This window comes from Sabulicella flocculans, assembly GCF_045449635.1.
Lineage (GTDB): Bacteria > Pseudomonadota > Alphaproteobacteria > Acetobacterales > Acetobacteraceae > Roseococcus.
Window position 1 is genome coordinate 1 of sequence record NZ_JBJJBR010000021.1, and the last position, 52,332, is coordinate 52,332.

The window sequence follows — 52,332 nt, forward strand, 5'->3', positions numbered from 1 at the left end:
CTCCAGCACCGTCCACGCCTGCTCGGACAACCAGAACAACCGCGCCATGGCCAATCTCCACCGCTGAACCTCAATCAGTGGCGAAACGCACAAACGATTCAATGGGTTGTATTGGTTCCCTACCTAGCGCTCAAGGCCAGCGCGAACGGCTTGCCGGTGACGCCGGTCGCGGGTTGCCGGGTCGTGGTGGGAGTGTCCGATCGCTCTCGTCTTCCTCGGCCAGGATTGGCCAAGGGTAGCGTGCGACGGAAGGGGAACCGGACGGTCGGCGGCTTTCGGGCCGGGCGCGGTCGGGCGCCCGCGACCGGGATGGGCGCGAAGCCGACGGGTGGCCTGGATCAGCGGCGACCGCTTGGTGCGCGAGTTCCCTCAGCTTCTCCATGACATGTGCAGCCTCGGCATCGCCGCTGCCTACGCTGCCGCAGGCAGTCACGGTCCGGTGAGCGCCGATCTGATGGGGTTTGGCGACCGGTCACGACCAATGACGGCCCTATCACTCAGAGCCTGTTTGAGCGGTAACCCTGGCGCGAGAGCTGACAGAACCGACATGGGCGAGGTTGGGCTCGCTCATGGGGAAAGCTTGGCAGGCGCCCCAGGCTCGCCCCTCGCGGCAACGGAACGCGACTTGACTTGTTATACAAAATGTCCAAAGTGTTTGACGTCACCGACGCAGGAGATGGCCATGGCAGAAGTTGCGGAGCGTCCCGCAGTCGAACGACGGCGAGAAAGCCTGCGGAAGGCTGCCGACGAGGCAGGGCTTCTCGGCGGTCCGAGGTCCAGGCAGCTCGGCGGCCGGTTCCCGGAGCTGCTGGTGGCTGCAGCCCAGCAGCGCGCGGGCATCAAGGAAACGACGGACCTGCTGACCTACGCCTTGATGAAGGTCGCGATGGAAGACGACTTCGGAGAGCGCCTGCTCGCCAGGAAGGGGAAGGTGCCCAAGGGCGTATTCGCAGTTGAGGGTTGATCTTCGGCGTTCGCTCCGCCGCCTCAAGCCGGAGAAGAAGACCGGCCAGCTGCCGCGGCGCCCGGACACCGGCCTGACCTTCGTCGGTCCGGGCGACGCCACCGGCTCCTCGGTGCTGCTCGATACGACCGTCTACCTCGACACCCTGGACGGCAGCACGCCGCCGGAAGTGGACGCCTTGCTGGCAGGGCGCCCGCTCTACCACGTGTCGGTCGTCCTCGGGGAGCTGACCAACTGGTTCGGTAGCCTGCCACCCGGGGCGGCCGGGGCCGCGGCGGCGCTCAAGGAGCTTACGGGCGTCATCAACGACATTCCTCCGCACCGCGTCGAGGGCATCACGCCCGGCGTCATGCTGGAGGCGGGGATCCTGTCGGGACTGGTCTGCCGCATGGGCGGATTCCAGCCGCACCAGACGCTGCACGCCATCAACGACGCAGCCATCTACCTGCACGCCATCGAGAACGGACACACGGTGCTGACGCGGAACATCCGCGACTTCGACTTCATGCAGCAGATCCTGCCGGTGGGCAGGGTTCTGTACTACCGGGTCTGAGAGCCTGTGTGGGCGGCCCTCAGCCGTCCGCCCCCATCTTCTCCTGAGGTGAACGCCGTGAACCGCTTGGCGGTGCGGAAGGGTGGGAGAGATGTGGACGGAACGCCAGGGCAGAAGGGACTCGCGGTGCTGCCGCGACGCTGGGTGGTGGAACGTAGCTTCGGCTGGCTCACCCACTGGGGTGGCCTGCTGCGCGACCGCGCCGGGCGCCTGGACGTGGCCACCGCCAGGCTGGAGTGCGCGGCCGTCCTCGCCGCCACCGAAGCCTTGATCAATCCAGCATGAAACCGCTCAAACAGGCTCTTAGTGATGCGCGGGGCCTGCTGGTCGCCCGGCGCGTCTTCCCCTGACCGCCGTCGGCGGAGTCGGATCTCCCTGTGGCAAGGGGAAGACCGATTGGTAGCTCCAAGGCACCAGCAACCAAAAGGTCAGCTTCGGCATGTTGCGCCTTCGCCGTCATTCAGGAACGTCCGCGTCTAACCGCGCGCCGGTAGGTGGAAAGGAAGGTGGAAACGACTAAAAATCGCCCTGAAACCCGCGGAAAACCTGAACTCATGGCGGACAGGGTGGGATTCGAACCCACGATAGGCTTTTGACCTATACGCACTTTCCAGGCGCGCGCCTTCGACCACTCGGCCACCTGTCCGGCGCGGCCTGTCCTTAGGCCAGGGCGCGCCCTCCGGCAAGCCGGGTCAGGTCACGAAGGCCACCTGGCCGCACCCCGCCACGTCATACCCGCCCAGCCGCGCCGCCCGGGCCTGGAAGGCCGCGCCCCGCGCGAAGCCCAGCAGCTCCTGCACCGCTGCCCCAAGATGCGACCGCCACGGCATCACCAGGTCGAAGCGCTCGCGCGCCAGGGGCACGAAGCCCAGGCCGCGCGCGGCCGCGGCGGCGCGGATGCCGAAGCCCGCATCGGCCCGGCCCTCGGCCACCAGGGCGGCCACCTCGTCTTCCGCCATCGCCGCCTCGGGCAGGAAGCCCACGGCGCCCAGGCGGATGCCGGCCTCGGCCAGCAGGTGCAGCAACAGCAGGTGGCTGCCCGCGCGGTTCTGCCGCCCCGCGACGCGCAGGCCGGGCCGCGCCAGGTCCGCCACCGCCGCCAGCCCCAGCGGGTTGCCGGGCGGCACCATCAGCCCCTGCTCGCGCCAGGCCCAGGTGATGCCCACCACGGCGCGGCCGGGCAGCGCCTCCCGCGCCGCGCCCTCGTTGAAGCCGCCGGTGTCGGGGTCGGGCAGGTGCAGGGCGGCGGCCATCGCCTCGCCCGCCGCCAGCGCCGCCAGCCCCTCCAGGCTGCCGCCGCCGCGCAGGGCCAGCCCGCAGCCGGATTGGCGCACCGCCCAGTCCAGCAAGGGGTCGTGGCTGCCGGCCAGGATGGGCGGCGGCAGGGCCAGGGCGCCGGGCAGCCCGTCCTCGGCGCGGGCCAGCAGCCAGTGCTCCAGCGCGCGACGGGGGAACAGCCACTTCCCGCCCACCAGCGCGCCGGGCACCTGCCGCCCGCGCGCCAGGCCATACAGCGTGCGCTCAGACAGCCGCAGCCAGGCGGCGGCCTCGGCCAGGGTCAGCACGTCCGGCATGGCGCGGCAGAATCCGGCAGATGGTGTCAACTGCCCAAGATTGACGCCATGCAATGCCGGGCACAAGTGGCGACAAGCCTTCTGGACCCGCCGCTTGAACGACCTCGGCACCGCCGCCGCCACCGCGCTCGACCTCGTGCTCGCCGCCGACCCGGTGCTGGCGCGCATCGTCGCGCTGTCGCTGCGCGTGTCGCTGACGGCGCTGCTGGTGGCGGCCTGCATCGGCCTGCCCATCGGGGCGCTGCTGGCGGTGGCGCGCTTCCCCGGCCGCGGCGCGGTGCTGACGCTGCTGAACGCGCTGATGGGCCTGCCGCCGGTGGTGGTGGGGCTGCTGGTCTACCTGCTGCTGTCGCGCTCCGGGCCGCTGGGGCCGTGGGGGCTGCTGTTCACCCCCACCGCCATGGTCATCGCGCAGGCGGTGCTCATCACCCCCATCCTCGCCGCCCTGTCGCGCCAGGTGCTGGAAGCGCTGTGGGAGGAGTATGGCGAGCAACTGCGCTCGCTGGGCGCCGGCCCGCTGCGCGCCGTGCCCACCCTGCTGTGGGACGGGCGCTTCGCCCTGCTGACGGTGCTGCTGGCCGGCTTCGGCCGCGCGGCGGCGGAAGTCGGCGCGGTGATGATCGTCGGCGGCAACATCGAGGGCTTCACCCGCGTGATGACCACCGCCATCGCGCTGGAAACCAGCGCCGGCAACCTGCCGCTGGCCCTGGCCCTGGGCATGGTGCTGATGGCCGTGGTGGTGCTGGTGAACGCGCTGGCGCAGCTGCTGAAGGCGCGCGGGGCATGACCTCCATCCTCCCGCTGCGCGCCGAGGGGCTGGGCTACGCCCCCGCCCAGCTGACCGGCGTGGACCTCGCCATCGCTGCCGGGCCGCCCACGCTGGTCATCGGCCCCAATGGCGCCGGCAAGTCGGTGCTGCTGCGCCTGCTGCACGGCCTGCTGCGCCCCACCGAGGGCAGCGTCGCCTGGGCGGCCGACCTGCCGCGCCGCCAAGCCATGGTGTTCCAGCGCCCGGTGTTGCTGCGCCGCTCCGTGCTGGCCAATGCGCGCTACGGGCTGCGCCTCGCCGGCGTGGGGGGCGCGGAGGCGACGGCGCGCGCCCGCGCCGCGCTGGATGCCGTCGGCCTGCTGCCCCTGGCCGACCGGCCGGCCCGCGCGCTGTCGGGCGGCGAAGGCCAGCGGCTCGCCCTGGCCCGCGCCGCCGCCCTGCGCCCCGAGGTGCTGTTCCTGGACGAGCCCTGCGCCAGCCTCGACCCCGCCGCCGCCAGGGCGGTGGAGGACATCGTCGCCCGCCTGGCCGGCGCGGGCACCAAGGTGGTGATGACCACGCATGACCTCGCCCAGGCGCGCCGCCTGGCGGGCGAGGTGGCGTTCCTGCACGCCGGCCGGCTGAACGCCCACGGCCCGTCCCCCGCCTTCTTCGACCACCCCGCAACCCCCGAGGCCGCCGCCTTCCTGCGCGGCGAGTTGCATTGGTGAGGACCCACGCCATGTTCATCCGCCGCGCCCTCCTGCTCCTCGCGTTGCTGGCCCCGCTGCCGGCGGCGGCGCAGGAGCGCTTCATCACGCTCGCCAGCACCACCAGCACCGACCAGTCCGGCCTGTTCCGCCACCTGCTGCCCGCCTTCACCGCCGAGACGGGCATCAGCGTGCGCGTGCTGGTGCTGGGCACCGGCCAGGCGCTGGACGTGGCGCGGCGCGGCGACGCCGACGCCGTGCTGGTGCACGACCGCGCGGCGGAGGAGCGCTTCGTGGCCGAGGGCTTCGGCGGCCCGCGCCGCCACGTGATGTTCAACGACTTCGTGCTCATCGGCCCGGCGGGCGACCCCGCGCGCATCAACGGCCTGCGCGACACCAACGACGCGCTGCGCCGCATCGCCGAGGCGCGCGCGCCCTTCATCAGCCGCGGCGACCGCTCCGGCACCCATGCCGCCGAACTCCGCCTGTGGCAGCTGGCGGGCGTGGACCCGGTGGCCGGCCGCGGCGCCTGGTACCGCGAGGTCGGCCAGGGCATGGGCCCGGCGCTGAACACCGCCGCCGCGCAGAACGCCTACTTGCTCTCCGACCGCGGCACCTGGCTGAACTTCCGCAACCGGCAGGAGCTGCGCATCCTGGTGGAGGGCGACACCCGCCTGTTCAACCAGTATGGCGTGATGGTGGTCAGCCAGCAGCGCCACCCGCACGTGAAGCTGGCCGACGCCCAGCGCTTCGCCGACTGGCTGGTCTCGCCCGCCGGGCAGCGCGCCATCGCCGGCTACCAGATCAACGGCGAGCAGCTGTTCTTCCCCAACGCCGACCGGCCGGAGCCGCCGGTGTCGTGAGGCGCCTCCTCCTCGCCCTGATGATGCTCGCCACCCCGGCGGCGGCGCAGGAGCCGCTGCGCCTCGCCGCCGCGGGCTCGCTGCGCGCCGCAATCGCCGAGGTGGCGGCCGCCTTCCCCGGCGGGCCGGTGGCGCTCTCCTTCGGCCCCTCCGGCCTGCTGCGCCAGCGCATCGCCGGCGGCGAGGCGCAGGACCTCTTCGCCTCCGCCAACATGGAGCATCCGCGCGCGCTGGGCCCCACCACCGCCTTCGCGCGCAACCGCCTCTGCGCCATCGCCCGCCCCGGGCTGGCGGTGACGGAGGACACGCTGCTGGACACCATGCTGGACCCCGCGGTGAAGCTCGGCACCTCCACCCCGCGCGCCGACCCGGCGGGGGACTACGCCTTCCTGCTGTTCTCCCGCGCCGAAGCCCTGCGCCCCGGCGCGCGCGCGGCGCTGGAGGGGAAGGCGCTGACCCTGACCGGCGGGCCGGACAGCGCCCGCCCGCCCGAGGGCCAGGACCCCTATGCCTGGCAGTTCGCGCGCGGCGCGGCGGACCTGTTCCTCACCTACTGCACCAATGCCGTGCTGGCCCTGCGGGCGGACCCGGCGCTGCGCTCCGTCGCCGTGCCGCCGGCTTTGTCGGTGGAGGCGGAATACGGCATGGTGGTGCTGTCGCCGCGCGCCGCGCCGCTGGGGCAGTTCATCCTGTCCGCCCCCGCCCAGGCCATCCTGGCCCGGCACGGCTTCGCGCCGCCCTGAGACGAGGACCACGCCATGCTGAAGCTTTCCGCCCGCAACCAGTTCGCCGGCACCGTCACCGCCATCCGCAAGGGCGTGACGACGACGCATGTGCAGGTGGAGGTGGCGCCCGGCGTGGTCTTCACCGCCGCCATCACCAACGAGAGCGCGGAGGAGCTTGGCCTCGCCGTCGGCAAGCCCGCGGTGGCGGTGGTGAAGGCCAGCGACGTGATGGTGGGCGTCGCCGGGTGAGGACGGGGCGCCGCGCGCTGCTGGCCCTGCCGCTGGCCGCGCCGGTGGTTGGGGCCTTCGCGGGCGGCGTTGCCGCCCTGCCGGCCCGGTTGGCCGGGGGCCTCGCGGGCGGCGTTGCCGCCCTGCCGGCCCTGGTGGCCGGGGGCCTCGCGGGCGGCGTTGCCGCCCTGCCGGCCCTGGCGCAGGCGCCCTTCCTGGATGATGCCGGGCGCGCGGTGGCGCTGCCCGGCACGGTGCGCCGCGTGCATCCCGCCGGCCCGCCCGCCGCCATCCTGCTGCACGCCCTGGCGCCCGGCATGCTCACCGGCTGGCCCGCCCGCCCGCCCTCCCCGGCCGAGGCCGCCTTCCTGCCCGAAGCCAGCGCCCGCCTGCCCGAAATCGGCCGCCTCACCGGCCGCGACAACACCGCCAACCTGGAAGCCCTGCTGCGCGACCGCCCCGACTTGGTGGTGGACTACGGCTCGGTGCGGCCCACCTTCGCCGCGCTGATGGACCGCGTGCAGGCGCAGACCGGCATCCCCGCCCTGCTGCTGGACGGCGCGCTGGCGAAGATCCCCCTCGCCCTGCGCCGCCTGGGCGCCGCCCTGGGCCGCGACGCCGAGCCCCTGGCCGGCATGGCCGAGCGCATCCTGGAGGACAGCGGGCGCCACGCCGCCACGCTGCGCGCCCGCGGCCGCCCGCGCGTGCTCTACCTGCGCGGCCCCCGCGGCACCGAGACCGGCGTGGCCGGCTCCATCAACACCGAGATCATCGAGTTCGCGGGGGCGGAGAACGTCGCCGCCTCGGCGCTGGGCGCCGGCTCGCTGGTGCCCGTCTCGGTCGAGCAGGCCTTCGCCTGGAACCCGGACTGGATCATCTCCATCCACCCGGATTTCCCCGCCTTCGCGCGGAATGACCGGCTGTGGTCGGCGCTGCCGGCGGTGCGGGCCGGGCGGCTGGCGGCCTCGCCCTTCCTGCCCTTCGGCTGGGTGGATTTCCCGCCCTCGGTCAACCGGCTGCTGGGGCTGCTGTGGCTGCCCGCCCTGTGGGGGCTGGCCCCGCGCGAAGGGCTGGCCGAGCGCGTGGCCGGGTTCCACGCCGCCTTCTTCCACCACCGCCCCGGCGCCGCGCAGGTGGCGGCACTGCTGCGCCCCGCCCTGCCGTGAGGGGCGCCCTGGCCTGGGGCGCGGGGCTGGCGGCGCTGCTGGCCGCCGTGCTGCTGGCCCTGGGCCTGGGCCGCTTCCCCATCGCGCCCGCGCAGCTTCCCGCCATCCTGCTGGGGCGCGACGAGGGGCCGGCGGCGCTGGTGTTCTGGAACATCCGCGCGCCCCGGGTGGCGGCGGCGCTGCTGGTGGGCGCCTGCCTGGCCGCCGCCGGCGCCGCCTTCCAGGCCATGTTCCGCAACCCGCTGGCCAGCCCGGACCTGCTGGGCGTCTCGGCCGGGGCGTCGCTGGGGGCGGTGCTGGGCATCTTCCTCGGGCTGCCGGTGGCGGCGGTGCAGGGGCTGGCCTTCGCGGGCGGGCTGGCCGCCGTGGCGCTGGTGGGCGGGGTGGCGGCGGCGCTGCGCGGGCCCTGGGGCGGCGGCGGCGACCCGGTGCTGGGCCTGGTGCTGGCCGGCATCGCGCTCGGCGCGCTGCTGGGCGCCGCCATCTCCCTGCTCAAGATCCTGGCCGACCCCTACAACCAGCTGCCCGCCATCACCTTCTGGCTGCTCGGCACGCTCAGCGGCGCCACGCGCGGCGACGTGCTGGCCGCCGCCCCGCCCGCCCTGCTGGGCCTGCTGGCGCTGCTGCTGCTGCGCTGGCGGCTGAACCTGCTGACCCTGGGCGAGGACGAGGCCCGGGCCCTGGGCGTGCGCAGCGGCGCGCTGCGGGCCGGCGCCGTGGCCGCCGCCACCCTGTGCACCGCCGCCGTCACGGCGCTCGCCGGGGCGGTGGGCTGGGTGGGGCTGGTGGTGCCGCACATCGCCCGCCTGCTGGGCGGGCCGGAGCTGCGGCGGCTGCTGCCGCTTTCCGCCCTGCTGGGCGGCGCCTTCCTGCTGGCGGTGGACACGGCGGCGCGCAACCTGGGCCGCACCGAGCTGCCGCTGGGCGTGCTGACGGCGGTGCTGGGCACGCCGCTGTTCCTGTGGCTGCTGGCGCGGGGGCGCTGATGCTGCAGGCGCGCGCCCTGTCCATCGGCCACCGCGGCCGGGTGCTGGCGCGGGGGCTGGACCTGGCGCTGCAGCCCGGGCGCATCCTGTGCCTGCTGGGGCCCAATGGCGGCGGCAAGACCACCCTGCTGCGCACCCTGCTGGGCCTGCACCCGCCCCTGGCGGGCGAGGTGCTGCTGGACGGCGCGCCGCTGCACCGCCTGCCGCCGCGCGCCATCGCCCGGCGCGTCGCCTACGTGCCGCAATCGGCCCCGCCCGCCTTCGCCTATTCCGTGGCGGACACGGTGGCGATGGGGCGCGCGGCGCGGCTGGGCCTGTTCGCCGCGCCCGGCCCGGCCGACTGCGCGGCGGCGCAGGCGGCGCTGGAGCGGCTGGGCATCGCCCCCCTGGCGGCGCGCCCGGTGACGGAGCTGTCGGGCGGCGAGCGCCAGCTGGTCCTGATCGCCCGCGCCCTGGCGCAGGAGGCGGCGGCGCTGGTGCTGGACGAGCCCGCGGCCTCGCTGGACTTCGGCAACCAGGGGCGGGTGCTGGCGCAGCTGCGCGCCCTGGCCCGGCAGGGGCTGGCGGTGCTGATGACCACGCACCACCCCGACCATGCCCTGCTGCTGGGCGACGCCGCGCTGCTGCTGCACGGCGGCGCGCTGCACGGCCCCGCCCCGCCCGCCGCGCTGCTGACCCCGGCGCGGCTGCACGCCGCCTATGGCGTGCCGGCGGTGGTGGGGGAGCTGGGCGGGCGCACCGTCTGCGCCCCCGTCATCGGCGAGGGGTGAGCCGGCACCGCCGCCTTGCCAGGGAGGCGGGGGCTGCGGATGCTGCGGCCAAAGACCCGGAGGAACCGCCCATGCATCGCCGCGCCCTGCTGCTCGCCGCGCCGCCCCTCGCGCTCGCGCCCCGCGCCCGCGCCCAGACCGCGGCCGCCGCCTGGCCCGACCGGCCGGTGCGCATCATCGTCGCCTTCACCGCCGGCGGCACCACGGACATCATCGCCCGGCTGGTGGGCAACCAGCTGTCGCAACTGTGGGGCCAGCCGGTGGTGGTGGAGAACCGGCCCGGCGCCGGCGGCAACATCGGCACCGAGTTCGTGGTGCGCGCCGCCCCCGACGGGCACACGCTGCTGGTCGGCTCCAACGGGCCGCTGGCGGTGAACCAGACGCTGTACCGCAGCATGCCCTACGACGCCCGGCGGGACCTCGCGGCCATCTCGCTGCTGGCGGAGGTGTCGAACATCCTGGTGGTGGCGCCGTCCTCGCCGGTGCGCTCCGTGCAGGAGCTGGTGGCGCGGGCGCGGGCCCAGCCGGGGCGGCTCTCCTACGGCTCCACCGGGGTGGGCACGGCGGCGCACCTGGCCGGCGCCCTGCTTGACCAGATGGCGGGCATCGAGACGCTGCACGTGCCCTATCGCGGCGCGGTGGCCATCAACGACCTGCTGAGCGGCCGGCTGGACTTCATGTTCGCCACCGCCCCTTCCGTGATCGAGCAGGTGCGCCAGGGGCAGCTGCGGGCCATCGCCGTCTCCTCGCGCCGCCGCTCGCGCAACCTGCCCGACCTGCCGACGATGATCGAGCTGGGCTTCCCGGGCTTCGACTCCTCCTCCTGGTTCGGCATGGCCGCGCCGGCGCGCACCCCGCCGGAGGTGGTGGGCAAGATCGCCGCCGACACCATCGCCGTGCTGCGCCGCCCGGAGATCGAGCGCCAGCTGGTGGAGGCCGGGGCGGAGCCGGTGGCCAACACCCCCGCCGAATTCACCGCCTTCATCGCCAACGAGATGACGCGCTGGGCCGAGATCGTCCGCAAGGCCGGCGCGACGGTGGAGTAGCGCCCGTCAGCGCAGCGCCTTGGCCATGCGGTCCAGCCCGTCCAGCGTCATCGGGAACATGCGCCCCTCCGTCAGCTTCTCGATCAGCGGGATGGTGCGCGTGTAGCCCCAATGCGCCTCCGGCACCGGGTTGATCCAGCCCACCCGGCGGAAGTGGCCGGTGATGCGCCTCAGCCAGGCCTGGCCGGATTCCTCGTTCCAGTGCTCCACGCTGCCGCCGGGCTCCAGCAGCTCATAGGGGCTCATGGAGGCGTCGCCGACGAAGACCACGCGCCAGTCGGGGCCGTAGGTGCGCAGCACCTCCTCCGTGCGGACCATGTGCTCGGCGCGGCGGTGGTTCTGCTTCCACAGCCGCTCATAGGGGCAGTTGTGGAAGTACAGGTGCACCAGGTGCTTGAACTCGGACTTGGCGGCGGTGAACAGCTCCTCCGAGGCGCGGATGTGGTCGTCCATGGAGCCGCCGATGTCGAGCAGCAGCAGCACCTTCACCGCGTTGCGCCGCGGCGGCTGCATCCGCAGGTCCAGCGTGCCGGCGTTGCGCGCGGTGGCGCCGATGGTGCCGGCCATGTCCAGCTCCTCGGCCTCGCCCTGGCGGGCGAACTTGCGCAGGCGGCGCAGCGCCAGCTTCATCGCGCGCGTGCCCAGCGCGGCGTCGTCCGCCAGGTCGCGGAACTCGCGCTTGTCCCACACCTTCACGGCGGAGCGGCGGCGCGACCCCTCCTGCCCGATGCGAACGCCTTCCGGGTTGTCGCCATGGGCGCCGAAGGGCGAGGTGCCGGCGGTGCCGATCATGCGGTTGCCGCCCTGGTGGCGCTTCTTCTGCTCCTCCAGCCGCTGGCGCAGCAGCTCCATCAGCGCCTCGAAGCCGCCGGTGCGCTCGATGGCCTGGCGCTCCTCCTCGCTCAGCAGCTTCTCGGCCAGCTTGCGCAGCCACTCCTCCGGCAGGTCGCGGGTGATGACCTCGCCGGTGATGGTCGTCTCGGGCAGCACGCCCTTGAAGTGCTCGCTGAACACGCGGTCGAAGCGGTCCATGTGCCGCTCGTCCTTCACCAGCGTGGCGCGGGCGAGGAAGTAGAAATCCTCCACCTGGAACTCCGCCACGCCCGCCCTGGTGGCGCCCACCAGGGCCAGCCATTCGGTGAGGCTGACCGGCAGCCCGGAGGCGCGCAGCTTCAGCAGGAAGGGGGCGAACATCGCGCGTCCGATCGCTGGAGGGCGCAGCCCGGAGGCGTGAATCGGCCGGGCATCAGGCGTCCGATCGCTGGAGGGCGCAGCCCGGAGGCGTGAATCGGCCGCGCATCACCCGCGCCTTCCACGGTGCAGGAAGGCCAGCCGCTCCAGCAGGTGCACGTCCTGCTCGTTCTTCAGCAGCGCGCCGTGCAGCGGCGGCAGAGCCACCTTCATGTCGGCGGTGCGCAGCGCCTCGGGCGGCATCTCCTCGGCCATCAGCAGCTTCAGCCAGTCCAGCAGCTCGCTGGTGGCCGGGCGCTTCTTCAGCCCCTCCACCTCGCGCAGCAGGAAGAAGGCGTTCAGCGCCTCGCTGGCCAGTTCCTTGCGCACGCCGGGGTAATGCGCCTGGACGATGCGCTCCATCGTCTCGCGGTCGGGGAAGCGGATGAAGTGGAAGAAGCAGCGGCGCAGGAAGGCGTCCGGCAGCTCCTTCTCGTTGTTGGAGGTGATGAGGACGATGGGACGGTTCACCGCCTGCACCGTCTCCTTGGTCTCGTAGACGTGGAACTGCATGCGGTCGAGTTCCAGCAGCAGGTCGTTGGGGAACTCGATGTCGGCCTTGTCGATCTCGTCGATCAGCAGCACCACCGGGGTGGGGCTGGTGAAGGCCTCCCACAGCTTGCCCCTGATGATGTAGTTGGACACGTCGCGCGCGCGCTCCTCGCCCAGCTGGCCGTCGCGCAGCCGGGCCACGGCGTCGTATTCGTACAGCCCCTGCTGCGCCTTGGTGGTGGACTTGATGTGCCACTCGATCAGCGGCAGCCCCAGCCCGCGGGCGATCTCCTGCGCCAGCACGGTCTTGCCGGTGCCGGGCTCCCCCTTCACCAGCAAGGGGCGTTGCAGGGTGACGGCGGCGTTCACCGCCACCTCGAGGTCGCGGGAGGCGATGTAGCGGTCGGTGCCGGAGAAGCGCATGGGGCCATCTTTCCCCGGACGGGCGTTTCCGCCAATCCTCCCCGGCATGGATGGCTATTTTCCCGCGCTGCTCGCCCTCTCGCTGGCCTCGCTGATCGAGGGGCGCTTCTCCACCCCCGGGCTGCGCCCCGCGCACCCGGCGGGCGAGCGCGCCTTCTGGCTGCTGGGCAAGTTCTCCCTGGTGATGTGGCTGATGCTGGTGGCCTGGGGCTTCTGGAAGCTGCCCTGGTGGCAGCCGGTGGCGGGCATCCTGGGCTCGCTGGCCGCGAACGCCCTGCTGGTGCAGTCCGGCCCGCGGCCGTGGTGGCCGGGGCTCAGCATGGGGCTGGCCATGCTGGGCCTGTTCCTGGCCGCCCGCGTGTGGTTCGCCGACGGCGCCTTCTGATTTCCCCACCACGCCGCTGCGCGGCGCGGCGGGGGCCCCGTTGGCAGGCGCGCCGGTCGCCTGTGCGTGGGATGCGCCCTGGGAGCGGCCACGCCGCTGCGCGCGTGCCGGGCGGCGCGGGTCCTGCCGATGCCTGTCCGCGCCAGGGCGAAGCCCCGGCGCGACCGACGGGGGCAGGGGCCCCCGCCATCCGTGGCGGCTACTGCCCCACGCGCACCAGCCGCAGCGGGAAGCCGTTGTCGGCCTGCTGCTGCAGCGTCACGTTCTGCCGCGTGGCCCAGACCACCGTCTGCTGGTGCAGCGGGATGTAGGCCTGGTCCTCCTGCAGGATGCGCGTGGCCTGGGTGATCAGGGCCTGGCGCTGCTGCGGGTTGGTTTCCACCGCGATCTGCTCCACCAGCGCGTCGAAGCGCGGGTTGGAATAGCCGCCATTGTTGAAGTTGCCGCGGTCGCCCTGGCGCGTGGCGGCCAGGTTGAACAGGGAGTTGTGCGCGTCATAGGTGTTGGGCGTCCAGCCCAGCAGGTAGAACGAGGTGTTGTAGCGCGGCGCGTTCACCTCGGCGAAGAAGCGCACGCGGGTCTGGGCGTTCAGCGTCACCCGCACGCCGATGCGCGCCAGCATGGAGACGATGGCGGTGCAGATGGCCTCGTCGTTCACGTAGCGGTCGTTGGGGCAGTCGAGGGTGACGCCGAAGCCGTTCGGGTAGCCGGCCTCGGCCAGCAGGCGGCGCGCCTGCTCCAGGTCCACCGGCGGGCGGCGGTCGTTCTCCTCCAGGAAGCCGTTCACCCCGGGGCCGAAGATCTGGTTGGTGATGCGCGCCTGCCCGCGCATCACGCGGGTGCGGATGGCCTCCATGTCGATGGCCAGCGCCATGGCGCGGCGCACCCGCACGTCCTTGAAGGGGTTGCGGCCGCGCACGTCGCTCTTGAGCAGCTCGTCCCGGCTCTGGTCCATGCCCAGGTAGATGGTGCGCAGCTCCGGCCCCTGGATCAGCCGCAGCCCGGCGGTGCGGGAGATGCGCTCCATGTCCTGCGGCGGCACGGTGTAGACCATGTCCACCTCGCCGCTCAGCAGGGCGGCGATGCGCGTGGCGTCGTTGGCGATGACGTTGAACTCGACGCGCGTCAGGTTGTGCTCCGGCCGGTCCCACCAGTTGGGGTTTGGCGCGAGGACGGTGCGGCGGTCGGGCTCGCGGCTCACCAGCACGAAGGGGCCGGTGCCCATGGCGTTGCGGGTGGCGAAGTTCTCCTCGCGCGCCGTCAGGTCGGCCACGCGGGTGGCGTTGTTCCGCTCGCTCCAGGCCTTGGACATGATGCCGAAGGAGGTGAGGTTCTGCGGCAGGATGGGGTCGGGCTGGCGCGTCACCATCTCGACCGTCAGGTCGTCCACCTTCCGCACCTCGGCCACGGAGGCGAGGAAGGAGGCGGTGTTGGAGCCCGGCCCGCGCATGCGCTGGGCCGAGAACACCACGTCGTCCGCCGTGAAGGGCGTGCCGTCCGAGAAGCGGACGTTGGGGCGCAGGGTGAAGCGCCAGGTCAGCGGGTCCACCTGCTCCCACCGCGTCGCCAGCGCCGGCTCCAGGTCCAGCGTGCGGGAGCGGCGGATCAGCGGCTCGTAGATGTTGGCGTTGAAGGTCAGCAGGAAGGTCTCCTGCCGGGAATAGGGGTCCAGCGAGTTGACGTCGCCGTCATTGGCCCAGCGGAACACGTTGGCCTGGGCGGCGCTGCCGCCCGCCAGGCCGAGGGCGAGCGTCGTCGCCAGGAGGAATCGTCGGAGCATCCTTGCCATCCCTGCGGTTCTTGGTGCGGGGATGCTGCGGCAGCTTGCGGCGCTTGGGAAGCGTTCAGATGCGCTCCGCCGCCGCCAGCCAGCAGCCGGGCCGGGCGGTGTGGATGTTCACGAAGGCCACGCGCGGGTCGGCCAGGCCGCGCCGCAGCGGCGCCTCCGCCGCCGCCCCCGGCACCACCTGCCCGAGGTCGTAGAGGCACATCCCCGCCGCGTCGTAGTGCCGCAGGGACACCAGGGCGTTCGCCGCCACCGTTTCCGGCAGGGCGTCCGCCGCCTCGGCGCGCGGGCAGGCCCCGGCGTGCAGGAAGACGGGCGAGGGCGTCCAGTAGGGGCCGAGCGGGCGCGGCAGGTCCCAGCTGGCCAGCAGCATGGCCTCGCCGGGGCGGCCCAGGCGCAGGCAGTGGCGGCAGGGGAAGCCCGGCCCGTCCACGGCGCGGCGATGCACCGGCCCGCCGCGGTCGTCGCGCCCGGTTTCGCGGAAGCGCAGGGCGGAGGCGGTGTCCATCGGCAGGCAGCAGAAGCGGGTCATGCGCCGCAGGGTGGCGCGGCCGGGCGCCGCGCGCCTTCCGCCCGTTGCGGCGGAGGGCGGGAGCCTCCCCCGCGCCGGCCCGCTGGGGTGCGGAATAGAACGGCCGGCGCGGGGAAAACCCGTTCCGGGAAGGCCTTGCCACCCGCCAGGAACGTGCGGATGTGAACACGGCGCCGCCGCCCAGGCTGTGACGCGGATCACAGGCGGCGAAAAAAGATTCAGCCCAGCAGGGCCCGCAGCCGCTCCAGCAGCTCGCGCAGGTCCAGCCCGGGCGGGGGTGGGGCGGCGCCGGGCGGCTGGAGGCGCCGGAAGCGCTCCAGCGCCGGGGCGATGCCGGACAGGCGCAGCTCCACCGGCTCGGCGCCCGGGGCGGTGCCGGCGCCCAGGCCGGACATGCGCACCAGGGCGCGGGCGGCGCCGGGCAGCTCCTCCGCCGCGCGGGCGGCGTCGGCGGGGCGCGGGGCGCAGACCAGGCTGCGGCCTTCCAGCGCGCAGGGCAGCTCCATCATCGGGTGGGCGTCCAGCCGCAGCTGCGCCACCCCGGCCAGCGCCAGCAGCGCCCGCGCCGCGCCTTCCAGCGGCAGGTCGCGCGCCGTCACCGCCGGCAGCAGGCGGCCGCCGCGCGCGATCACCTCCAGCTGCAGGCCGGGCTGGGCGCCGGGGCGCTCCACCCAGTCGCGGTGGCGCAGGGTGCAGGCGGTGCGGTCGGTCATGCGGTCGGCCACGCAGCGCAGCGTCCAGGCGCCGAATTCCTCCATGGCCGGCTGCGCCGCGGCCGGCGGCGCCAGGAGGAGGGTCAGGAGGATGATGCGCGCCGCGTCCATGCGTGCCAGCCTAGCACCGCGAGGGAGGCGGGGTGGATGCGCCAGGTGACGTTGCCGGACGGGACGGTGCTGCCGGCGCTGGGGCAGGGCACCTGGCGCATGGGCGAGGACCCGGCCCGCCGCCGCCAGGAGGTGGCCAGCCTGCGCGAGGGCATCGAGCGCGGCCTGTCCGTGCTGGACACCGCCGAGATGTACGCCGAGGGCGAGAGCGAGCGCGTGGTGGGCGAGGCCATCGCCGGCCTGCGCGAGCGCGCCTTCGTGGTCAGCAAGGTCCTGCCGCACAACGCCTCCCGCCGGGGCCTTCCCCTGGCCTGCGAGGGCAGCCTGGCGCGCCTGGGCGTGGAGCGGCTGGACCTCTACCTGCTGCACTGGCGCGGCGGCGTGCCGCTGGAGGAGACGGTGGAGGCGCTGGAGCGGCTGGTGGAGCAGGGCAAGGTGGCGCGCTGGGGCGTCTCCAACCTCGACGTGGCCGACCTGGAGGAGCTGGGGCCGGCGCTGGCGCGCTGCGCCACCGACCAGGTGCTGCTGAACCTGGAGCACCGGGGCGCCGGCTTCGACCTGCTGCCCTTCTGCCGGGCGCGCGGCCTGCCGCTGATAGCCTATTCGCCGCTGGGGCAGGGCGGGCGGCTGCTGGCCAACCGGCGGCTGGCGGCGCTGGCGGCCGGGCGCGGCCTGTCGGCGGCGCAGATGGCCCTGGCCTGGGTGCTGGGGCAGGAGGGCGTGCTGGCCATCCCCAAGGCGGCCACCCCGGCCCACCTGCGCGCCAACGCCGCCGCGGCCGCCGTGACGCTGACGGCGGAGGAGCGCGCCGCGCTGGACGCCATCTTCCCGCCGCCCACGCGCAAGCGCCCGCTGGCGATGATCTGAAGGCCGCGCGCCCTCAGGCGCTGCGGCCGGACCAGGCGGGCGGGTCGCTGGCGGGAAAGGATTCGTCCAGCGCTTGGTCCACCTCGTCCCAGTCCTCGGGTGGGGCGTGCATGGCGTCCGGCCCGGCCGGTCGGGCGCCGCCGAAGCTGGGCGCGGGCCGCGCCGCCGGGCGCTGGGATTCGCGCCAAGCGGCCAGCAACGCCGCCCCCGCCATCACCGCCACGCCCGCCACCACCACGCGGGTCAGGCCCTCGCTGCGCATCCAGCCTGCCATGCCGTCCTCCTTCCGATTGGGAGGGGTGAACGGCCGGGCAGGCCGGGGCGTTTCAGGCGGCCTCGCCCTTCACCGGCAGGCCGTCCGCCTTGCGCTGGGCGCGCTTGCGCTCGTGCGGGTCCAGGTGGCGCTTGCGCAGGCGCACGGCCGAGGGCGTCACCTCCACCAGCTCGTCATCCTCGATGTAGGCGATGGCCTGCTCCAGCGACATGCGCCGGGGCGGGACGAGGAGAAGCGCGTCATCCTTGCCGGCGGCGCGGATGTTGGTCAGCTTCTTCTCCTTGACCGGGTTCACCTCCAGGTCGTCGCCGCGCGAGTTCTCGCCGATGATCAGCCCCTCATAGACCTTCGCACCCGGGTCCACGAACAGCGTGCCGCGCTCCTGCAGGGCGAACAGCGCGTACTGCGTCGTCTCGCCATCCACGTTGGAGATCAGCGAGCCGTTGCGGCGGCCCTCGATCGGCCCGGCATAGGCCTCGTAGCCGTGGAACAGCCGGTTCATGATGCCGGTGCCGCGGGTGTCGGTCAGGAACTCGGAGTGGTAGCCGATCAGGCCGCGGCTCGGCATCAGGAAGGTCAGCCGGTTCTTGCCGCCGCCCGACGGGCGCATGTCCTGCATCTGGCCCTTGCGCAGCGACAGCTTCTCGACGACCACGCCGGAATACTGCTCGTCCACGTCCACCAGGACTTCCTCGTAGGGCTCCTCGCGCGCGCCGGTCTCCGGGTTCTCGCGCATCAGCACGCGGGGGCGGCCGATGGTCAGCTCGAAGCCCTCGCGGCGCATCGTCTCGATCAGCACGCCCAGCTGCAGCTCGCCGCGGCCGGCCACCTCGAAGGCGTCGGTCTCCTCGGAGTCGCGGATGCGGATGGCGACGTTGCCCTCGGCCTCGCGCATCAGGCGGTCGCGGATCTGGCGGCTCGTGACCTTCTTGCCCTCGCGGCCGCCCAGCGGGCCGTCATTGACGCGGAAGGTCATGGCCAGCGTCGGCGGGTCCACCGGCACGGAGGGCAGCGGCGCCGTCACCGCGGGGTCGCAGATGGTGTCGGGGATGGTGCTGTCGCTCAGCCCGGCGATGGCGATGATGTCGCCGGCCTGGGCCTCGTCCACCGGGATGCGCTCCAGGCCGCGGAAGGTCAGCAGCTTGGTCAGGCGCCCGGTCTCGACCTGGGTGCCGTCGGCGCGCAGCACCTTCACCGGCATGTTCAGCCGCGCGGTGCCCTGCTCGATGCGGCCCGTCAGGATGCGGCCGAGGAAGTTGTCGTATTCCAGGATGGCGGCGTTCATCGCGAAGGGCGCGGCGTCATCCACCGTGGGCGCGGGCACGTGGCGGATGATCAGGTCGAACATCGCGTCCAGGTTGGTGCGCGGGCCTTCCATGCTGTCATCGGCCCAGCCCTGGCGGCCGGAGGCGAACAGCATGGGGAAGTCCAGCTGCTCGTCCGAGGCGCCGAGGTTGGCGAAGAGGTCGAACACCTCGTCATGCACCTCGTGCGGGCGGGCGTCCTGGCGGTCCACCTTGTTCACCACGACGATGGGGCGGATGCCGCGCGCCAGCGCCTTGCCCAGCACGAACTTGGTCTGCGGCAGCACGCCCTCGGCGGCGTCCACCAGCAGGATGGCGCCGTCCACCATGCTCAGGATGCGCTCGACCTCGCCGCCGAAATCGGCGTGGCCGGGGGTGTCCACGATGTTGAGCTTGTGGCCGTTCCAATCCACGGCCGTGCACTTGGCCAGGATGGTGATGCCGCGCTCCTTCTCCAGGTCGTTGCGGTCCATGGCGCGCTCCGCGACCTGCTGGTTCTCGCGGAAGGTGCCGGACTGCTTGAGGAGCTGGTCCACCAGCGTGGTCTTGCCGTGGTCCACGTGGGCGATGATGGCGAGGTTGCGCATCTGCATGGGGAGGCGGGTTCCGGGCATGGGTTGGCCCCGGCGACCGCATGCGGCCCCTGGGCGGGAATGGTGCATCTGGATGCTTGTGCGGCGCACACATAGGGGGCCGGGCCGGGAAAGGGAAGCACCAATGACCCATCGGCCATGCCCGGCGCGCATGGGCGCCTCTCGCGCGCCCCTTGGCGCCCCTTGGCGCACCGGCCCTGCGGCCCCACCCTCGGGGCATGGACGCCGCACCGCCCGCCATCATCCGCATCCAGGCCGATGAGGAAGCGGGGCAGGCCGTCGGCGGCACCTGCGGGCGGGCTGGGCTGCTGCGCCTGGCCCGGGTGCAGGCCGAGCGGCGCTCGGACGGGCAATGGGGGGTGCTGGTGCATGTGCGCAACACCACGCCGCGCCCCATCCTGTTCACGCTGAGCCTGCGCGCGGCGGGGCGCGAACTGGCCAACCCCGGCAACCAGCCCTACCGCGTCGGCGGCGCCGAGACCCTGGCGGTGCCCACCGGCCCTTCCCCGCGCCCGGTGCCCACGGCAGAGGTGGCGGCCAGCTTGGTGCTCAACTGCCCGATGTAGGCCGGCAGCTCCGTCAGCGCCGCGATGTCGGCGGGGCCCGAGGCGTGCGCCCACAGCCCGCGCGGCAGCAGCACCGCCTGCATCCCGGCGGCGCGGGCGGGGCGGGCGTCGTTGTCCAGCCGGTCCCCCACATAGGCGATGCGGTGCGGCGGCGCGGCGCAGGCCTCCGCGACGCGGGCGAAGAAGGCGGCGTCGGGCTTCTTCACCCCCCATTCGGCGCTGTTGCTGACCCACTCGGCGCCGAGGCCCAGCCCATGCAGCGCCGCCGCCACGCCGCGGGGCTGGTTGCCGGCGATGCCCAGCCGCAGCCCCATGGCGCGCAGCGCGGCGAAGGCCGGGCGCACATCGGGGTAGAGGTCGCCCTCCCCGGGGATTTCCAGCGCCGCCAGCTCCCGGCGATGCGCGGCGATGTCCAGCCCCGGCCGCAGCCGCCGCACGGTGCCGCCGATGCCCTCGCCCGCCGCGATGCCGTCGCGCAGGGCGTCCAGGAAGTCGGCTTCCGGCAGGCCCACCACGGCGGCCCAGCCGCGCCAGGTGCGCGCCTCGTCCACGATGATCCCGCCGACGTCGAACACCACATGGGTGATGCTCACCAGGTGAGTTCCGCGATGGCGATGCGGTTCTCCGCCAGCGGCACGGCGCGGGCCGTCACCTCCTCCTGGTTGAAGACGCAGCGCACGGCGCGGCCGGCGGCGGCGGCGGGCAGGCGGCGGGTGGCCAGCGCGAGGGAGGCCACGCCGTCGCGCGCCTCGCCCACCGCCTCGCCTCCCATCAGCACCACGTCGCGCGGCCAGCCGAAATAGCCGCGCGGGCGGGTGAAGCGCACCACGCAGCCGGCGGCGCGGTCGGCCTCGGACAGCGCGGCGGGCGGGCGCAGGTGCAGCACGGCGGTGGAGCGCGGGAAGGGCGAGCGGAAGTGATGCGCGACCGGGTGGCCGGGCGCGGCCAGCACGATCTCCAGCCGGTCCTGCGCCGACACCGCCACCGGGCCCCAGCGGCCGTCGGCGCCGGTTTCGCGGCGGTGCAGGGCGGGGCCGGCGCGTTCCGCCGTCTCGGGGTCCACCCGGAACACCTCGACCACCGCGCCGGCGACGGGGCGGTTGGTGGGGGCGCCGGCTTCCAGGCCGGTGACGATGCCGTCCAGCGTCACGTCGCGTTCCGCCGGCACGTCCAGCCGCCAGGGCTCGCGGCCGGCGATATGGAGGAACTGCTCGCGGAAGGCGCGCCAGTGATAGGCGGTCTCGCGGTGGTCCAGGCCGGGCAGCAGGATGTTGCGGGCGCCGCGCAGCATCGGCCCGTCCTGCGTGATGCCGGTGGGCGTGCCGGGGCGGCCGACGAAGCGGCCATCGGGCTGGGCGAACAGGTCGTTGTCCGAGCGGATGGCCAGGGTGGCCACGCCCTCCACCACGTCGGCCTCGCCCGCGTTCAGCCGGCGCAGGAAGGGCGAGCGCGCGTTGAACTCGCTGCCCTCGTTCCATTCCCAGTCGAAGACGCCGCGGTTGGGCGTGCCGCAGGTGATGGCGTGGGAGACCTGCGCGGCGCCGCCCTGCGCCAGCAGGTCGCGGATGGGATAGCCGCCGCGGCTGTTGCCCACCAGCGCCAGCTTCGCCGCGCCGGTGCGCGCCAGCAACTCGCCCACGAAGCCGCGCAGCCGCTCCGTCTGCTCCGCGCTCGAGGAGCGGTGCGGCTGGGCCACGGCATCGTTGGCCCGCGCCAGGGGGTCGGGCATGTTCACCGCCCACAGCCGGTCCTCCGGCCAGCCATTGGCGGCGAAGCGCCACAGGGTGGTCAGCCACAGCGCCGCGTGGTCGCCATTGCCGTGCACGAACAGGATGGGCGGCAGGGCGGCGGCCGGCTGGGCGCGGGCGGCCAAGGGGGCGGCCAAGGGGGCGGCCAGGGGGGCGGCGAGCAGGGACAGCAGGGGGCGGCGGGCGATCCTCATGCCCGCCAGGATGGACTGGCCGGCGTCATTCCGCCAAGCAAGGCCGCCCTGGCCGCGCACGGCGCGGCCTGCCGCCCAACTGGCCCACCAGCGGCGCGGCGCAAGCCAGGCGCGCGGAGCGCGCCCGGCGCCCGAGGGCACGGGAAAGGCGGCTGGATGGTTGAAGGCCCCGCGGGCCCTCAGCTGTCCAGCCGGATGCCCAGCTCGCGGATCAGCGGGCGCCACAGCGCGTTCTCCGCGCGCACGAACTCGGCGAACTGCGCCGGGCTCCAGGGCTGGTACTCGATGCCCAGGCCGCGCATGCGCGACTGGATGTCCGGCGACTGGATGGCGGCGATCATCTCCGCCGACAGGCGGGCCACCACCGGGGCGGGGGTGGCGGCGGGCACGCTCATGCCCTGCCAGCCCCAGGCCACGGTGTCGGCGAAGCCCAGCTCGCTGAACACCGGGGCGTCGGGCACGTCGGGCGTGCGGCGGTCGGTGAAGGCGGCAACGGCGCGCACCCGGCGGTCGCGCAGGAAGGGCAGGCCGGTGGCGGTGTCGATCACCACGCAGTCCACCTGGCCGCCCAGCAGGTCCTGCATGGCGGCGGGGCCGCCGCGGTAGGGCACGTGGGTGGCCTCGATGCCGGTGCGCCGCTTCACCAGCTCCATCGCCAGGTGGTGGGGCGAGGCGACGGCCGGCGTGCCGTAGGTGGCCGCGCGCGTCCGCGTGCCGGCGGCGAAGGCGGCCCAGTCCGCCGGGCCGTCCGGCCGCACCACCAGGTACAGCGGGAAGCGGCCGATGAAGCCCACCCCCTGGAAGTCGGTGTCCGGGTTGTAGGGCAGGCGGGCGTAGAGCGCGGGATTGTAGGTGAGGATGCCGTTGTCCACGTGCATCCAGGTGTAGCCGTCGGCAGGCGCCCGGGCCACCGCCTCGCTGGCCACCACGGCGCCGCCGCCGGGCCGGTTCTCCACCACCAGGTTCTGGCTCAGGCGCTGCGCCATGGCGCCGCCGATCAGCCGCGCGAAGGTGTCCGAGGCGCCGCCGGGCGGGTAGCCGACGATCCAGCGGATCGGCCGGTCGGGGAAGTTGCCCTGGGCGCGGGCGGCGCCCGGCGTGGCCAGGGCGGCGGCGGCGAGCCCCGCGAGGACGGGCCGGCGATGAAGCATGGAACCTCCGGGAAGGATGCGGCGGGGCAGCATGCACGCCCGCCGCCCTGCCTTCAACCGAGGCCGGCCAGCCGCTTCAGCCCCCAGATCCACAGCGGCAGCGTCAGCGCCGACAGCGCGTGCTCGGAGGTGGTGATGGCGGCCATCAGCGGCGCGTCGCCCCCCATGGCGCGCGCCATCACGTAGGAGGTGGCGGCGGTGGGCAGGGCCATGAACAGCACCGCCATGGCGGTGGCCATGGGCGCCAGCCCCAGCCACAGGCACAGGCCCAGGGTGGCGGCCGGCACCAGCAGCAGCTTCAGCGCCGCGGTGGCCAGCTGCAGCGCCCAGCGGTCGCGCAGCGCGCCCAGGGTCAGCGCCGCGCCCACCGCCAGCAGGCCCAGCGCCACGCAGGCGCGGCCCAGCGCCTCCGTCAGCGGCTTCACCCCCGGCGGCAGCCCGCCCAGGGCGGCGACGGCGAAGCCGATGACGCAGGCGATCATCAGCGGGTTCATCGCCACCTGGCGCAGCGCCGCGCCCCAGCGGAAGCCGCCTGGCCGCCCGGCGGCGAAGGTGGCGTTGGTGATCAGCTGCACCATGGGCACGATCAGCCCGGTGGCCACCGCCCCCAGCGCCAGCCCGGCCGGGCCGAACAGCGCCCCGGCGATGGCGAAGCCGATCAGGTTGTTGAAGCGGATGCCGCCCATCACCACGCTGGTCAGGCTGGCATGCCCCTGGCCGAAGCCGCGCGCCAGCGCCAGGGAAAGGCCGGTGCCCAGCACCAGCCCCAGCCAGATCGCCAGCATCATCCCCGCGATCGGCACCTCGCCCAGCTTCACCGAGCCGATGGCGGCCACCAGCAGGCAGGGCAGCAGCACCCAGAAGATCAGGCGCTCGATGCCCGCCCACACCGCGTCGTCCGGCAGCAGGGCGCGCTTGAGGAAGGCGCCCAGCGCCAGCAGCCCGAAGGCCGGCACGAAGGCGTCCAGGTAGGGGATCAAGCGCCGAGTTCGGCGGGCGGCGGCGTGCCGGGCGGGCGGCGCGCGGCGGACTGGATGTCGCGCAGGCAGGCGGCCTCGGTGCGCTGGGCCACGCCGCCGGCGCGCGCCTGCACGTGCCCGACGCGCCGCCCCTGCGCGCCGTCGTAGAAGATGACGTCCAGCTGGCAGCCGCCGGCCGAATACAGCCACACCGCGGCCGCCCCTTCCTCCCGCCGCAGCAGCGGCTCGCCCAGGGCGGCGCGCAGCGCATCGGGCGTGGCGCCCATGAACTGGGAGGCGCGGGCGGCGGCGACCGGGCGCGGGGCCGGGCGCAGCGCGGGCGCCGGCGCGCCCAGCGCCTGCAGGGTGGCGCGCTGGCTGTCCAGCGCGGCGCGCGCCAGCGCGGCCTCGCCCCCTTCAGGGCCGCAGGCGGCCAGCATCAGCAGGAACGCCAGGTTCCGGCGCGGCATGGGAACATCCCGGGCGGGGGCGCGGACGCCCCCGGGTTTCGCCTCAGGCTTCGCCCTGGAGCATTTCCATGCTGCCCATGATCTTGCCGCCCTCCTCGACGGACAGGCGCTTGCAGCGGGCCACGCCCTTCACCGTGCCGGTGGCGCGGATGATGAGGTTGCCGCGCGCGGTGACGGTGCCGTCGAACACGCCGGCGATCACCGCGTCCTCCACCTGCACCTCGCCGCGGAACACGCCGGTCTGGGCCACGTCCAGCTCGGCGGCCTGGATCATCTGGCTCTCCACCGTGCCTTCCACCACCAGGCGCTCGGCGTCGGCCACGGTGCCCTGCAGGCTGATGCCGCGGCCCACCACCAGGGTGCGGCGGTCCTGCGTGGCGGGGCGCGGCGCGGCGCCGGGGGCCGCGGCCGGGCGCGGGGCGCCGGCGGCCGGCGGCGGCGCGGCGGGGCGCGGCGGCATGCCCACGGGGGCGCTGTTCGCCGCGGGCGCCCGGAAGGTCGGGACCGCCAGGTCCTCGCGCGGGGCGGCGGGCGCCCCGGCCTCCGGCGCGTCGGTGCCGTCATCCTTCTTGCGGCCGAAGATGGACATGTCGTGCGGTCCCCCTGTGCAAACTCGCGCCCGTCCTTACAGGCGCCCCCCGGCCAGGACAATGCGCGAGAATGCGGAAGGACGCCAGTTTCCACCGTGGGAATTCGGCGCTAGCCAGGGGGGATGACCCCTCCCGACCTCGACATCCTGGGCATCGGCAACGCCATCGTGGACGTGCTGGCCCCCACCCCGGACGCCTTCCTGGCCGAGCGCGGGCTGCCCAAGGGCGGCATGTCCCTGATCAGCACGGAGCAGGCGGAGGCGCTGTACGCCGCCATGCCGGCGGGGGTGGAATCCTCCGGCGGCTCGGCCGCCAACACCTGCGCGGTGGCCGCCGCCCTGGGCGCGCGGGTGGGCTTCCTGGGCAAGGTGGCGCCCGACGCGCTGGGCCGCGTCTTCGCGCACGACATCCGCGCCGCCGGGGTGCACTTCCCCACCGCCCCGCTGGAGGGCGGCGCCCCCACCGCGCGCTGCCTCATCCTCGTCACGCCCGACGGGCAGCGCACCATGAACACCTTCCTGGGCGCCTGCGTCAGCTTCGGCGAGGCCGACGTGGACGAGGCGGAGGTGGCGCGCGCCGGCATCGTCTACCTGGAGGGCTACCTGTTCGACCCCCCGGCCGCCCAGGCCGCCTTCCGCAAGGCCGCCCGCGCCGCCCGCGCCGCCGGCCGCCAGGTGGCCATCACCCTGAGCGACCCGTTCTGCGTCGGCCGCCACCGCGACGCCTTCCTGGACTTCGTGCGCCGCGACGCCGACATCCTGTTCGCCAACGAGGCGGAGGTCACCGCCCTCTACGGCACGGAGGACTTTGAGGAAGCCGCCGCCCGGGCCGGGCAGGACGTCGCCATCGCCGCGCTGACGCGCTCGGCGCGGGGCAGCGTCATCCTGGCTGGCACCACCCGGGTGACGGTGCCCGCCGCCCCGGCCCAGGTGGTGGACACCACCGGGGCGGGCGACGCCTACGCCGCCGGCTTCCTGGCCGCGCACGCCCGCGGCCTGGGCTTGGAGCAGGCGGGCCGCTGGGGCAGCATCGCCGCGGCCGAGGTGATCGGGCATTTCGGCGCCCGCCCGCAGGCCGACCTGAAGGAGATGGTGGCATGAGGTTGCGAGCCCCCGCCCTGGCCCCTGCCCTGGCCCTGGCCCTGCTGCTCCCCGGCGCGGCGCCGGCGCATGAGCGCCCCTTCCCGCACGCGCACGTCGCGCAGGCGGGCCGGCCCGACGCCGCCATCGAGGAGCTGAACCGCCAGCGCGCCCGCCCGGAGGTGCCGCCCGGCGTGCAGGCCCAGCGGCGCGAGGCGCAGGACGCCGACGCGGCGGCGGCGGACGACGCCGCCGCCCAGCTGCGCGCCGCCCACGCCGCCATCCGCGCCCGCCGCGCCGGCCAGGCCAACGAGCTGCTGGAGCGCGCGGAATCGCGGCTGCTGACGCGCTCCACCCTGGCCACCCGCGCCGGCGAGGCGGTGCAGGGCGGGCCGGTGGCGCGCATCGCCGCCGCCCGCGCCGCGCTGCTGAAGGGCGACCGCGACGCCGCGCTGGCGGCGGTGGACGAGGCGCTGGCCGCGCTGGACCGCCCGCGCCGGCGGGGGCGCTGATGCCGCCGCTGCCCGAGGCGCCGGAGGCGGTGCGCGCCGCCGTGCTGGACTGGCTGGACCGCTTCGCCGCCTGCGTGCGCGAGGTGGACTACCGCGCCGCCTACCCGTTCTGGCACCCGCGCATCCTGGCCTTCGGCACGGTGCAGGCGGTGGTGGAGGGGCTGGAGCCCTTCCGCGACCGGCAGTGGGACAGCGTGTGGCCGCGCACCAGCGACTTCCGCTTCCGGCTGGACGCCGCGCGCGTGCTGGCCTCGGCCGACGGCACGCTGGCGGTGGCCATCGCGCCCTTCGACAGCACGGGCTACCACCCGGACGGCACGCGCTTCGACCGGCCGGGGCGCACCACCCTGGCCCTGGTGCCCGGCCCCGCCGGCGGCGAGGCCTGGGTGGCGGTGCACTCGCACATGTCCCTGGCGCGCGGCGTGCCCGCCGACAGCCACGCCCGCCGCCCCGTCAAGGCGCGGTGAGCGGGCCGCGCGGCCCTCAGTACATGTGCTGCCCGCCGTTGATGGACAGCGTCGAGCCGGTGATGAACTCCGCGTCGTCGGCGGTGAGGAAGATGACGCCGCGCGCGATGTCCTCCGCCTTGCCCAGCCGGCCGATGGGGATGCGCGAGATGATCTTCTGCAGCACGTCCTCCGGCACGGCGCGCACCATCTCGGTGTCCACGTAGCCCGGGGCGATGGCGTTGACGGTGATGTGGTTGCGCGCGCCTTCCTGGGCCAGCGCCTTGGTGAAGCCGTGGATGCCCGACTTGGCGGCGGCGTAGTTCACCTGGCCCAGCTGCCCGGCCTGCCCGTTGACGGAGCCGATGTTGACGATGCGCCCGAACTTGCGCGCGCTCATCCCCTCCCACACCGCCTTGCACATGTTGTAGCAGGAGCCGAGGTTGGTATCGATCACCTCGTCCCACCACTGCCGCGTCAGCTTGCGCATCATGGCGTCGCGGGTGATGCCGGCGTTGTTGACCAGGATCTCCACCGGTCCGTGCTCGGCCTCCACCTTCTGCACCGCCGCCATGCAGGCGTCGAAATCCGCCACGTCGAACTTCACGCAGGGGATGCCGGTGCGCTCGGTGAAGGCGGCGGCGGCCGCGTCGTTGCCGGCGTAGGAGGCGACGACGGTGCGCCCCGCCGCCTTGAGCCCCTCGCTGATCGCGGCGCCGATGCCCCGCTGCCCGCCCGTGACGAGCGCCACCCGTGCCATGACATTGCCTCCCCGGCTGTTGCTTCAACGCGGCGATTGGACGGCGAAACCGCCCCGCTTGGCAAGCGCGTCCTACTTGCGCCGCAGCTTGAACAGCGCCTGCTCGCCGAACAGGTTGGCCAGGCGGATGGAGCGCCGCCAGGGCGCGCGGCCGCCATGCTCGTCCACCGCCAGCCATTCCTCGATGACGTAGCCGTCCAGCTCGGCCAGGGCGACGAAGTCCAGCAGGGTGCAGGGGTGGATGTTGGGCGTCTCGTACCAGGGGCGCGACCAGGTCTCGGTGTCGGGCATGCGGCCCGTCGCCAGCAGCTTCCAGCGCAGCAGCCAGTGGCCGAAATTGGGGAAGGAGACGATGGCGTGCCGGCCGATGCGCAGCATCTGGCGCAGCACCTCGCGCGGGCGCTCCACCGCCTGCAGCGTGCGCGACAGCACCACGTAGTCGAAGGCGCCGTCGGGGAAGAAGGCGAGGTCGTTGTCGGCGTCGCCGTGGATGACCGACAGCCCCGCCGCCACCGCGTCCGTCGCCGCGCGCATGTCGATCTCGATGCCGCGCGCGTCGGCGCCCTTCTCGGCCGAGAGGTGGGCCAGCAGGGCGCCGTCGCCGCAGCCGATGTCGAGCACGCGCGCGCCGGGCGGGATCATCCCCGCGATCAGCCGCAGGTCCAGGCGCATGTTCTTCGCGACGTACTGGACGCTCACGCCCCGACCTCCGCCGCCGCGCCGCGCAGGAAGCCGCCCAGGGCGCGGTGGAAGTCGGGCTCGTCCAGCAGGAAGGCGTCGTGGCCCTTGTCGGTGGTGATCTCGATGAAGCTGGTGCGCGCGGCGGCCGCGTTCAGCGCGCGCACCAGGGCGCGGCTCTCGCCGGTGGGGAACAGCCAGTCGCTGCTGAAGGAGGCGACCAGGAAGCGCGTGCGCGTGCCGCGGAAGGCCGCGGAAAGCCCGCCATGGCCGCTGGACAGGTCGAACAGGTCCATGGCGCGGGTGATGGTGAGGTAGGAGTTGGCGTCGAAGCGCCGCACGAAGGTGGAGCCCTGGTGGCGCAGGTAGCTTTCCACCTGGAACACGTCCTCCAGGAAGGTGACGGCGTTGGCCCCCTGCAGGCGGCGGCCGAACTTGCGGCTCAGCGCCTCCTCGCTGAGGTAGGTGATGTGCGCCACCATGCGCGCCACGCCCAGCCCGCGCGCGGGGATGCGCCCGTCCTCCCAGTAGCGGCCGCCCTTCCAGTCGGGGTCGGCGTGGATGGCGGCGCGGCCGACCTCGTGGAAGGCGATGTTCTGCGCGCTGTGGTGGGTGGCGCAGGCGATGGGGGCGGCGGCGTGCACGCTTTCGGGGAAGGTGGCCGCCCATTCCAGCACCTGCATGCCGCCCATGGAGCCGCCGATGACCGCCAGCAGCCGCTCGATGCCCAGGTGGTCCACCAGCTGCTTCTGCGCGCGCACCATGTCGCGGATGGTGATGGTGGGGAAGTCGGTGCCCCAGGGGCGGCCCAGGCCGCGCCCTTCCTCGTCCGTCATCTCCTCGCGCGGGCCGGTGGAGCCCATGCAGCCGCCCAGCACGTTGGCGCAGATGACGAAGAAGCGGTCGGTGTCCACCGGCAGGCCGGGGCCGACCAGGTTGGCCCACCAGCCGCCCTTGCCGGTCACCGGCTGGGTCTCGGCCACGTACTGGTCGCCGGTCAGCGCGTGGCAGACCAGCACGGCGTTGGAGCGCGCGGCGTTTAGCGTGCCGTAGGTGCGGTAGGCGACCGCCAGCGGGCGGATGGTGACGCCGCAATCCAGCGCCAGCCCCCCGGGCAGCACGGCGCGCTGGTGCTCGACGGCCGGGAAGGGCGCGATCTGGTTCATCCTGGGCGCGACAGATAGGGCCGCGCCGGCCCGGCGGCAACTTGAGGGCCGGTGCCCGGGCGGCTATGCCAGGGGGAACGATGCCAGATGCCCCCGCCCTGACCGAGATCCGCGCCGAGCTGGACGCGCTGGACGACGAGATCCACGCCCTGCTGATGCGCCGGGCGGAGGCGGTGGCGCGCCTCGCGGCCTCCGCCGCCAAGCCGGCCGGCACCGTGCTGCGGCCGGGGCGCGAGGCCGCCATCCTGCGCCGGCTGCTGCGCCGCCACGACGGCCCGCTGCCGCGCGCCGCCCTGGTGCGGGTGTGGCGGGAGGTCTTCGCCTCCTCGGTGGCGCAGCAGGGCGGGCTGGCGGTGGCGGTGCCGCCCGACATCCCGCTGGGCCGGCTGGCGCTGGAGCATTTCGGCGCCGCCACCGCGCTGAAGCCGCAGCCCTCGCTGGCGGCGGCGCTCAACGCCGTCTCGGCCAAGGCGGCGGCGGCGGCGGTGCTGCCCTGGCCGCGCGAGGGCGACGAGCCGGGGCAGGAATGGTGGATGCGCCTGGACAACACCCTGCAGGTGGTGGCCCGCCTGCCCTTCCTGTCCGCCGGCGCGCCGCCGCTGGAGGCCGCCATCGTCGCGCTGCACGGCGCCGACGCCTCGGGCGAGGATCTGTGCCTGTTCCGCATCGAGGCGCCGGAGGGCGAGGGCCGCGCCGCCATCGCCGCCCGCCACCCCCAGGCGCGGGTGCTGGCGATGCGGCGCGAGGGCGGGCTGACCCGCGCCCTGCTGGAAGGCCCCGAGGTTCCCGCCGGCGCCGTCGCGCTCGGCCGCTACGCCATCCCTGAACGAGGCGCCGCATGAACGCCCTGCTCCCCCGCCCGAGCATCCTGTCGATCGAGCCCTATGTGGGCGGCGAATCGAAGCTGCCCGGCGTGAACCGCATCATCAAGCTGTCGTCCAACGAGGGCGCCTTCGGCCCGCCGCCCGGCGCCGTCGAGGCCATCGCCAAGGCGGCGCGCGACGCGCATCGCTACCCCGACGGCCACGCCACCGCGCTGCGCGAGGCGATCGGCGCGCGCTTCGGGCTGGACCCGGCGCGCATCGTCTGCGGCAACGGCTCGGATGAGCTGATCGCCTACCTCATCCTCGCCTATGGCGGCGAGGGGACGGAGCTGGTGATGCCCGCGCACGGCTTCGTGATGTACGAGCTGGCCGGGCGCTATGCCGGCTGCCGCGTCATCAAGGTGCCGGAGCGCAACCTGGTGGCCGATGTGGACGCCATGCTGGCCGCGGTGGGGCCGCGCACCAAGCTGGTCTGCCTGGTGAACCCCAACAACCCGACCGGCGCGCTGCTGCCTCGCGCCGAGGTGGAGCGCCTGCGCGCCGGCTTGCGCGACGACATCCTGCTGATCCTGGATGCCGCCTATGCCGAATACGTGACGGAGCCGGATTACGATCCCGGCCAGGCGCTGGTGGATGCGAGCGGCACCACGGTGATGACGCGCACCTTCTCCAAGATCTTCGGGCTGGGCGGGATGCGGCTGGGCTGGGCCTACATGCCGGCGAAGGTGGCGGATGTGATCGGGCGCATCCGCGGGCCGTTCAACGTGAACAGCGCCGCCATGGCCGCCGGCATCGCCGCCCTGGCCGAGCCCGGCTGGATCGAGCGCAGCGTGGCGCACAACACCGAATGGCGGGCCAGGGTGGTGGCGGGGCTGGAGGCCGCGGGCATCAAGGTCTGGCCCTCCCACTGCAACTTCGTGCTGGCCGATTTCGGCACCGCCGAGGCCGCCAGGGCGGCGGATGCGGCGCTGAAGGCGCGCGGCCTGATCGTGCGCGCCGTCGGCGGCTATGCCCTGCCCACCTGCCTGCGCATCACCATCGGCGCGGCGGATGAGTGCCAGATGGTGATTGACGCCCTGACAGAGCACATGCGTGGCTGACGCCCCGCATCATTCTGCGCCCTCAGGCGCCGGGCGCGGCCTCCGGCCGCTTGGCTCGCGCCGCGCCGCTGCTGCGCCGGCTGCGAGGGCGGTTGGGCGGCGCCGGCCGCGTTGCGGCCGGATTCGTCCAGGGCGCGTGCGGCATGGGTGAGGCACCGCTCTTCGACCGCCTCGCCCTGATCGGCGCCGGCCTGATCGGCGGCTCCCTCGCCCGCCGCGCGCGGGAGGCGGGCAACCTGGCGCGCGAGGTGGTGGTCACCTCCAAGTCGCCCGAGACCCTGAGGCGCGTGCGCGAGCTGGGCTTCGCCGACCGCGTGGAGGAAGACCCCGCCGAGGCGGTGAAGGGCGCCGACCTGGTGATCCTCTGCGTGCCGGTCGGCGCCTTCGCCGGCGTGATGGCGCGCATCGCCCCCCACCTGAAGCCCGGCGCCATCCTCAGCGACGTGGGCTCCACCAAGGGCAGCGTGATCCGCGACCTCGGCCCGCTGGTGCCGCCCGGCGTCCACCTGATCCCCGCGCACCCGATGGCCGGCACCGAGTATTCCGGCCCGGATTCCGGCTTCAGCACCTTGTTCGAGGGGCGCTACTGCATCCTCACCCCGCTGCCCGGCACGGATGCCGCGGCGCTGGAGAAGCTGCGCGAGTTCTGGCGCCGCTGCGGCTCCATGGTGGAGAGCCTGGATCCGGTGACGCACGACAAGGTGGTGGCCATCGTCTCCCACCTGCCGCACCTGATCGCCTTCACCATCTGCGGCACCGCGGATGACCTGAGCGAGGAGACGCGCGAGAGCGTGCTGAAATTCGCCGCCTCCGGCTTCCGCGACTTCACGCGCATCGCGGCCAGCGACGTGGCGATGTGGCGCGACGTGTTCCTCAACAACCGCGAGGCGGTGCTGGAGATGCTGGCCCGCTTCACCGAGGACGCCCAGGCCTTCGGCCGCGCCATCCGCTGGGGCGAGGAGGAGTTCATCGTGGACCGCATCCAGCGCGGCCGGAAGATCCGCCGCGGCCTGCTGGAGCGCAAGCAGGCGTGACGCGGGGCGGGAAGGGCGGATAGGCTGCGGCAAAACGAGGAAACCGCCATGCTCCGCCGCCCGCTGCTGCTCGCCGCCCTCGCCACGCCCGCCATCGCCCGCGCGCAGGCCTATCCCACCCGGCCGATCAACTTCGTCATCCCCTTCGCGCCCGGTGGCGGCACCGACATCATCGCCCGCGCCATCCAGCCCGCGGTGCAGGAGGAGCTGGGCCAGCCGCTGGCCATCGAGAACCGGGCCGGCGCCTCGGGCACGCTGGGCATCGCCACCGTCGCGCGCGCCAGGCCGGATGGCTACACCATGGCGATGACCACGGTCAGCGCCTCCGCCGTGGTGCCGCCGCTGATGAACCCGCCACCCTACGACATCCTGCGCGAGCAGACGCCGGTGGCGCTGTGCGGCACGGTGCCGCTGGTGGTGGTGGTGCCCAATGACAGCCCCGCGCGCTCCTTCGCCGAGTTCCTGGCGCATGCGCGGGCCAATCCGGGCGTCATCAACTACGCCTCCTCCGGCGTCGCCACGCAGCAGCACATCGCGGCGGAGCTGCTGTCGGCCCGCGCCGGGCTGTCCATGGTGCACGTGCCGTTCCGCGGCACCGGGCAGGCGGTGACGGAGGTGCTGGCCGGGCGCATCCAGCTGGCGATGGACACGCTGCCCACCTACCTGCCGCATATTCGCGCAGGAAGGGTGCGGGCGCTGGCCACCACCATGCCGCAGCGGGTGGAATGGCTGCCCGACCTGCCGACGGTGGCGGAAAGCGGCTTCGCGGGCTTCGACGCCAATGTGTGGTACATGGTGATCGGCCCCGGCGGCTTGCCGGAGGCCGTGACGCAACGCTGGAGCACCGGCATCAACCGCGCCCTGAACGACCCCGCCGTGCGCAACCGCCTGCGCGAGAGCGGCTTCATCGTCGGCGGCGGCAGCCCGGCCGACGCCGCCGCCCTGCTGCGCCGCGACGCCGAGCGCTACGCCGCCGTGATCCGCGCCGCGCAGGTGAGGCTGGACTGATGCCCACCGCGCTGGTCCTGGGTGGCGGCATCATGGGCCTCTGCGCCGCCTGGGGGCTGCTGCGCGCCGGCTTCGCGGTGACGGTGCTGGAGCAGGACGCCATCCCGAACCCGCGCGGCTCCTCGGTGGATGACCACCGGCTGATCCGCCACGCCTATGGCGCCCAGCGCGGCTACATGCGGATGGTGGACGACGCCTATGCCGCCTGGGACGCGCTGTGGGACGACATCGGCGAAACCCTGCACGTGCCGACCGGCGTGCTGGCGCTGGACGAAGGCGCGGGCGACTGGCTGCCCGAGACGCGCGCCGCGCTGCGCGCCGATGCCCGCCCGTTCAGTGACCTTTCAGCGGCGCAGGTGAATGAGCGCTTCCCGTTGCTGGACGGCGCGGGCATCGCCGATGCGCTGCACATGGAGGCTGGCGGCGTGCTGCTGGCGGGGCGCATCGTCGCCGCGCTGGCGCGCCACCTGGAAGGGCGCGGCGTGCGCTTCCGCCAAGCGCGCGTGCGTGACCTGGCAGGAGGCTTCGTGCTGGAGGACGGCACGACGTTGGCGGCCGACGCCATGGTGGTCGCCGCCGGGCCCTGGGCGCCGCGGCTGCTGCCCCGCCTGCCGGTCACGCCCTCGGCGCAGGTGGTGGTGCGGCTGCGGCCGGCCGACCCCGCCTGGGCGCGGATGCCGATGCTGCTGGACCTCTCGGCGGCGGGCGGCTTCTACATGGTGCCGCCGGTGGCCGGCACGCCCCTGAAGATCGGCGACCATTCCTTCTCGCTGCAGGGCGACCCCGACGCCGCCGACCGCACGCCCGACCCAAGCGAGGTGGAGCGCATCCTGTCGCTCGCCGAACGTCGCCTGCGCGGGCTGCGCGACATGGCGCCGGCGGGTGCCGCCACCTGCTTCTACGACGTGGAGCCGAAGGAGGAATTCATCCTCCGCCGCGAAGGCCCGTTCTGGGCGATGAGCGGCTTTTCCGGCCACGGCTTCAAGTTCGCCGCGGTGCTGGGGCTGCGCCTGGCCCGCACCATCGCCGATGACGAAAACCCCGCCGCGCTGGCCCGCTGGGCCGCCGGCCAGGAGAGCATCCCCGCATGAGCCAGACCCCCCTCACGCAGACGGACGACATCGCCTTCGCCCTCACCAAGCTCTACCCCATCCAAGGCGAGCTTTCCGCCGAGGAGGTGACGGCGCTGGTGGAGGAGATGGCGCGCTTCTGCCGCGAGGTGGTCGCACCCCACCGCCTGCCTTCCGACAAGGCGGGCTGCCGCTTCGACGGCGGCACCGTCACCTGCCCGCCCGCCTACAAGGGCATCTTCGCCGCGTGGAAGGAGGGCGGCTGGCAGTCGCTCTGCGCCGACCCCGCGCATGGCGGCCAGGGCCTGCCCTTCGCGCTCTGGGCCGCGCTGAAGGAGCTGCTGGCGACCGCCGACATGGCCTTCTCGCTCTGCCCGACGCTGACCGCCGGCGCGGTGGAATGCCTGGAAACCTACGCCAGCGAGGAGCAGGCGGCGCGGCTGCTGCCGCCGCTGGTGGAAGGCCGCTGGAATGGCACCATGAACCTCACCGAGCCGGGCGCGGGCAGCGACCTCTCGCAGGTGCGGACCAAGGCGGAACCGCTGGGCGATGGCCGCTTCGCCATCCATGGCCAGAAGATCTACATCACCTATGGCGAGAACGACCTGGCGGAGAACACGCTGCACCTCGTCCTCGCGCGGCTGCCGGATGCGCCGGCCGGCTCGCGCGGCATCTCGCTCTTCGCCGTGCCCAAGCTGCTGCCGGACGGCACGCGCAACGCCGCCCGCTGCGGCGGCATCGAGCACAAGCTGGGCATCCATGGCTCCCCCACCTGCACCATGCTGTTCGAGGGCGCCACCGGCGAGATGATCGGCGAGCCGAACCGCGGCCTCAACGCCATGTTCGCCATGATGAACAACGCCCGGCTGCAGGTGGGCATCGAGGGCGTGGCCGCCGGCGCCCGCGCGCTGGAACTGGCCGAGGCGTATGCGGAAACCCGCGTGCAGGGCGGCCTGCCCATCGCCCGCCACCCCGACGTGGCGCGCATGCTGGCGGAGATGCGCGCCACCACCCTGATGGGCCGCTTCCTGGCGCTGGAGGCCGCCGCCTGCGCCGACCGGGGCGAGGAAGCGCGGCTGGCCCTGCTGACGCCCATCGTGAAGGCCTGGTGCACCGACCGCGGCGTGGCCAATGCCTCGCTGGGCGTGCAGGTGCATGGCGGCATGGGTTTCGTGGAGGACGCCGGGGCCGCGCAGGTGCTGCGCGACAGCCGCATCGCGCCGATCTACGAGGGCACTAACGGCATCCAGGCGCTGGACCTCGTCACCCGCAAGGTGCAGCGCGACCAGGGCGCCACAATGCGCGCCATGATCGCCGAGGCGCGCGCCGCACACCCCGCCCTGGAGGCGGCGGCCGACGCGCTGGAACGCGCCACGGCGACGATCTGCGCCGCGCCGGAGGCCGAGGCCGCGGCGGGCGCCACCGCCTATCTGGAGGCCGCCGGCTGGGTGCTGGGCTGCGCCCGGCTGGCCCAGGCGGCCGCGCTGGATGGGCGCTACGCCCCCCTGCGGGACTTCGCCCTGGCCCGGCTGCTGCCGCGCGCCTGGGCCGCCTGCGCGGAGGTGGAGAAGCCGGGCGAATTGCTCGCGCTGATGGCGTAACGAAAAACATGCCGGCCCCTTGCAGCCTCTCGGCGGCGCAGCATTTACATCGTGTAAGAAAGCATTGACCGGACCGGCATGAACGCTTCCCTCCCTGCCCCGGCGATCCGCCGGCCCCGCCCGCACGTCGCCATCATCGGGGCCGGGCCGGGCGGGCTGGCGGCGGCCATGCAGCTCGCGGCCGGCGGCGCCCGCGTCTCGATCTACGAGAAGGACAGCGTGGTCGGCGGGCGCACCCGCACCTTGCAGGCCCCGGGCGGCTACCGCTTCGACCTCGGCCCCACCTTCTTCCTGTATCCGCGCATCCTGGAGGAGATCTTCGCCGCCTGCGGCGCCACCTTGCAGGACGAGGTGGAGCTGCTGCGGCTGGACCCGCAATACCGCCTGATCTTCGAGGGCGCGGATGGCCGCAACGCCACGCTGGACGCCACGCCGGACCTCGACCGGCTGGAGGCGGCGATCCGCGCCATCGCCCCGCAGGACGCGCCGGGCGTGCGCCGCTTCATGAGCGAGAACCGCGAGAAGCTGGCCGCCTTCAAGCCGGCGCTGGAGCGCCCCTTCCTGAGCGCCGCCGACCTGATGGCGCCGGACATGCTGCGCTCGCTCAAGCACCTGCGGCCGCACAAGATGGTGGATGGCGACCTGCGCCGCTACTTCAGCGACCCGCGCATCCGCCTCGCCTTCTCGTTCCAGACGAAATACCTGGGCATGTCGCCGTTCAAGTGCCCGTCCATGTTCACCATCCTGAGCTTCCTGGAATACGAGTTCGGCGTCTTCCACCCGCGCGGCGGCTGCGGCGCGGTGAGCGAGGCGATGGCCCGAGTGGCGGAGCGCCTGGGGGTGGAGATCCACCTCTCGACCCCGGTGGAGGAGGTCACCTTCGACGGCGCGCGCGCGACCGGCCTGGTGGCCGGCGGCCGCGCCATCGCCGCCGATGCGGTGGTGATGAACGCCGACTTCGCCCATGCCACGCCGAAGCTGATCCCCAACGGCATCCGCAAGGCCTGGAGCGACGGCAAGATCGCCAAGGCGCGCTATTCCTGCTCCACCTTCATGCTCTACCTGGGCGTGGAGGGGCGCTTCCCGGAACTGGCGCACCACACCATCCTGCTGAGCCAGGAATACCAGCGCAACATCGCGCAGATCGAGGCGGGCGAGATCCCCTCGGTGCCCTCGCTCTACATCCACAACCCGGTCAACACCGACGAGACGATGGCCCCGCCCGGCCATTCCGCCCTCTACGTGCTGGTGCCCGTCGGCAACCTGCGCGGCGGCGTCACGGATTGGGAAGCCGAGGCGCCGCGCTTCCGCGACATCGCCATCAGCCGGCTGAAGGCGCTGGGCCTGCACGATTTGGAATCGCGCATCCGCACCGAGCGCATGGTGACGCCGCAGGGCTGGCAGGACGAGTTCGCGGTGGGCTTCGGCGCCACCTTCAACCTCAGCCACGACCTGCTGCAGATGCTCAACTTCCGGCCGCGCAACCGCTTCAACGACACGCGCGGCCTCTACCTGGTGGGGGGCGGCACGCATCCGGGCTCCGGCCTGCCGGTGATCTACGAAGGCGCGCGCATCACCGCCAAGCTGGTGCAGCAGGACCTGGGCATGGCAGTCACCGTCGATACCTCCATGGCGGCGGAATAGGGAACAGCATCAATGGGCACCACCTCCCACGTCGTCGTCATCGGCGCCGGCCTCGGCGGGCTGGCCGCGGCCTGCACGGCGGCCGCGCGCGGCCACAAGGTCACGCTGCTGGACAAGAACCCCTGGCTGGGCGGCAAGGCGGCGCAGCTGGTGCTGGACGCACCGGATGGCAGCGGCTCCTTCCGCTTCGACATGGGCCCCACCATCCTGACGGTGCCGCGCGTGCTGCGCCGCATCTACGCCGAGGCGGGGCGCGACCAGGCGAAGGAGCTGCCGCTGATCCGGCTGGACCCGCAATGGCGCTGCTTCTTCGACGACGGCACCTGGATTGACCTGAAGGAGAACGTGGAGGCGATGGCGGCCGAGATGGACCGCTTCGCCCCGGGTTCGGGCTCCGGCGAGGGCTACAAGCGCTTCCAGCGCGTGTCGAAGCACCTGCACGGCGTGAGCGAGAAATTCTTCTTCTGGAAGAGCGTGGAGGGCATCGGCGACACGCTCGACATGCGCGCCAACCTCAACCCCAACACGCTGGCCGACGTGATGAGCCTGCGCATGGGCCAGACGGTGGCCAAGGTCATCCGCGGCCACGTGCCGGATGAGCGGCTGGCGCAGATGCTGGACCATTTCTGCCAGTATGTCGGCTCCAACCCCTATCTCGCGCCCGCGGTGCTCGCCTCCATCGGCGACATGCAGGCCAGCGAGGGCGTGTGGTACCCGGTGGGCGGCACCCGCGCCGTGGCCGAGGGCCTCGCCAAGCTGGCGGGCGAGCTGGGCGCCGATCTGCGCCCCTCCACCGACGCCGCGCGCATCGAGGTGGAAAATGGCCGCGCCGTGGCGGTGCACACCACCACCGGCGAGCGCATCGCCTGCGACGCCGTGATCTCCAACATGGACAGCATCCGCACCTATGGCGAGCTGGTGGGCGGCAGCGTCGGCGAAACCTACAAGCGCAAGGGCTTCGAGCCGGCGTGCTCCGGCGTGGTGCTCTACCTCGGGCTGAACAGGCGCTACGACCACCTGGCGCATCATTGCTTCGTCTTCTCCCGCGATGCGGAGGAGGAGTTCGACGCCATCTACAAGAAGGGCGTCCCGGCGCCCGACCCCACGGCCTACCTCGCCGCCACCTCGGTGACGGACCCGACGAGCGCCGCGCCGGGCGGCGAGGCCCTGTATGTGCTGGTGCACACGCCGCACCTGCGCCCGCACCATGACTGGAACGAGATGTTCCCCGGCTACCGCCAGACCATCCTCGACAAGCTGAAGCGCACCGCCGGGCTGGAGGACATCGAGGAGCGCATCGTGGTGGAGCGCCGCCTGACGCCGGTGGACATCCATGAGCGCTACCGCGTGCTGGACGGCGCCATCTACGGCCTCGCCTCGCACGGCTCCTTCCTGGGCGCCTTCAAGCCGGGCAACCGCTCGCGCCAGGTGAAGGGGCTCTACCTCGCCGGGGGGGCGGCGCATCCCGGGCCCGGCATGCCGATGGTGATGATGAGCGGCTGGATTGCCGCCGACGCGCTGGACACCGACCTGGGCGGCAAGGGCATGAGCGAGGCCGCCCGCGAGGCCGGCCGGCGCGAGGCGGAAGCGGCCTAACGTGGCGCCCGATGACCGGAGGGCGCAGCCCGAAGGTCTGAATCGGCCGCCCAGCGTGCCCGATGACCGGAGGGCGCAGCCCGAAGGTCTGAATCGGCCGCCCGCCCCCTCCCCGGTGGCGCTCCGCAGCGAGCGCCACCTGCGCTTCTTCGACCGCGTCTTCGCGCGCTTCTTCGCCCGCCACATGCGCGCCCTGCGCGTGCAGCGCCGCGCCCCGCTGCCCGCCCTGCCGGAGGGCGCGCCAGTGGTGGTGGTCGCGAACCACCCCGGCTGGTGGGACGGCGTGCTGTTCATGCTGCTGTCGCGCCGACTGTTCCCGCAGCGGCCCGGCTTCGTGCCGATGGATGCCCAGGCCCTGGCGCGCTACCCCTTCATGCGCCGGCTGGGCGTCTTCGGCATCGAGCAGCACTCGGCGCGCGGCGCCGTCGCCTTCCTGCGCGACGCCAAGGCGGTGCTGGCCGCGCCCGCGCACATGCTGTGGATCAACGCCCCCGGCCGCTTCGCCGATGCGCGGGAACGCCCGGTGCCCATCGCACCCGGCCTGCCGCGCCTGCCGGAACTGGCGCCCGGCGCGGTCTTCCTGCCCCTGGCCATCGAATACGTGTTCTGGAGCGAGCGCGCGCCCGAGGCGTTGGTCGGCTTCGGCGCCCCCATCCCCGCCGCCGTCCTGCTGGAACAGGACCGCGAGGCGCGCGCCGAAACCCTGCGCCGCGCGTTGACCGCCACGATGGATGCCCTGGCGGAGGACGCGATGGCGCGCGACGAGGCGCTGTTCACCCCGCTGACCGCAGCGAGCGAGGGCATGGGCGGCGTCTACGGCCTGTGGCAGCGCCTGCGCGCCACCTTGCGGGGCGAGGCTTTCGACCCACGTCACGGCGGATCGCCGAAGGACCGCTGATGGAACCCGCCCACTTCGCCCTCGCGCTCGCGCTGGTGCCGATCATCTTCGGCGCCATCAACCTGTGGCGCATGCCCCGCCCGCGCGGCGTGCCGGCGGAGGGCACGCGCGTCTCCATCCTCATCCCCGCGCGCAACGAGGCCGCGAACATCGCCGCCTGCCTGGACGCCGCCCTGGCCAGCACCGGCTGCGCGGTGGAGGTGGTGGTGATGGACGACGCCTCCAGCGACGACACCGCCGCCATCGTCGCCGCCCATGCGGCGCGCGATGCGCGGGTGCGGCTGGTGCAGGCCCCCGCCCTGCCGCCGGGCTGGACCGGCAAGGTGCACGCCTGCGCCCGCCTGGCCGAGCACGCCACCGGCAGCCACCTGCTGTTCATCGACGCCGATGTGCGCCTGGCGCCGCATGCCGCCGCCGCCATGGCCGCGCATGCGCAGGGCAAGGGCATCGCCATGCTTTCGGGCGTGCCGCGCCAGGTCATCGGCACGCTGGGCGAGGCGCTGACCGTGCCCTTCATCAACTTCCTGCTGATCTGCTACCTGCCCTTCGGCGGGCGGGCCACCCAGCGCAAGCCCAGCCTCGCCGCCGCCTGCGGGCAGTTGGTGATGGTGGAGCGCCGCGCCTACGACGCCATCGGCGGGCATGGCGCCATCAAGGGCGTGCTGCATGACGGCATCGCCCTGGCGCGGCTGTTCCGCGCCCGCGGGCACGACACGGAGATCGTGGACGGCGCGCCGCTGGCCACCTGCCGCATGTATGCCGGCTTCGGGCAGTCCTGGTCCGGCTTCATCAAGAACGCGCGCGAAGGCATGGCGACCCCCGTGGGCCTGCCGGTCTGGACCGTGGTGCTGGCCGGCGCCCACCTGTGGCCCTGGTTCCTGCTGCCCAATGGCGAGGCGTGGCTGACCATCGCGCTGATGTTCGCCCTGCGCGCCGTCGTCACCTGGCGAGTGCGCGAGCCCTGGTGGACCGTGCCGCTGCACCCCTTCACCGTGCTGGTGGCGCTGGCCATCCAATGGGCCGCGCTGGGCCGCTCGGCGCTGGGGCTGAAGTCCGGCTGGAAGGGCCGCGCCTACCAGCCCGCCGTGGGGTGATGCGGCGGATCGTCTCCGTGCCCCCACCGCCCCAGGCAGCAGCTGCGCCAAGCGCTCCCTCCCGGCCACCGCGCCCTGCGCGTCACGGTCGCGCCGGGGCTCCGCCCTGGCGCGGAGCAGGCCCTCCAGAACCAAGCACGGCCCGGAGCGCGCGAAGCCGCGCGGCCGCCCCCCAGCCGGCGGCCACCCTCAGGCGTAGCGTGCGCCTGCCCCCGGGGCCCCCGCCGCGGTTTTCCGCCGCCGCACAGCGGCGACGGAAAACCGCGGTGGGGCACACCAGTTGACGTCCCCCCGCTTTGAGGCGACCTCCCGCGCATGAGCCGCCCATCCATCGAGGACACCATCGCCGAGCTGGAGGACGCGCTGGCGTTCTTCGACGACGAGGACGACCGCTACCGCTACCTGATGGAGCTGGGGCGCGAGCTGGCCCCGCTGGACCCCGCCGAGCGCACCGAGGCCAACCGCGTCACCGGCTGCCAGTCGCGCGTCTGGGTGGTGTCGGCGCGGGAGGGCGGGCGGCTGCGCTTCCGCGCCGCCAGCGACGCCGCCTTCGTGTCCGGCGTGCTGGCCATGCTGCTGCGCATCTTCGACGACCGCGCGCCGGAGGAGGTGCTGGCGGCCGACCCGGGCTTCCTGCAGCGCCTCGGCCTGTCGCTGTCGCGCCGCAACGGGGCGCTGGCGGTGGTGAACCGGATGCGCGCGGCGGCGTCAGCGGGCGGCTGAGGGCAGGGCGGCCTCGACCACCTGCCAGCGCATCGGGCCTGCCATCGCCAGGGTGAACTGCGCCCGCCGCTGCGGCGCCTCGGGCGAAGCCAGCGTCACCCGCCAGCGGTCGAGGCCCATCGGCGTCACCCCGCGCAGCAGCTGGTGCGGCGCCACCTCGGCGGCGGCCCGCAAGGTGCGCGCCAGCCCCTCCGGCGCCGCCAGGCCCTGCGCCACCTCCTCCGCCATCGCCGAGAGGAAGGGGTTGAGTCCCGCCGGGTGGTGGGCGGCGGCGTCGCGGCGCAGCGTCTCGGTCAGGGCGGCGGCCAGGGCGGCGCGGTCGGTCTGCGCCGCCAGGCCCGGCGCGTTGCCGTCGCGGAAGGACCGCGCGAGGTCGAGCGCCGCCGGCACTGGGGTCAGCGTCGCGCCCAGCGCCAGCACCGCCAGCAGCGCGGACAGGCCCAGCAGCCAACCTCCTCGTCGCCCCGGCTCCACCTCGACCGGGCGGGCAGCCGGGCGCGTCACCGGGGCCGGGGATTGCCGCGCGTCGTACTCGGCCCAGACATCATCCCACTCCGACGATCCCAGTGCCATCGTCCATCCCTCCAAGCGAGATTTCGTCCCGCTTTTTGAGACGTAAGGGCTGAACCTTTCCGACTGGTAAATCCGTCTCGTTTTTTGCGACTTATCGGCGGGATGTCTCGCTGGGCGTGATTGATGAGACCAGCCACGCCTCCAGTCGCGCGAAGGCCTCGGCCAGTGCAGCACGGCAGGCTGCCGCCGCCCCGGCCCACCCGGCCTCAGGCGAGACGGGGGACTCGCTTTCCAGCACCGCCTGGGCCAGCACGCGCGCGTTGCCCAGGCCCCCCACGTCGCGCAGCAGAAGGGCGGCCAGCCGGGCGCGGGCCGCCGTTCCTACCACCTCCAGGCGCAGCAGCTCCGCCTCCAGGACCAGCGGTGCGGCGAGGCGCGAGCCGGCGGCGGTGATGGCCGGCGCCACCTGCGCCGCCCCCAGCCATTCGCGCAGCGCCGCTTCCGCGAGGTCGGCCGGAGGGGCCAGCCATTCGTCATAGGGCGCCACCTCCACCGAGCCGTCTGGCCGCAGCCGCCGGAGGCCGCGGCCGTCCAGCCCGGCGCCGGCACGCAGCGGCCGCAGCAGCAGCGCCTCGCGGCCGCTGCGGCGCGGCGGCCCCTCGCGGCGGGGGTCCAGCGGGTAGCGCCGCGTCTCGACATAGGGTCGGCTGAGCCCGCATCCAGCGAGCAGCAAGGGCAGCGGCAGCAGGGCGCGGCGGTTCATCGGGGGCGCTCCGGCGCGGGCGGCGGCGCGCCCAGCAGGGTCTGGGAAGGCGAGCGCCGCAGCGCCTCGCTGGTTTCGCGCAGGTTGGAGGTGATGGCGCGCAGGTCGCGCAGCAAGGGCGCCAGCTCGGCCTGCACGTCGCCCACCGTGGAGTTCACCCGCCCCACGGTGGGGCCGACCTGCCGGGTGGCGGTGCGGATGTCGCCCAGGGCGGCGTTCAGCCGGACCAGCGCCTGCCGCACCTCGCGGCCCTCGGCGAGGCCGCGCACGCCGGCGGCGGCGCCGCGCAGCTCCTCCGTCACCGCCGGCAGGTCGGCGCGGCGCACCTCCTGCCGCAGCTCGTTCAGCAGGGCGGTGCCGGCATCCACCAGCCCCTGCACCTCCTCGGCGCTGATGCGGGCGCGCAGGTCGCTCACCAGCCCGTTCAGGTTGGTCAGGATGGCCTCGATCGGCACATCCTCCACCCGGCGCAGCAGCTGCTCGGCCGCGCTCTGAACCTGGGCGGCGGTGGAGGGCTGCGAGGGAATGACGAGGTCGCGCGGCTCCCACGGCAGCGCCGCGGGGGGGTAGCGCTCGGGGTCGGCGAAATCCAGCTCGATGTAGACCACGCCGGTGATGCCGGTGGAGGCGAGCCGCGCGCGCAGCCCCTGCGCCACCGCCAGGTCGATGCGCGGGATGTCGCCGATGCGCGTCAGGTCCACTGCGAAGCGGATCACCACCAGCTGGAAGGCCCCGGCGAAGGCCTCGCCCTGCGGCCGCCGGTACTGGGCGGAGGCGAGGCCGATCTCCGTCACCCGGCCCACCTGCACGCCGCGGTAGCGCACGGGCGAGCCGGTCTCCAGCCCCTGCACGGATTCGCGCGAGTAGGTCTCGAACATCACGTCGCCGCTGCGCAGGCGGTCGCCGGTCAGGAACAGGATGAAGCCCACCAGCAGGACCGCGCCGGCGAGCACCATGGCGCCGACGGAGAAGTAGGTGCGGCGGCCCACGGCCATGTCAGCGGGCCTCCCGGTGGAAGAAGGCGCGCACGGTGGGGTGGGTCGCCTCCTCGCGGAGCTTGCGCGGGTTGCCCTCGGCGATCATTCCCTGCGCCTCCTTGTCCAGCATGATGCAGCGGTCCCCGATGGCGAGGATGGACGCCAGCTCGTGCGTCACCACCACGAAGGTGGTGCCCGTCTCCTTGGCCAGGGACAGGATCAGCTCGTCCAGCCCGGCGGAGGTGATGGGGTCCAGCCCGGCGCTCGGCTCGTCCAGGAACAGGATCTCCGGGTCCAACGCCATGGCGCGGGCGATGCCGGCGCGCTTGAGCATGCCGCCGCTAATCTCGGCCGGCAGGCGCTCGGCCGCGTCGCCCAGCCCGACCATGCCCAGCTTGGCGCCGGCCACCAGGGCGCGTCCGGCTTCGGGCAGGCCGGTGTGGGCCTCGATGGGCAGCATCACGTTCTCCCGCAGGCTCAGGCTGCCCAGCAGGGCGCCTTGCTGCCACATCACGCCGATGCGCCGCAGCAGGGCGCGGCGCGGCGCGCCGGACAGCCGGCTGATCTCCCCGCCCAGCACCCGCAGCGTGCCGGCCGAGGGGCGCAGCAGCCCGATCAGCAGCTTGAGCAGGGTGGACTTGCCGCAGCCCGACCCGCCCAGGATGACGAAGACCTCGCCGCGCCGCACCTCGAAGGAGACGTCGCGGAACAGGGTGCGGGAGCCGAAGCGCATGGCCACGCCTTCGGCCTGGATGACCGCCTCGGCCGCCATCACCAGCCCAGCCGGAAGAACAGCACGGCGAAGACGCCGTCCAGCACCACCAGGGCGACGATGCCGCCCACCACGGCGGCGGTCGCGGCATCGCCCACCGCGCGCGGCCCGCGCCCGGCGCCCAGCCCCGCGCGGCAGCCGATGAAGCCGATGGCCAAGCCGAAGGCCAGCGCCTTGGCCAGCCCGCCAGCCAGGTCGCCCAGCTGCAGCCATTGCCGCACCTGGCTGGCCACGGTGACGGGCGGGTAGCCCAGGCTGGCCATCACCAGCGCCATGCCCGCCATGCCGGTGACGATCATCACCAGGGACAGCACCGGCATCACCAGCCCGGCCGCCAGCACCCGCGGCACCACCAGCCAGGCCATGGGGTCGAGGCCCATGGTGGTCAGCGCGTCCACCTCCTCGTTCACCTTCATGGTGCCCAGCTCGGCCGCGTAGGCGGAGGCGGTGCGCCCGGCCAGCACGATGCCGGCCAGCAGCGGCCCCAGCTCGCGCGTCAGCGAGATGGCGACCAGCTGGGGGATGAAGATCTCCGCCCCGAACTGGCGCATCGGGATGGAGGACTGGAAGGCGAGGATGACGCCGATCAGCGTGCCCAGCAGGATGCACAGCGGGAAGGCGCGCATGCCGGCCTCGTCCAGGTGGCGCAGCAGCTCGGCCAGCCGCAGACGCCAGGGGCGCAGCGCCAGGGTGCCGCCGGTCAGCACCGTCTCGCCCAGGAAGGCGGTGGCGTCGCGCCACTGCGTCGCGCGGCCGATGGCCGCGGCGCCGATCCGCGCCACGAAGGGCAGCGGCGCCGGGCTGGGGGCGGGCTTGGCGGCGGCCAGCCCCTCGCGGAAGCGGCGCAGCGCGGCGCGGGCGGCGTCGTCGCGCGGCTCGCGCCATTCGGGCTCGCCGGGCAGGGCGGCCAGCAGGGCTGCGCCGGCGGCGTCCAGGCGGGTCACCCCGGCGGCGTCCAGCACGTAGGCGCCGCGGGCGGCGTCCTGCGCCGCCGCCCAGTCGCGCGCCGCGGCCTCGGCGTCCAGCGTGCCGCTGAAGCGCAGGACCCTCCGCTCACCTTCCTGCACCGTCTCCAGCATCGTCAGCGCAAGGCGTGGAGCAGCACGGCGGTTGCAGCGGCGACGTTGAGGCTTTCCACCAGCGGCGATCCCTCCAGCGTCACCGTGCCCTGGCAGGCGGCCAGCACCTCCGGGGCCGGGCCGGTTTCCTCGTTGCCCAGCACCAGTGCGATGGGCTTGCCACGCGGCACCTGCGCCGGCGGCACGCCGCCCTTGGCCACCGCGGCCACCGTGGTGAACTGGCCCGACAGGCGGCGCAGCGTGCCCGGCAGGTCGGGCGCGCGGAACACCGACAGGTGCTCCAGCGCGCCCTCCGCGGTGCGGAAGGCGGCCTCGCTGAGGTCGGCCTGCCGCTCGTCGCCGCTCAGCAGCAGGGCGCGGGCGCCGAAGAAGCAGGCGGTGCGGGCGATGGCGCCCAGGTTGTGCGGGTTGCCGATGCCGTCCAGCACCGGCAGCAGCCGGCCGGCGAACAGGGAGGGCGGCGGCGGGGCGCCCAGCTCCTCGGCCCAGCGCGGCGCGGCCAGGGCCATGATGCCGCCGTGGTGCTCGGTGCCGGCCAGCCGCGCCAGCCGCTCGGGCGTCACCTCGTCATAGGGGCGGCGATGGCGCGCGAGGTAGCGGCACAGCGGGCCGGCGACCGGGCGCCGTGCCTCGACGTAGTTCAGCGCCAGCACGGCCTCGGGCCGGCGCAGGAACAGGGCGCGCACCGCGTTGACGCCGCAGATGCGCTGGAAGTCGCGCTGCGCCGCCCGCCGGGCGGCGGGATGAAGGGGCTCGTGCATGGGGCGAGGTTGAAGCGCGGATGCCCCGCCGCGTCCAGCGCGACGTGTCAGCCCTGCAGCAGGCGCAGCAGCCCGTCGAGCTGGTCGAGATCGCGGTAGGAGAGCACCAGCTGCCCGGCCTTGCCGTCGTGGCGGATGACCACGCGCAGGCCCAGCCGCGCCGACAGCTCGCGCTCCAGGGCGCGCGTCTCGGCGTCGGGGGCGCGGCGCTCGGGGCGGACGGGCAGCTCGCGCTGGGCGGCCAGCGCCTCCGCCTGGCGCACGTTCAGCCCGCGGTCCACGATGGCCAGCGCCAGCGCCTCGGGGTTGGGCGCCGTCAGCAGGGCGCGGGCGTGGCCGGCGGTCAGCGCGCCGTCGCGCAGCAGGCCCTGCACGCGCTCGGGCAGGTTCAGCAGGCGCAGGGTGTTGGCGACGTGCGGGCGGCTCTTGCCTACCACCTTGGCCAGGGCATCCTGCGTCAGGCCGAACTGCCTGGTCAGGCGGCCGTAGCCCTCGGCTTCCTCCAGCGGGTGCAGGTCCTGGCGCTGGAGGTTCTCCACCAGCCCGGCGGCCATCGCCTCGCGGTCGGAGAAGTCGCGCACCAGGGCCGGCACCTCGTGCAGCCCGGCCTTCTGCGCCGCGCGCCAGCGGCGCTCGCCGCCGATGATCTCGAAGCGCGCGGCCTCGCCCTTGCGCGGGCGCACCAGGATGGGCTGCAGCACGCCGTGCTCCCGCATGGAGGCGGCGAGCTCCTCCAGCGCCGGCTCGTCCATCGCCTCGCGCGGCTGGAAGGGGCCGGGCTGCAGCGCCGAGACCGGCAGGGTGCGCAACCCGGCGCCGGGGGCGGCGGCGGAGATGGAGGCGGCCTCGCCCAGCAGGGCGGACAGCCCCTTGCCCAGGCCGCGCGGCTTGGCGCTCATGCCCGGGCCTCCTCGCGCAGGCGGGCGCGGTGGCGGCGCAGCAGCTCCGCCGCCAGCCGGGCATAGGCCTCGGCGCCGGGCGAGCGCGGGTCATAGGCCGTGACCGGCAGGCCGTGCGAGGGCGCCTCGGAGACGCGGACGTTGCGCGGGATGACGGCGTCGAACACCTGCGCGCCGAACACGCCCCGCACGTCGCCCGCCACCGCCTCGGACAGGTTGTTGCGGCGGTCGAACATGGTCAGCACGATGCCCTCCAGCCGCAGCGCCGGGTTCAGGCGGTGGCGCACCCGCTCCAGCGTCTGCATGATCTGCGACATGCCTTCCAGCGCGTAGAACTCGGTTTGCAACGGCACCAGCATGGCGTCCGCCGCCACCAGGGCGTTGAGCGTGAGCAGCCCCAGCGAGGGCGGGCAGTCCAGCAGCACCCAGTCGAAGCCCTGCAGCCCGGCCAGGGCGTCGCGCAGCCGCGTCTCGCGCGCGCTCATGTCCACCAGCTCCATCTCGGCGCCCAGCAGGTCCGGCTCGGCCGGCAGCAGCGAGAGGTTGGCGATGCCGGTGCGGCGGATGGTGTCGGCCACGGGGCGGCCTTCGGTCAGCAGCGCGTGGGCGCCAGGGGCGCGGTCCGGGCGCGTCACCCCCAGCCCGGTGGAGGCGTTGCCCTGCGGGTCGAGGTCCACCAGCAGCACCTTGTGGCGCAGCGCCAGGGCGGCGGCGAGGTTCACGGCGGTCGTGGTCTTGCCCACGCCGCCCTTCTGGTTGGCGATGGCCAGGATGCGCGGAGGCTTCACGTCAGGCAGGGCGCACCTCGGTCAGGCGGAGGATGGTGGAATCCGGGTCGGTGGCGCTGGGGAAGCGCTCCACCCGCATCAACCAGCCCGCGGCCGCCTGCGTCAACTCCGCCTCGGCCGTGCGGCCCTTGGGGAAGACGGCGACGCCGCCGGGCGCCAGCAGGCGGTGGGCGTGGCCGAGCAGCACGGGCAGCGGCGCCAGGGCACGGGCGGTCAGCGCGGCGAGCGGCGGCAGCGCCGCGGCCTCGATGCGCCGCGGGTGGATGGTGACCTGCGGCAGGGCGAGGCGGCGCGCCGCTTCCAGCAGGAAGGCGGATTTGCGCCGGTCGGACTCCACCAGGTGGACCGGCCCGTCGCGCAGGATGGCCAGCACCAGCCCCGGCAGCCCGCCGCCGGAGCCGAGGTCGCCCAGAACGCCGGGCGGCAGCAAGGGCGCGAGCTGCGCGCTGTCCCGGATGTGGCGCTCGCGCAGGCGCCCCAGGTCGTTCGGCGCCACCAGGTTGATGCGCGGGTTCCATTCGCGCAGCAGCGCCTCGTAGGCCTCCAGCTTCTCCTGTGCTTCACGTGAAACAGGCAGGTCAGGTTCCACGTGAAACACCCCGCAGGTGCACCGCCAGGGCGGCCAGGGCGGCGGGGGTGACGCCGGGAAGGCGGCCGGCGCGGCCCAGCGTGGCCGGGCGGGCGCGGCCCAGGCGGTCGCGCATCTCCAGCGACAGGCCGGGGACGGCGGCGAAGTCCAGCCCATCGGGGATGGCCGTGGCCTCCTCCTTGGCCAGCCACGCGCGTTCATGGGCGTGGCGCTCCAGGTAAGGGGCGTAGAGCGCTTCCGCCTCCAGCCAGGCCAGCACGCGCGGCGGCAGCGTGCCCAGCCAGGGGAACAGCCGCGCCAGGGCGTCCAGCGTGGCGGCGGGCAGGGCCAGCGCCTCGAAGGCGCTGCGGCGGCGGCCGTCCTGGTTCACCGCGATGCCGGCGGCGGCGTAGGCGGCGGGGGTGGCGCTGTCCGCCCGCGCACGCGCCAGCGCGTCCATGCAGGCGGCGGAGAAGACCCGCCACGCCGCGCGGCGGGCCGGGCCGATGCAGCCCCAGGCTTCGCCCTGGGCGTGCAGGCGGAAGGGGGCGTTGTCGGCGCGCAGAGCCAGCCGGTGCTCGGCGCGGGCGGTCAGCATGCGGTAGGGCTCGGACACGCCGTGCAGCGTCAGGTCGTCCACCAGCACGCCCATGTAGGCGTCGGCGCGGCCGGGCAGGGCGGGGGGTTCGCCCCCGGCGGCGCGGTGGGCGGCGTTCACCCCGGCCAGCAGGCCCTGGGCGGCGGCTTCCTCGTAGCCGGTGGTGCCGTTCACCTGCCCGGCCAGGAACAGCCCCGGCGCGGCGCGGCATTCCAGGCTGGGGCGCAGCGCGCGCGGGTCCACGTGGTCGTACTCGATGGCGTAGCCGGGGCGCAGCATCACCGCCTCCTCCAGCCCGGCGATGGAGGCCAGCATCAGGCGCTGCGCGTCCTCCGGCAACGAGGTGGAGATGCCGTTGGGATAGACGGTGGGGTCATCCAGCCCCTCCGGCTCCAGGAACACCTGGTGGCGCTCCTTGTCGGCGAAGCGCACCACCTTGTCCTCCACGCTGGGGCAGTAGCGCGGCCCGGTGCCGGTGATGTGCCCGGCATGCAGGGCGGAACGGTGCAGGTGCTCCCGGATGATGGCGTGGGTGCGCGCGTTGGTGTGGGTGATGCCGCACGTCACCTGCGGGTTGGCGATGCCCGCCGTCATCGCCGAGAGCGGCTCGGGCTCGGCGTCGCTCGCCTGCATCTCCAGCGCGTCCCAGCGGATGGTGCGGCCGTCCAGCCGCGCCGGCGTGCCGGTCTTCAGCCGCGCCAGGGGCAGGCCCAGCCGCTCGAAGGCGAGCGCCAGCCCGACGGCCGGCGCCTCGCCGACGCGGCCGGCCGGGACGCACCGGTCGCCGATATGGATGGTGCCTCGCAGGAAGGTGCCGGTCGTCACCACCACCGCACCGGCCTGGATGCGCCGGCCCGATGCGGTGACGACGCCGGCCACCTGCGCGCCATCCAGCACCAGGTCCTCGACGGCATCGGCCTCGCAGGTCAGGCCGCCCTGCGCCGCCAGCAGCGCCTGGATGGCCCGGCGATACAGCGCGCGGTCCGCCTGGGCGCGCGGGCCGCGCACCGCCGGTCCCTTGGAGCGGTTCAGCAGCTTGAAGTGGATGCCCGCGGCGTCGGCGGCGCGGCCCATCAGCCCGTCCAGCGCGTCTACCTCGCGCACCAGGTGGCCCTTGCCGATGCCGCCGATGGCCGGGTTGCAGGACATCTCGCCCAGCTTGGCCAGGTCGTGCGTCAGCAGCAGGGTGCGCGCGCCCACGCGGGCCGCCGCCGCCGCGGCCTCGCACCCGGCATGGCCGCCGCCCACCACCACCACGTCGAAGCGCGCATCCCACATGCGGCGCCCGATACCACACTCACTTGCCGATGCAGAACTCGCCGAACACGCGGTCCAGCACCGCCTCCACCTCCACCCGGCCGGTGATGCGGCCCAGGGCGCGCAGGGCTTCGCGAAGCGCCTCGGCGCGCAGCTCCGGCAGCGGTGCGTCGGGCAGGCGGTCCAGCGCGGCCAGCGCCTCCGCCAGCGCAGCGCGGTGGCGCGGGCGGGTCAGGCCGGCGGTGTCGCTGCCCCCGGCGCGGCGCGCCACCTCCCGCGCCAGCCGTTCGCGCAAAGCGTCCAGCCCGGCGCCGGTCGCGGCCGAGACCGGCAGCGCGCCCGCCGCCACCGGCCCCAGGTCGCTCTTGCTGCCGACCAGCAGCGCGTCCGGCCCGGCCAGGGCCAGCACCGCCGGGTCCGGCGGCGCGTCGGCGGGCAGCACCAGCAGGCGCAGCTGCGCCGCCTCGGCGCGCGCCAGGGCGCGGCGCACGCCCTCGGCCTCCACCTCGTCGGGCGTCTCGCGCAGGCCCGCCGTGTCGGCCAGCGTCACCGGCACGCCGCCCAGCACCAGGCGCACCTCCACCACGTCGCGCGTCGTCCCCGCCCGCGCCGAGACGATCGCCGCCTCCCGCCCCGCCAGCGCGTTCAGCAGGGACGACTTGCCCGCGTTGGGCGCGCCGAGGATGGCGACCGACACGCCTTCGCGCAGCGCCTCGCCGCGCGCCGCCTCGCCCAGCGCCGTCGCCATCTCGCCGCGCAGGGCGGCCGCCTCGGCGGCCACACGCGCGTCGAGGTCACCGGGCAGGTCCTCCTCCTCGAACTCGATGAAGGCTTCCTGCCGGGCCAGCAGCGCCGTCAGCGCCGCCGCCCAGCCTTCCAGCCGCCGCGCCAGCGCGCCGCCGGCCTGGCGCAGCGCCTGGCGCCGCTGGGCCTCCGTCTCGGCGTCCACCAGGTCGGCGATGCCCTCGGCGGCGGTCAGGTCCAGCTTGCCATGGAGGAAGGCGCGGCGGGTGAACTCGCCGGGCTCCGCCGGGCGCAGCCCCAGCGCGACCAGCGCCCCGGACACCGCCGCCAGCACCGCCGGCCCGCCATGCAGGTGCAGCTCCGCGCCGTCTTCGCCGGTGAAGGAGCGCGGGGCGGGGAACCACAGCACCAGCGCGCGGTCCAGCACCTCGCCGCCATGGCGCAGGGCGCGCAGCGTGGCCATGCGCGGCGCCGGCACCCCGCCGGCCAGCGCCGCCAGCGCCGCCCCCGTGCCGGGGCCGGACAGCCGCAGCACGGCCACCGCCGCCCGCCCCGCGCCGGAAGCCAGCGCGAAGACGGTGGCGTCAGGCGACATGCGCCTCCGTCAGCATCAGCCGCGGCACCCGCCCGCCGGCCACCAGGTGCGCCTGCAAGACCTC

58 protein-coding genes and 1 tRNA gene (1 of these 59 only partly in view) are annotated in these 52,332 nt (G+C 74.3%); 29 read left to right on the forward strand and 30 right to left on the reverse strand.

Going from position 1 to position 52,332, the window contains the following annotated elements; all coding sequences use genetic code 11:
* The first annotated feature begins 682 nt into the window (after positions 1-682).
* Genes ACI6QG_RS15875 through ACI6QG_RS15885 form a run of 3 tightly spaced genes read left to right on the forward strand, consistent with a single transcriptional unit; the run spans position 683 to position 1,802 of the window.
* Complete coding sequence (locus ACI6QG_RS15875) at positions 683-964, forward strand: hypothetical protein (RefSeq protein ID WP_407025560.1); 282 nt, start codon at positions 683-685, stop codon at positions 962-964.
* Positions 954-1,517 (forward strand): type II toxin-antitoxin system VapC family toxin, encoded by a 564-nt coding sequence (locus ACI6QG_RS15880; protein ID WP_407025561.1) that lies wholly within the window; start codon positions 954-956, stop codon positions 1,515-1,517. The genes ACI6QG_RS15875 and ACI6QG_RS15880 overlap by 11 nt, the downstream gene beginning before the upstream one ends.
* 48 nt (positions 1,518-1,565) lie before the next feature.
* Positions 1,566-1,802 carry a transposase gene (locus tag ACI6QG_RS15885; RefSeq protein ID WP_407025562.1) on the forward strand — a complete coding sequence of 79 codons (237 nt, stop codon included), beginning with the start codon at positions 1,566-1,568 and terminating at the stop codon, positions 1,800-1,802.
* Between the two features lie 270 nt (positions 1,803-2,072).
* On the opposite strand, the gene ACI6QG_RS15890 is transcribed toward ACI6QG_RS15885, so the two are convergent.
* Together ACI6QG_RS15890 and ACI6QG_RS15895 are read right to left on the reverse strand one after the other, a co-directional pair.
* Positions 2,073-2,163 (reverse strand) — tRNA-Ser (locus ACI6QG_RS15890).
* Positions 2,164-2,209: 46 nt separating this feature from the next.
* Positions 2,210-3,091, reverse strand: a complete 882-nt coding sequence (locus tag ACI6QG_RS15895; protein ID WP_407025563.1) for a substrate-binding domain-containing protein — start codon at positions 3,089-3,091, stop codon at positions 2,210-2,212.
* Between the two features lie 94 nt (positions 3,092-3,185).
* Between ACI6QG_RS15895 and ACI6QG_RS15900 the strand changes: the two genes are divergently transcribed.
* From ACI6QG_RS15900 to ACI6QG_RS15940, 9 genes are all read left to right on the forward strand, one after another.
* Entirely contained in the window at positions 3,186-3,878 is a 693-nt protein-coding gene (locus ACI6QG_RS15900; protein WP_407025564.1) for an ABC transporter permease, read from the forward strand.
* Positions 3,875-4,570, forward strand: coding sequence for an ATP-binding cassette domain-containing protein (locus ACI6QG_RS15905; RefSeq protein ID WP_407025565.1), 696 nt, complete (start codon positions 3,875-3,877; stop codon positions 4,568-4,570). Before ACI6QG_RS15900 ends, ACI6QG_RS15905 begins: the two co-directional genes overlap by 4 nt.
* Positions 4,571-4,581: 11 nt before the next feature.
* On the forward strand, positions 4,582-5,412 hold the full coding sequence (locus ACI6QG_RS15910) for an ABC transporter substrate-binding protein (RefSeq protein WP_407025566.1): 831 nt from the start codon (positions 4,582-4,584) through the stop codon (positions 5,410-5,412).
* Positions 5,409-6,155, forward strand: a complete 747-nt coding sequence (locus tag ACI6QG_RS15915) for a molybdate ABC transporter substrate-binding protein (protein ID WP_407025567.1) — start codon at positions 5,409-5,411, stop codon at positions 6,153-6,155. The genes ACI6QG_RS15910 and ACI6QG_RS15915 overlap by 4 nt, the downstream gene beginning before the upstream one ends.
* An 18-nt stretch (positions 6,156-6,173) precedes the next feature.
* Positions 6,174-6,386 carry a TOBE domain-containing protein gene (locus tag ACI6QG_RS15920; protein ID WP_407025622.1) on the forward strand — a complete coding sequence of 71 codons (213 nt, stop codon included), beginning with the start codon at positions 6,174-6,176 and terminating at the stop codon, positions 6,384-6,386.
* The gene (locus ACI6QG_RS15925) at positions 6,383-7,531 is read left to right on the forward strand and encodes an ABC transporter substrate-binding protein (RefSeq protein ID WP_407025568.1); all 1,149 of its coding nucleotides are present in this window, start codon (positions 6,383-6,385) and stop codon (positions 7,529-7,531) included. Before ACI6QG_RS15920 ends, ACI6QG_RS15925 begins: the two co-directional genes overlap by 4 nt.
* On the forward strand, positions 7,528-8,517 hold the full coding sequence (locus ACI6QG_RS15930) for a FecCD family ABC transporter permease (protein ID WP_407025569.1): 990 nt from the start codon (positions 7,528-7,530) through the stop codon (positions 8,515-8,517). The genes ACI6QG_RS15925 and ACI6QG_RS15930 overlap by 4 nt, the downstream gene beginning before the upstream one ends.
* A complete protein-coding gene (locus ACI6QG_RS15935) occupies positions 8,517-9,287 on the forward strand; it encodes an ABC transporter ATP-binding protein (RefSeq protein ID WP_407025570.1) in 771 nt (256 codons plus the stop codon). Before ACI6QG_RS15930 ends, ACI6QG_RS15935 begins: the two co-directional genes overlap by 1 nt.
* A 71-nt stretch (positions 9,288-9,358) precedes the next feature.
* On the forward strand, positions 9,359-10,333 hold the full coding sequence (locus tag ACI6QG_RS15940; protein WP_407025571.1) for a tripartite tricarboxylate transporter substrate binding protein: 975 nt from the start codon (positions 9,359-9,361) through the stop codon (positions 10,331-10,333).
* 6 nt (positions 10,334-10,339) lie between these two features.
* On the opposite strand, the gene ACI6QG_RS15945 is transcribed toward ACI6QG_RS15940, so the two are convergent.
* Both ACI6QG_RS15945 and ACI6QG_RS15950 read right to left on the reverse strand, forming a co-directional pair.
* Positions 10,340-11,527, reverse strand: a complete 1,188-nt coding sequence (locus ACI6QG_RS15945; RefSeq protein ID WP_407025572.1) for a vWA domain-containing protein — start codon at positions 11,525-11,527, stop codon at positions 10,340-10,342.
* Positions 11,528-11,632: 105 nt separating this feature from the next.
* Complete coding sequence (locus tag ACI6QG_RS15950; protein WP_407025573.1) at positions 11,633-12,478, reverse strand: AAA family ATPase; 846 nt, start codon at positions 12,476-12,478, stop codon at positions 11,633-11,635.
* Positions 12,479-12,524: 46 nt separating this feature from the next.
* On the opposite strand from ACI6QG_RS15950, the gene ACI6QG_RS15955 reads away from it, so the two are divergent.
* Positions 12,525-12,863, forward strand: a complete 339-nt coding sequence (locus ACI6QG_RS15955) for a multidrug DMT transporter permease (RefSeq protein WP_407025574.1) — start codon at positions 12,525-12,527, stop codon at positions 12,861-12,863.
* A 199-nt stretch (positions 12,864-13,062) separates the two neighbouring features.
* On the opposite strand, the gene ACI6QG_RS15960 is transcribed toward ACI6QG_RS15955, so the two are convergent.
* The 3 genes from ACI6QG_RS15960 to ACI6QG_RS15970 all read right to left on the reverse strand — a co-directional run bounded on the left by ACI6QG_RS15960 (position 13,063) and on the right by ACI6QG_RS15970 (position 16,005).
* Positions 13,063-14,643: an ABC transporter substrate-binding protein gene (locus ACI6QG_RS15960; RefSeq protein ID WP_407025575.1), complete on the reverse strand. Its 1,581-nt coding sequence runs from the start codon at positions 14,641-14,643 to the stop codon at positions 13,063-13,065.
* Positions 14,644-14,707: 64 nt separating this feature from the next.
* The gene (locus ACI6QG_RS15965) at positions 14,708-15,181 is read right to left on the reverse strand and encodes a DUF1203 domain-containing protein (protein WP_407025576.1); all 474 of its coding nucleotides are present in this window, start codon (positions 15,179-15,181) and stop codon (positions 14,708-14,710) included.
* A gap of 218 nt (positions 15,182-15,399) precedes the next feature.
* Positions 15,400-16,005 (reverse strand): hypothetical protein, encoded by a 606-nt coding sequence (locus ACI6QG_RS15970; RefSeq protein ID WP_407025577.1) that lies wholly within the window; start codon positions 16,003-16,005, stop codon positions 15,400-15,402.
* 36 nt (positions 16,006-16,041) lie between these two features.
* Here ACI6QG_RS15970 and ACI6QG_RS15975 point away from each other — a divergent pair, with 36 nt between their 5' ends.
* A complete protein-coding gene (locus ACI6QG_RS15975; protein ID WP_407025578.1) occupies positions 16,042-16,872 on the forward strand; it encodes an aldo/keto reductase in 831 nt (276 codons plus the stop codon).
* A 13-nt stretch (positions 16,873-16,885) separates the two neighbouring features.
* Here the strand turns inward: ACI6QG_RS15975 and ACI6QG_RS15980 are convergent, their stop codons facing one another.
* Both ACI6QG_RS15980 and typA read right to left on the reverse strand, forming a co-directional pair.
* On the reverse strand, positions 16,886-17,146 hold the full coding sequence (locus ACI6QG_RS15980) for a hypothetical protein (protein ID WP_407025579.1): 261 nt from the start codon (positions 17,144-17,146) through the stop codon (positions 16,886-16,888).
* 52 nt (positions 17,147-17,198) lie between these two features.
* On the reverse strand, positions 17,199-19,043 hold the full coding sequence (gene typA / locus ACI6QG_RS15985; protein ID WP_407025580.1) for a translational GTPase TypA: 1,845 nt from the start codon (positions 19,041-19,043) through the stop codon (positions 17,199-17,201).
* A gap of 218 nt (positions 19,044-19,261) precedes the next feature.
* Here typA and ACI6QG_RS15990 point away from each other — a divergent pair, with 218 nt between their 5' ends.
* Positions 19,262-19,609, forward strand: coding sequence for a hypothetical protein (locus ACI6QG_RS15990; protein ID WP_407025581.1), 348 nt, complete (start codon positions 19,262-19,264; stop codon positions 19,607-19,609).
* Here the strand turns inward: ACI6QG_RS15990 and ACI6QG_RS15995 are convergent.
* The 6 genes from ACI6QG_RS15995 to ACI6QG_RS16020 form a co-directional block, all read right to left on the reverse strand.
* Positions 19,501-20,202, reverse strand: coding sequence for an HAD family hydrolase (locus tag ACI6QG_RS15995; RefSeq protein ID WP_407025582.1), 702 nt, complete (start codon positions 20,200-20,202; stop codon positions 19,501-19,503). The genes ACI6QG_RS15990 and ACI6QG_RS15995 overlap by 109 nt on opposite strands.
* Complete coding sequence (locus ACI6QG_RS16000; protein WP_407025583.1) at positions 20,199-21,551, reverse strand: hydrolase; 1,353 nt, start codon at positions 21,549-21,551, stop codon at positions 20,199-20,201. Before ACI6QG_RS16000 ends, ACI6QG_RS15995 begins: the two co-directional genes overlap by 4 nt.
* 179 nt (positions 21,552-21,730) lie before the next feature.
* On the reverse strand, positions 21,731-22,702 hold the full coding sequence (locus tag ACI6QG_RS16005) for a Bug family tripartite tricarboxylate transporter substrate binding protein (RefSeq protein WP_407025584.1): 972 nt from the start codon (positions 22,700-22,702) through the stop codon (positions 21,731-21,733).
* 53 nt (positions 22,703-22,755) lie between these two features.
* Entirely contained in the window at positions 22,756-23,682 is a 927-nt protein-coding gene (locus tag ACI6QG_RS16010) for an AEC family transporter (RefSeq protein WP_407025585.1), read from the reverse strand.
* Positions 23,679-24,131 carry a hypothetical protein gene (locus ACI6QG_RS16015; RefSeq protein WP_407025586.1) on the reverse strand — a complete coding sequence of 151 codons (453 nt, stop codon included), beginning with the start codon at positions 24,129-24,131 and terminating at the stop codon, positions 23,679-23,681. Before ACI6QG_RS16015 ends, ACI6QG_RS16010 begins: the two co-directional genes overlap by 4 nt.
* A 43-nt stretch (positions 24,132-24,174) precedes the next feature.
* Positions 24,175-24,720, reverse strand: a complete 546-nt coding sequence (locus tag ACI6QG_RS16020; RefSeq protein ID WP_407025587.1) for a bactofilin family protein — start codon at positions 24,718-24,720, stop codon at positions 24,175-24,177.
* A 123-nt stretch (positions 24,721-24,843) separates the two neighbouring features.
* On the opposite strand from ACI6QG_RS16020, the gene ACI6QG_RS16025 reads away from it, so the two are divergent.
* The 3 genes from ACI6QG_RS16025 to ACI6QG_RS16035 are packed head-to-tail and all read left to right on the forward strand — an operon-like array spanning position 24,844 to position 26,779.
* Positions 24,844-25,821: an adenosine kinase gene (locus ACI6QG_RS16025; RefSeq protein ID WP_407025588.1), complete on the forward strand. Its 978-nt coding sequence runs from the start codon at positions 24,844-24,846 to the stop codon at positions 25,819-25,821.
* Positions 25,818-26,312 (forward strand): hypothetical protein, encoded by a 495-nt coding sequence (locus ACI6QG_RS16030; protein ID WP_407025589.1) that lies wholly within the window; start codon positions 25,818-25,820, stop codon positions 26,310-26,312. The genes ACI6QG_RS16025 and ACI6QG_RS16030 overlap by 4 nt, the downstream gene beginning before the upstream one ends.
* On the forward strand, positions 26,312-26,779 hold the full coding sequence (locus ACI6QG_RS16035) for a YybH family protein (RefSeq protein ID WP_407025590.1): 468 nt from the start codon (positions 26,312-26,314) through the stop codon (positions 26,777-26,779). Before ACI6QG_RS16030 ends, ACI6QG_RS16035 begins: the two co-directional genes overlap by 1 nt.
* A gap of 16 nt (positions 26,780-26,795) precedes the next feature.
* Here the strand turns inward: ACI6QG_RS16035 and phbB are convergent, their stop codons facing one another.
* From phbB to metX, 3 genes are all read right to left on the reverse strand, one after another.
* Complete coding sequence (gene phbB, locus ACI6QG_RS16040; protein ID WP_407025591.1) at positions 26,796-27,518, reverse strand: acetoacetyl-CoA reductase; 723 nt, start codon at positions 27,516-27,518, stop codon at positions 26,796-26,798.
* A 72-nt stretch (positions 27,519-27,590) separates the two neighbouring features.
* On the reverse strand, positions 27,591-28,190 hold the full coding sequence (metW, locus tag ACI6QG_RS16045) for a methionine biosynthesis protein MetW (protein WP_407025623.1): 600 nt from the start codon (positions 28,188-28,190) through the stop codon (positions 27,591-27,593).
* 23 nt (positions 28,191-28,213) lie between these two features.
* A complete protein-coding gene (metX, locus tag ACI6QG_RS16050; RefSeq protein ID WP_407025592.1) occupies positions 28,214-29,362 on the reverse strand; it encodes a homoserine O-acetyltransferase MetX in 1,149 nt (382 codons plus the stop codon).
* 80 nt (positions 29,363-29,442) lie between these two features.
* Here metX and ACI6QG_RS16055 point away from each other — a divergent pair, with 80 nt between their 5' ends.
* From ACI6QG_RS16055 to ACI6QG_RS16105, 11 genes are all read left to right on the forward strand, one after another.
* On the forward strand, positions 29,443-30,204 hold the full coding sequence (locus ACI6QG_RS16055) for a chorismate mutase (RefSeq protein WP_407025593.1): 762 nt from the start codon (positions 29,443-29,445) through the stop codon (positions 30,202-30,204).
* On the forward strand, positions 30,201-31,286 hold the full coding sequence (hisC, locus tag ACI6QG_RS16060; protein ID WP_407025594.1) for a histidinol-phosphate transaminase: 1,086 nt from the start codon (positions 30,201-30,203) through the stop codon (positions 31,284-31,286). Before ACI6QG_RS16055 ends, hisC begins: the two co-directional genes overlap by 4 nt.
* A gap of 143 nt (positions 31,287-31,429) precedes the next feature.
* Entirely contained in the window at positions 31,430-32,320 is an 891-nt protein-coding gene (locus ACI6QG_RS16065) for a prephenate/arogenate dehydrogenase family protein (protein WP_407025595.1), read from the forward strand.
* 48 nt (positions 32,321-32,368) lie between these two features.
* A complete protein-coding gene (locus ACI6QG_RS16070) occupies positions 32,369-33,328 on the forward strand; it encodes a Bug family tripartite tricarboxylate transporter substrate binding protein (RefSeq protein ID WP_407025596.1) in 960 nt (319 codons plus the stop codon).
* On the forward strand, positions 33,328-34,419 hold the full coding sequence (locus ACI6QG_RS16075) for an NAD(P)/FAD-dependent oxidoreductase (protein WP_407025597.1): 1,092 nt from the start codon (positions 33,328-33,330) through the stop codon (positions 34,417-34,419). The genes ACI6QG_RS16070 and ACI6QG_RS16075 overlap by 1 nt, the downstream gene beginning before the upstream one ends.
* Positions 34,416-35,999 (forward strand): acyl-CoA dehydrogenase family protein, encoded by a 1,584-nt coding sequence (locus ACI6QG_RS16080; protein WP_407025598.1) that lies wholly within the window; start codon positions 34,416-34,418, stop codon positions 35,997-35,999. Before ACI6QG_RS16075 ends, ACI6QG_RS16080 begins: the two co-directional genes overlap by 4 nt.
* Positions 36,000-36,077: 78 nt before the next feature.
* A complete protein-coding gene (gene crtI / locus ACI6QG_RS16085) occupies positions 36,078-37,643 on the forward strand; it encodes a phytoene desaturase family protein (RefSeq protein ID WP_407025599.1) in 1,566 nt (521 codons plus the stop codon).
* A 12-nt stretch (positions 37,644-37,655) separates the two neighbouring features.
* Positions 37,656-39,239 (forward strand): phytoene desaturase family protein, encoded by a 1,584-nt coding sequence (locus ACI6QG_RS16090; protein ID WP_407025600.1) that lies wholly within the window; start codon positions 37,656-37,658, stop codon positions 39,237-39,239.
* 115 nt (positions 39,240-39,354) lie between these two features.
* Positions 39,355-40,137 (forward strand): lysophospholipid acyltransferase family protein, encoded by a 783-nt coding sequence (locus ACI6QG_RS16095; RefSeq protein ID WP_407025601.1) that lies wholly within the window; start codon positions 39,355-39,357, stop codon positions 40,135-40,137.
* A complete protein-coding gene (locus ACI6QG_RS16100) occupies positions 40,137-41,231 on the forward strand; it encodes a glycosyltransferase family 2 protein (RefSeq protein ID WP_407025602.1) in 1,095 nt (364 codons plus the stop codon). The genes ACI6QG_RS16095 and ACI6QG_RS16100 overlap by 1 nt, the downstream gene beginning before the upstream one ends.
* A gap of 315 nt (positions 41,232-41,546) precedes the next feature.
* Positions 41,547-41,954 (forward strand): SufE family protein, encoded by a 408-nt coding sequence (locus tag ACI6QG_RS16105; protein ID WP_407025603.1) that lies wholly within the window; start codon positions 41,547-41,549, stop codon positions 41,952-41,954.
* Here the strand turns inward: ACI6QG_RS16105 and ACI6QG_RS16110 are convergent.
* From ACI6QG_RS16110 to ACI6QG_RS16165, 12 genes are all read right to left on the reverse strand, one after another.
* Complete coding sequence (locus ACI6QG_RS16110; protein WP_407025604.1) at positions 41,940-42,527, reverse strand: hypothetical protein; 588 nt, start codon at positions 42,525-42,527, stop codon at positions 41,940-41,942. The two genes, ACI6QG_RS16105 and ACI6QG_RS16110, sit on opposite strands and share 15 nt — an antisense overlap.
* Positions 42,528-42,618: 91 nt before the next feature.
* Positions 42,619-43,230, reverse strand: coding sequence for an ABC-type transport auxiliary lipoprotein family protein (locus tag ACI6QG_RS16115; RefSeq protein WP_407025605.1), 612 nt, complete (start codon positions 43,228-43,230; stop codon positions 42,619-42,621).
* Positions 43,227-44,225, reverse strand: a complete 999-nt coding sequence (locus ACI6QG_RS16120; RefSeq protein ID WP_407025606.1) for an MlaD family protein — start codon at positions 44,223-44,225, stop codon at positions 43,227-43,229. Before ACI6QG_RS16120 ends, ACI6QG_RS16115 begins: the two co-directional genes overlap by 4 nt.
* A 1-nt stretch (position 44,226) precedes the next feature.
* The gene (locus ACI6QG_RS16125) at positions 44,227-44,979 is read right to left on the reverse strand and encodes an ABC transporter ATP-binding protein (RefSeq protein WP_407025607.1); all 753 of its coding nucleotides are present in this window, start codon (positions 44,977-44,979) and stop codon (positions 44,227-44,229) included.
* Positions 44,979-46,058: an MlaE family ABC transporter permease gene (locus ACI6QG_RS16130; RefSeq protein ID WP_407025608.1), complete on the reverse strand. Its 1,080-nt coding sequence runs from the start codon at positions 46,056-46,058 to the stop codon at positions 44,979-44,981. The genes ACI6QG_RS16125 and ACI6QG_RS16130 overlap by 1 nt, the downstream gene beginning before the upstream one ends.
* A gap of 2 nt (positions 46,059-46,060) precedes the next feature.
* Positions 46,061-46,819: a TrmH family RNA methyltransferase gene (locus ACI6QG_RS16135; protein WP_407025609.1), complete on the reverse strand. Its 759-nt coding sequence runs from the start codon at positions 46,817-46,819 to the stop codon at positions 46,061-46,063.
* A 47-nt stretch (positions 46,820-46,866) separates the two neighbouring features.
* On the reverse strand, positions 46,867-47,718 hold the full coding sequence (locus tag ACI6QG_RS16140; RefSeq protein ID WP_407025610.1) for a ParB/RepB/Spo0J family partition protein: 852 nt from the start codon (positions 47,716-47,718) through the stop codon (positions 46,867-46,869).
* Entirely contained in the window at positions 47,715-48,515 is an 801-nt protein-coding gene (locus tag ACI6QG_RS16145) for a ParA family protein (protein WP_491630744.1), read from the reverse strand. The genes ACI6QG_RS16140 and ACI6QG_RS16145 overlap by 4 nt, the downstream gene beginning before the upstream one ends.
* Positions 48,508-49,095 carry a 16S rRNA (guanine(527)-N(7))-methyltransferase RsmG gene (rsmG, locus tag ACI6QG_RS16150; RefSeq protein WP_407025612.1) on the reverse strand — a complete coding sequence of 196 codons (588 nt, stop codon included), beginning with the start codon at positions 49,093-49,095 and terminating at the stop codon, positions 48,508-48,510. Before rsmG ends, ACI6QG_RS16145 begins: the two co-directional genes overlap by 8 nt.
* A complete protein-coding gene (mnmG, locus tag ACI6QG_RS16155) occupies positions 49,085-50,950 on the reverse strand; it encodes a tRNA uridine-5-carboxymethylaminomethyl(34) synthesis enzyme MnmG (protein ID WP_407025613.1) in 1,866 nt (621 codons plus the stop codon). The genes rsmG and mnmG overlap by 11 nt, the downstream gene beginning before the upstream one ends.
* A gap of 19 nt (positions 50,951-50,969) precedes the next feature.
* Positions 50,970-52,268 carry a tRNA uridine-5-carboxymethylaminomethyl(34) synthesis GTPase MnmE gene (mnmE, locus tag ACI6QG_RS16160; RefSeq protein ID WP_407025614.1) on the reverse strand — a complete coding sequence of 433 codons (1,299 nt, stop codon included), beginning with the start codon at positions 52,266-52,268 and terminating at the stop codon, positions 50,970-50,972.
* Positions 52,258-52,332, reverse strand: partial view of a (2Fe-2S) ferredoxin domain-containing protein gene (locus ACI6QG_RS16165; RefSeq protein ID WP_407025615.1) — the 3' portion only. The gene runs 267 nt beyond the window's last position; 75 of the gene's 342 nt are visible here — the last part of the coding sequence; the start codon falls outside the window, past its right edge; it ends in the stop codon at positions 52,258-52,260. Before ACI6QG_RS16165 ends, mnmE begins: the two co-directional genes overlap by 11 nt.

Coding starts and splice junctions, on each gene's coding strand:
- ACI6QG_RS15875 (WP_407025560.1), top strand. CDS start 683: ATGGCAGAAGTTGCGGAGCGTCCCGCAGTCGAACGACGGCGAGAAAGC.
- ACI6QG_RS15895 (WP_407025563.1), bottom strand. CDS start 3,091: ATGCCGGACGTGCTGACCCTGGCCGAGGCCGCCGCCTGGCTGCGGCTG.
- ACI6QG_RS15905 (WP_407025565.1), top strand. CDS start 3,875: ATGACCTCCATCCTCCCGCTGCGCGCCGAGGGGCTGGGCTACGCCCCC.
- ACI6QG_RS15910 (WP_407025566.1), top strand. CDS start 4,582: ATGTTCATCCGCCGCGCCCTCCTGCTCCTCGCGTTGCTGGCCCCGCTG.
- ACI6QG_RS15935 (WP_407025570.1), top strand. CDS start 8,517: ATGCTGCAGGCGCGCGCCCTGTCCATCGGCCACCGCGGCCGGGTGCTG.
- ACI6QG_RS15940 (WP_407025571.1), top strand. CDS start 9,359: ATGCATCGCCGCGCCCTGCTGCTCGCCGCGCCGCCCCTCGCGCTCGCG.
- ACI6QG_RS15945 (WP_407025572.1), bottom strand. CDS start 11,527: ATGTTCGCCCCCTTCCTGCTGAAGCTGCGCGCCTCCGGGCTGCCGGTC.
- ACI6QG_RS15950 (WP_407025573.1), bottom strand. CDS start 12,478: ATGCGCTTCTCCGGCACCGACCGCTACATCGCCTCCCGCGACCTCGAG.
- ACI6QG_RS15955 (WP_407025574.1), top strand. CDS start 12,525: ATGGATGGCTATTTTCCCGCGCTGCTCGCCCTCTCGCTGGCCTCGCTG.
- ACI6QG_RS15960 (WP_407025575.1), bottom strand. CDS start 14,643: ATGCTCCGACGATTCCTCCTGGCGACGACGCTCGCCCTCGGCCTGGCG.
- ACI6QG_RS15965 (WP_407025576.1), bottom strand. CDS start 15,181: ATGACCCGCTTCTGCTGCCTGCCGATGGACACCGCCTCCGCCCTGCGC.
- ACI6QG_RS15970 (WP_407025577.1), bottom strand. CDS start 16,005: ATGGACGCGGCGCGCATCATCCTCCTGACCCTCCTCCTGGCGCCGCCG.
- ACI6QG_RS15975 (WP_407025578.1), top strand. CDS start 16,042: ATGCGCCAGGTGACGTTGCCGGACGGGACGGTGCTGCCGGCGCTGGGG.
- ACI6QG_RS15980 (WP_407025579.1), bottom strand. CDS start 17,146: ATGGCAGGCTGGATGCGCAGCGAGGGCCTGACCCGCGTGGTGGTGGCG.
- typA (WP_407025580.1), bottom strand. CDS start 19,043: ATGCAGATGCGCAACCTCGCCATCATCGCCCACGTGGACCACGGCAAG.
- ACI6QG_RS15990 (WP_407025581.1), top strand. CDS start 19,262: ATGGACGCCGCACCGCCCGCCATCATCCGCATCCAGGCCGATGAGGAA.
- ACI6QG_RS16000 (WP_407025583.1), bottom strand. CDS start 21,551: ATGAGGATCGCCCGCCGCCCCCTGCTGTCCCTGCTCGCCGCCCCCCTG.
- ACI6QG_RS16005 (WP_407025584.1), bottom strand. CDS start 22,702: ATGCTTCATCGCCGGCCCGTCCTCGCGGGGCTCGCCGCCGCCGCCCTG.
- ACI6QG_RS16015 (WP_407025586.1), bottom strand. CDS start 24,131: ATGCCGCGCCGGAACCTGGCGTTCCTGCTGATGCTGGCCGCCTGCGGC.
- ACI6QG_RS16020 (WP_407025587.1), bottom strand. CDS start 24,720: ATGTCCATCTTCGGCCGCAAGAAGGATGACGGCACCGACGCGCCGGAG.
- ACI6QG_RS16025 (WP_407025588.1), top strand. CDS start 24,844: ATGACCCCTCCCGACCTCGACATCCTGGGCATCGGCAACGCCATCGTG.
- ACI6QG_RS16030 (WP_407025589.1), top strand. CDS start 25,818: ATGAGGTTGCGAGCCCCCGCCCTGGCCCCTGCCCTGGCCCTGGCCCTG.
- ACI6QG_RS16035 (WP_407025590.1), top strand. CDS start 26,312: ATGCCGCCGCTGCCCGAGGCGCCGGAGGCGGTGCGCGCCGCCGTGCTG.
- phbB (WP_407025591.1), bottom strand. CDS start 27,518: ATGGCACGGGTGGCGCTCGTCACGGGCGGGCAGCGGGGCATCGGCGCC.
- metW (WP_407025623.1), bottom strand. CDS start 28,190: ATGCGCCTGGACCTGCGGCTGATCGCGGGGATGATCCCGCCCGGCGCG.
- metX (WP_407025592.1), bottom strand. CDS start 29,362: ATGAACCAGATCGCGCCCTTCCCGGCCGTCGAGCACCAGCGCGCCGTG.
- ACI6QG_RS16055 (WP_407025593.1), top strand. CDS start 29,443: ATGCCAGATGCCCCCGCCCTGACCGAGATCCGCGCCGAGCTGGACGCG.
- hisC (WP_407025594.1), top strand. CDS start 30,201: ATGAACGCCCTGCTCCCCCGCCCGAGCATCCTGTCGATCGAGCCCTAT.
- ACI6QG_RS16065 (WP_407025595.1), top strand. CDS start 31,430: ATGGGTGAGGCACCGCTCTTCGACCGCCTCGCCCTGATCGGCGCCGGC.
- ACI6QG_RS16070 (WP_407025596.1), top strand. CDS start 32,369: ATGCTCCGCCGCCCGCTGCTGCTCGCCGCCCTCGCCACGCCCGCCATC.
- ACI6QG_RS16075 (WP_407025597.1), top strand. CDS start 33,328: ATGCCCACCGCGCTGGTCCTGGGTGGCGGCATCATGGGCCTCTGCGCC.
- ACI6QG_RS16080 (WP_407025598.1), top strand. CDS start 34,416: ATGAGCCAGACCCCCCTCACGCAGACGGACGACATCGCCTTCGCCCTC.
- crtI (WP_407025599.1), top strand. CDS start 36,078: ATGAACGCTTCCCTCCCTGCCCCGGCGATCCGCCGGCCCCGCCCGCAC.
- ACI6QG_RS16090 (WP_407025600.1), top strand. CDS start 37,656: ATGGGCACCACCTCCCACGTCGTCGTCATCGGCGCCGGCCTCGGCGGG.
- ACI6QG_RS16100 (WP_407025602.1), top strand. CDS start 40,137: ATGGAACCCGCCCACTTCGCCCTCGCGCTCGCGCTGGTGCCGATCATC.
- ACI6QG_RS16105 (WP_407025603.1), top strand. CDS start 41,547: ATGAGCCGCCCATCCATCGAGGACACCATCGCCGAGCTGGAGGACGCG.
- ACI6QG_RS16110 (WP_407025604.1), bottom strand. CDS start 42,527: ATGGCACTGGGATCGTCGGAGTGGGATGATGTCTGGGCCGAGTACGAC.
- ACI6QG_RS16115 (WP_407025605.1), bottom strand. CDS start 43,230: ATGAACCGCCGCGCCCTGCTGCCGCTGCCCTTGCTGCTCGCTGGATGC.
- ACI6QG_RS16120 (WP_407025606.1), bottom strand. CDS start 44,225: ATGGCCGTGGGCCGCCGCACCTACTTCTCCGTCGGCGCCATGGTGCTC.
- ACI6QG_RS16125 (WP_407025607.1), bottom strand. CDS start 44,979: ATGGCGGCCGAGGCGGTCATCCAGGCCGAAGGCGTGGCCATGCGCTTC.
- ACI6QG_RS16130 (WP_407025608.1), bottom strand. CDS start 46,058: ATGCTGGAGACGGTGCAGGAAGGTGAGCGGAGGGTCCTGCGCTTCAGC.
- ACI6QG_RS16135 (WP_407025609.1), bottom strand. CDS start 46,819: ATGCACGAGCCCCTTCATCCCGCCGCCCGGCGGGCGGCGCAGCGCGAC.
- ACI6QG_RS16140 (WP_407025610.1), bottom strand. CDS start 47,718: ATGAGCGCCAAGCCGCGCGGCCTGGGCAAGGGGCTGTCCGCCCTGCTG.
- mnmG (WP_407025613.1), bottom strand. CDS start 50,950: ATGTGGGATGCGCGCTTCGACGTGGTGGTGGTGGGCGGCGGCCATGCC.
- mnmE (WP_407025614.1), bottom strand. CDS start 52,268: ATGTCGCCTGACGCCACCGTCTTCGCGCTGGCTTCCGGCGCGGGGCGG.